Raw genomic sequence first — 57,671 nt, forward strand, 5'->3', positions numbered from 1 at the left:
AAACAACTGATAAAGATTGATAGGCCGGTTGCCCAGGTAAGTAATGTGGAGGTATGTTGTTCCTGGTCATAAAATTTGGCGATATCGGCGTCAAAAAAGTGATAATCAAAATCTTCTTCAGGGTATAATTGTTTCCAGGCAGTTTCTATGCTGCTGATGGCTTTCTTCCATTCATTTCCTCCTGCGGTTTGTGGTTTTAAGGCTATGTGAAAAGTACGGTTTCCAAACCTGTTCCCCGGTATCAAAATGCTTAGGGGCTTAATAGGAGAATGTAACGACCTCTGGTAAAAATCTGCAGCAACTCCAACAATTTCAATTTTATGGTTGTCGTAGTCCAGCATCTTACCGATGGCATCGGCGGGGTTTTTAAAGCCTAATACCTTTGCATATGTATTATTAATAATAAGGGCTTTTGCCGAATCAGCCTGCCTGATATTGCGGCCGGCCAGCAACCTGATATGATAAACCGATATATAATTTTCGTCGGCATATTTTTGCTGAACATCCGTTTTTATTTCTTTCCTGCCGTCTTTGTAGGTAATCTCGGTGCTATTGGTATTGCCAGACGATGGCGCGGGGCCGCCAATGCTTATCATATCTACCTGTGGAATGCCAGCCAGTTTGTTTTTAAACACTTGTTTCAGGCCGTCGTGTTTATTCTTAAACGGAATGGTAATATTCACGATAGCATCTTTTTTAAAGCCGAGGTCTTTATGCAATGCATAGTAAATTTGTTTGCTTACCAGTATAGTAGCCATGATAAAAAACTGCGCTATTATGAACTGCATAACCGTTAACGATTTACGCAACACTGCGTTACGGGTTTTACTTGACCCCGACTGAGCCTGGTTTTTTAGCACCAGCACAGGCTTATAAGCGGATAGCACCAATGCCGGATAAAATCCGGAAAGTAAGGTTACTATAAAAGTAAGTGCAACCAGGAACAAAATTAAGCTGCTTTGGCGTATATAATCAATCGTTACCTCCTTTGGAATAAAATCTTTGAATAATTTAAGTATCACCGGAGCAAGGCACATGGCTATAATTACCGCGAAAAGAGTTACAAGGAAAGTTTCGCTTAAAAACTGACTGATAAGCTGACTACGGGTACTGCCCATGGTTTTGCGGATACCTATTTCCTTTGCCCGCTGTGAGGCCTGGGCTGTAGTAAGGTTTATAAAGTTGATACAACCCAGTACAAGTAAAAATGAGGCGATAACCAGCAGGCCATATAACGTAGTCTTGTTGGCAATACGCCCGTTATCAAAATTACTGTAGTCTTTGTTAAAATGCAGGTCATTTAATGGCTGCAGATGAAACAGTTGTTTATTCCCGGCATTCTCTTTCTTTGGTGGATCATGTTTTTTGAGCAACACATTTAGTTGCTTCTCTACATTGGCAGCATTCACGTTATCGGCAAGTTTAATAAATAATGACGATGCCGAAGTTGTGCTGCCCCATTCGGTTAATTGCATATTCCCCTTCAGATCGGCATTGCTGAGGCCGGTGCTGTATGATATAAAATTGCGAAAGTAAAAATCTGTGTTTTGTACAGGTGTTTGTACAATTCCTGTAACAGTTGTTTTAATAGTATCAAAAATTACAGTTTTACCAAGTACCTGGTTATAGGGTATATTCGGGAAATAAATTTTAGCCTGGTCTGAAGTAATGACCAATTTATACGGCTCATTTAATGCGCTTGAAGGAGAACCGGCTAACCAGTGGTATTTAAACAAATTGAAATAGCGGCCATCTGCAAGTACCGCATCGCTCTGGTTTTTAAATTTAACAGGAACATGGGCCCCTGCTTTCGGTACAAACACATCTGTTTGGTATAATGCAAAAAATGGCACCACATCTTTTACACCAGTAACTTCCGATTTGACGGCACCTGGAAGGGGGCCTGTTACTCCGCTGTTATAACCCACTTCGCCCGAAAAGGAATACTCGGTAACTACACGATAAATTTTATCGCCATCCTGGTGAAACTTATCAAACGTAAAATCAAAATTTACAATAACATAAATTACCAATGCGGCGCTAATACCAATGGATAAACCCACAATGTTAATCAGCGTAAATAGCTTATGCCTCCCGAAATTACGGAACGCGATTTTGAAGTAGTTTTTTATCATGACTGAAAATTAAATTCTAAACTCTAAATCCTAAATTTTAAAAATCCTAAAACCCTGCAAATAACCAATGAGTAAATCATTCGCTTCTCAAACTTTTTGTCGGATTAGCTATAGCTGCTTTAACCGTTTGGAAGCTGGATGTAATCAAGGCCGTTAACAGCATCCCTCCTCCGCTAAGCACAAAAATCCACCAGCTGATATTGGTATGGTCGGCAAAACTTTCCATCCATTTATTCATGGCATACCAGGCTAGTGGGGTAACCAGCACAAAAGCCAGCGCTATAAGCATTACCAACTCGGTGGATAACAGGGTAACAATTTGCGAAACGGTGGCACCTAATACCTTACGTACACCTATCTCTTTAGTACGCTGATTGGTATTATGAATGGCTAAACCCAATAACCCAAGACAGCTGATAAATATAGATAATCCTGTTGCCCAGCTTAGTAAGGTGGAGGTATGTTGCTCCTGATCATAAAATTTGGCAATGCTTTCATCAAAAAAGCGATACTCAAAATCATCCTCGGGATAAATTTCCTTCCAGGATGCCTCCATTGCCGAAATAGCTTTTTTCCAGTCACCGCCACCGGTCGATTGTGGTTTTAGCGCGATATGAAATGTACCGTTGTTGTAATGATTGTTCTCTGTTAAAATAGCTATAGGCTTAATGGGAGCATGTAATGATTCTGCATGAAAATCGGCCACAACACCCACAATCTGCATTTTTTTATCTCCATTAAAGTTATCAATGTATTTACCCACAGCCTTATGCGGATCTTTAAACCCGATGAGTTTAGCATATGCATTGTTGATAACAAAGGCTTTTGAGGTATCGCCCGGCTGCAGGTTACGTCCTGCTAATAATTTGATTTTGTAAACGTGGATATAGTTCTGGTCGCCATATTTTTCATTCAGTTCCATTTTAATTTCCTTTTTACCATCCCGGTAAGTTGCCTCTGTTGAGTTGCCATTGTTTGACGACGGCGCATCTTTACCCATACTAACCAGCTCTACCTGCGGCAGTGCGTTTAGCTTATTCAAAAACACCTGGTTACGGCTGGTAGTACGGTTTTTCCACGGAGAGTTTATGATAATAATGGCATTTTTTTTAAGGCCGAGATCTTTATGCAACACATAATAAATCTGTTTGCTCACCAATACCGTTGCCATGATGAAAAACTGGGCAATAACAAACTGTGTAACCGTTAATGATTTACGCAGCCAGGCGTTACGGGTTTTGCTGCTATTGCTTGCAGCCTGGTTTTTAAGCACCAACACAGGTTTATACCCCGATAACAAAACAGCCGGGTAAAAGCCCGATAAAATGCTTACTACAATAGTTAACAGTGAAAGAAAAACGATCAAATCCGGTTGGCCCAAAATATCCAGCTTTATCCCCTGGGGAATAAAATCTTTAAAGAGTTTTAGTATCGCCGGGGCCAGCATGGTTGAAATGATTACTGCAAACAAGGTGATAAGGAATGTTTCACTTAAAAATTGAACAATCAGTTGTACCCGGCTGCTTCCCATTGTTTTACGGATCCCTATCTCCTTTGCCCTTTGTGCCGCTTGTGCCGTAGTTAAATTAACAAAATTGATACAGCCCAATAGCATCAAAAACAGTGCTATAGCCAGCAAGCCATATAGGGTTGTTTTATTGGCTGTACGCCCGTTATAAAATGTTCCGTAAAGCTCATTAAAGTGCACATCGTTTAGCTGTTGTAAAGCAAAACTGCGGGTATTGCCCTTGTTTGAGGGTGTTGGCGGATTATGTTTTTTTAGTATCTCGTTTAGCTGCTTTTCAACATGCGCAACTGTTGTATTTGGAGATAGTTTGATAAAAAGCTGCGAGGCCGGAGTTGTACCACCCCAATGTTCGGGCCTTAATTCGTTTTTTAACGCGTTGTTATTTACCGCCGACGAATAAGATATAAAATCTGAAGAAGCAAAGTCGGTATTGCCCTTTAGTGGTTCAACAATACCTGTAACTGTTGTACTCAATGTATCGTACATCACTACCCGCCCCAGCATCTGGTTATAAGATAATTTAGGAAAGTATTTTTTTGCCTTATCAGTAGTAAGCACTACCTGGTTGGGCCCAATAAATGCTGTATTTGCTTTCCCCGCGAGCCATGTATAGTTAAAAAGCTCAAAATAGCGTTCGTCGGCCAATACAACGTTATCCTGGAGCTTGAATTTAACAAGAACGCCAGACTTAGCCGGTACAAGCACATTAGGTTGATACAGGCTGAAAAACGGGGCAACAATTGCAACGCCGCTTACTTCTGTCTTTACAGCCTCGGGCAAAGGCCCGCAAACACCGCGGTTATATGCTGGTTCGCCGGCATAGGTATAATTAGAAACTATCCGGTAAATCCGGTCGCTATCTTTATAGGATTTATCAAAAGTAAAATCAAAATGAACGATCAAATAAATAACCAATGCCGAACTTATGCCAATGGATAAACCAATGATATTAACGAACGTGAAAAATTTATGCCGCCAAAAGTTGCGTAAGGCTATTTTAAAATAATTCTTTATCATCTCTTTTTAGTTCATTAGTGGTATTGTTCATTAGTTTTTAGCATTTGTCTTTAACACATCAGCCTCAAACAAGACCAATGAACCAATGAACAAACCTATTCACTTCTCAAGCTCTTAACCGGATTTGTTGTTGCTGCCTTGATCGATTGAAAGCTGATGGTTACAAAAGCGATTATCACCGCTATGATACCTGCCATCACAAAAACCCACCATTGGATGCTGATGCGAAAGGCAAAATCAAGCAGCCATTTACTCATGGTATACCATGCTATCGGCAGGGCAATTACCGAGGCAATAAGCACCAGTTTTAAAAAATCCCTGGATAGTTCGGTTACAATTTGCGGAATGCTGGCGCCTAATACTTTGCGTACGCCAATCTCTTTAACCCTTTGTGTAATGGTAAATGCCGACAAGCCGAATAATCCCAAACAAGCTATAAATATGGCAATGAACGCAAATATGGTAAACAGGGTGCCCTGCTGTTGTTCACTATCATACAACTTTTGAAATTTTTCATCCAGAAAGGTGTATTCAAAAGGCGTTTCAGGCTGATATTTTTTCCAGGTTTGTTCCAATGTATTGATGGCCGACCGAACATGGGCGCCATCAATTTTTATAGATAGTTTGCTATAATTACTATTGGCGAACGATGGCATACGCATTAACAACGGAATGATGTTTTGGTGCAGGGATTCGAAATGAAAATCATTGACTACGCCAATAACCTTTCCTTTTACACCGCCATAGCTTATTTCCTTACCAATGGCGCTTTCCGGAGTTTTCCAGCCAAGTACCTTTGAAGCAGACACATTTATTACATAATTGTTGGTATCGGTACCAAACTCTTTTGAAAAATTACGACCGGCGGCCATTTTCATGCCGTAGGTTGGAATAAAGCCATAATCTGTATTGATATACTTAACGTCGGCTTGAACAGCTTGTAATGTACCGCCTTGCATAACAGATATCCCCTGATCATCCAATAGACGACCAGACGGAATTCTTGAGGAGCGGCCGATGTCTTTTATCGTCCCTTCCTTCATTACCGCATTTTTAAAAACCTCAAACTGACTGGGGTTAAAATAATTGCCTATGCTAACAATGTGATCCTTGTTAAATCCCAATGATTTTTGTTGCATGTACCTCAATTGCTGAAATACAATGGTTGTAGCAATAATTAAGATGATAGAAATAGAAAACTGCAAAACCACTAATACCTTGCGGAAAGATATATTACTTGACCCCACCTTTAACATACCCTTTAAAACTTTTACCGGCTTAAAGGATGACATAAAAATAGCCGGATAAATACCACTGATAATACCAATTACAAATGGCAACATAACAATGGATATGATAATTTGTGGCTGCAATAGGCTATCAAAGGAGAGTTGAAGTCCTGAAAATTTATTAATAAGCGGCATAATGAGCCAGGTAATAACTAAAGCCAAAATCAGCGAGAAAACAGTAATAAGTACCGATTCACTCAAAAACTGCGTAATGATCTCTTTTTGCTGAGCCCCTATTACCTTACGGATCCCGATCTCTTTTGCTCTTAATGTGGAGCGGGCCGTTGACAGGTTCATATAGTTAATACAGGCTATGAGCAGGATAAACAGCGCGATTGCCGAAAATATATAAACACGTTTAATATCACCGTTCTGTTCCAATTCATCGTCAAGGTGCGAGTAAAGATGGATATCCAGCAGCTTCTGAAAATGTAGTTTACTAAATTTCGATTCCCGGTAATTTGCAGGCTGCCCCGGAAAGTGAACATACTTATCCAAAAAAGCCGGGAACTGTGAAGCTACATGGTCTACATTATAACCTTTAGGAAACAGCAGGTATGTAAAAAATGAGTTATTGCCCCAGTTGGTCTCCAGCCCTTTTTGCCCATAAACTACGCTATCTCTTAAAGTATTAAAAGACAGCAGCATCTGCGGGTGAAGTTGCGCATTCTCTGGAAATGATTCATATATGCCCGTAACCTTAAAATTATATTGATTATCTACCCTAAACTCCTTGTTCATCGGGTCTTCATTACCGAAGTATTTATGAGCCATCTCCCGGGTCATCATTACACTATATGGTTCCTTTAATGCGCTTTTAGGATCACCGGCAACAGTTTTCACGCTAAAAAAATCAAAAAAGTTCTCATCAGCAAAATAAGAATCCTTTTCATTTATAAGTTTACCCTTATAGCGGATGGTTACACCGCGGTTGGGCAATATGCGCGTAACCTTTTTAATATCCGAAAACTCGTTTTTAAGCAAGGGCGCAAACGGCGGCGCTACAGCCCCCAAGTGCAGATTATCAATACCATCGGCCGTATTAAAGCTTCGCGTAACGCGGTAAATATCGTTGGCGTTATTGTTAAACTTATCATAGCTCAGCTCATTAATAATATACACCAGAATAAGCATACAGCAGGCTAACCCAACGGTTAATCCAAAAATGTTGATGAACGAAATAAATTTGTGCCGGGTGATGTTACGCATAGCACTCCGTAAATAATTTCTAATCATAATAATATCGTTAAATTCTAAATCCTAATTTTTAAACTCTAAACCCCAAACTCTAAATTCTAATTGCTAAATCAAGTTCCCTTTTAAATGAACCAATGAACTTATTCGTTCCTCAAACTCTTCACCGGGTTTGCCAAAGCAGCCTTTACCGATTGGAAGCTGATAGTTATTGCCGCCACCAATACAGCTATACAACCTGCTAATAAAAATACCCACCATTGTATACTAATACGATAAGCAAAATCCTGCAGCCATTTATTCATAGCATACCAGGTAATAGGGAATGATATCAGCGACGCGATTACGATCAGCTTTAAAAACTCTTTAGAAAGCATGGTAGTAATACTCCCGGTTGATGCCCCTAAAACTTTGCGGATACCAATCTCTTTAACCCGCAGCCTGATCATAAATGCTGCCAGGCCAAACAATCCTAAACTGGCTATAATGAGCGCTATAAAAGCAAATACAGTGAATATTTTACCGGTTTGCTGTTCAGCCGCGTAAAGTGATGCAAATTTCTCATCAAGGAAAGAATAGCTAAAAGGAAGATCGGGTTTAAAATTATCCCATTGAGTCCTCATACCAGCAATCAAAGCCTTAATATCCTTTGTTTTTACTTTAACCATAACCGAGCTTATGGTATGGCCATTTAATAACATCAGCGGTGCAATTTTTTGCTTGGCAGATACATAGTGAAAATCCTTAACTACACCCACCACCGTATACTGAGCCCTTGCCGAACGGACAATAGTTTTACCTATCGGGTCGCTTTTACCCCAGCCAAGATCACGTACCAGGGCCTCGTTAACTACAACAGCCATGGAGTCGCCGGGATATGAGGGATAGAAATTCCGGCCTTTTACAACTTTGATGCCCAGCGTAGGTATATAACTTTCATCAACATGAAAAATATCGGTGTGAATTTCGGCATGGCCGCCCTTGTCATTAAATTCCTTTGCATCTATCTGGGTGCCATCAATGCCGCCGCCTGTACCCGGAACGCTGCTGGATATGGTTGCATTGATCACCTGCGGATTACGAAGCAGCTCCTGCTTAAACGCGTTGATATTATTGCGTAGCGAATAAGTTTCATTAATTACCAAAACCTGGTCTTTATCATAACCCAGTTTTTTATTTTGCATGTAATGCAATTGTTGGTAAACTACAAATGTGGCAATGATAAGTGCGGTGGATACAGCGAACTGGAAGACAATAAGTCCGCTGCGCAAATAATTTTTGCTCACTGCTTTTGTATTACCTGTGCCTCCCTTTAACACACTAATGATCTGGAAACCCGACAAAACAAAGGCAGGATAAATCCCGGCAATTACGCCTACTACAAATGATAGTAAAAGTTCAATTACTATAGCTTTATAATTAAGGAAAAAGCTCATTCCTATTTGTTTGCCTGCCAGATCATTAAACAATGGCAAAAGCAGGTAAACAATAGCAACAGCAAATATCATGGCTCCCAAAGTGAGTAATACCGATTCGGTAAGGAACTGAGAAATAAGCCCGCTTTTTTCAGATCCTAATACCTTACGGATACCAACCTCTTTGCTCCTTTTTGCCGAGCTTGCAGTGGATAGATTAGTAAAATTGATACAGGCCAGCATGAGTATAAATATGGCCAATGCAGCAAAAATGTACACATAATGAATATCCCCGTTTGCCTCTATCTCGTATTTGGTGGCTGAGTGTAAATGAATATCAGTTAAAGGCTGTAAATAAAACAGAAAAGTATTTACCGATTTACTGGCCTCGGCTGTACTTATGTTCATATCATGGGCTATTTCGGGCACTACAAACTTTCTGACCAGGTCATTGGGAAAAGCAGCTTCGAGCTTTTTTGGATCGGCATTTTTATTTAAGCGGATATAGGTAAAAAATCCAATGTTGCTCCAGGTTTGGTTTCCCTCCCTTACATATTTATTCATGCTAAAAAACGCATCCCCATGAAAATGAGAGTTATCAGGCACTTTATCAATAAGCCCCGTAACTTTGTAAGGTTCCCCGTCAACAAGTAATGATTTACCTAACGCAGGTTGATTGCCAAAATACTTTTGCGCAAAGGCTTTGGTAATTACTACGCTATAAGGCTCTTTAAGACATGATTTGATATCTCCATCAACCAATGGGATCGAAAACATCTGCAAAAAGTTAGGGTCAACCATTTGCAGGTGCTCTTCTTTAAATTTCTTTCCATCATATTCTATAAATGATGGCTTATGGCCGGTTAGCCTGGTTATTTCCTCCACCTGCGGATACTGATCTTTTATTCCTTTAGCTACCGCTACATCTACATTTGGATACTCGCTCACTCCGGCGTTTTCAACCGTTTTAACGCCAACGCGATAAATCTGGTCGGCGCCCTGCGGATACCGGTCATAGCTTAGTTCACTGTAAACGTAAGCTGTGATCAGCATGCAGCAGGCCAATCCAACCGAAAGACCAAATACATTGATAAAAGAAAATATTTTATTGCGCTTTAAACTGCGCCAGGCGGTTTTAATATAATTTTTAAGCATCATGATGTAATTACATATGATGCTGTTTAAAATACATACCAATTATTTAATAAATTGATAATCAATTATTTAAATAATTAAATAGTTTGCAACTGTACGCAGGCGTAACAGTGGGTGTACGTTTACGATACAGTGTAAAAAAAAGCGAAAACTTAATACAGAAAGCTAACGTTGATTACAAGAACCAATACATTATTACATAATAGCATATTCACTAAACACAAAGGACCTGTCGTGTTCAACAACAGGCCCCCTTTGCGTACCTAATTACTTTATATAGATCTTAGTTAAGATTAAGATTAATCCGATTGCCCCTGATTACCACAGATGAACCGCCACCGTTTAGTTTGCCTTCAATTTTTTCTTTTTCTTTAGTTCCGCTAAAGTTGGAGGTGAAGTTTGCTTCTACCCTATCGGCACGCAAATCAAGGTCAAAACCTTGTTTTGATGGAAGCGACAAATCAACATGGCCACTAACATCAACTTTAACATATTTGCCAACGCTGTTAAATTGTGCATGAAAACTGCCGCCGCTTGTAGATGCGTCAAGTGCGCATGCCAGGTTGGTAAGATTGATGCTACCACCCGAGGTTCCTGTTTTAAATTCTCCGGCTATGTTATTTGCATTGATGCTGCCGCCGCTTGTATTTGCATCTATAGTGCCTTTTAAATCGGTAAGGCGTAATGAACCACCAGAAGTTTCCAGGTGAATTTTACCATTGCAATTGGTGGCCTCAATGCTGCCACCGCTGGTTTCAAGGTTGATATCGGATCCGGAGTTGCTTACATGAATGCTGCCGCCAGATGTTTCGCCTTTAATAATGCCGGTTAATTTGTCAACATGTAAGCTGCCGCCACTGGTTTCAAATTTTTCGTTACCCGATAAATTATCCATGTGGATACTGCCACCGCTGGTATTCAGGTTTGTATTAACCTGTTTTGGTACAAATACTTTAAAGCCAATACTTAAAGAGTTTTTCCAGTTTGAGAAATTGTGCTTGTTTTTGGCAGTTGCATGAACTTCGCCACCGGTAACCGTAACACTCAACTCATAGTTTTGCAGGCGTTTTTCTATTTCTTCTTTTGATATGCTGCCAATAACATTGTTTCCCTGGATATAAACCTCCACACGAGGCGCTTCTCCGGCTGCACCGCTTACGCTTATGCTGCCTCCTGATGTATTAACAAATACGTCTTTTATAGCATTCCCTGATAAGGATTTTGTCATGTATGGCGTTTTGGAGTCCTGCGCAAAAACAACACAGCTTTGGCAGGCCACAAAAAATAACAGTAAGTGCTTTTTCATAATGTTTTAGTTTAGTTTGTTGATAAGACGACAGGTGCGGAACATACGTTGCACTGGTTTCAAAAAATAATTCAAAAAGCCTTACTCCGATCTTAAACTATTTACCGGGTTGGCCAACGCGGCCTTTATAGCATGATAACTAATGGTTACCATAGCGGTAAACATTGCAATTACACCAGCCACAGTAAACACCCACCAAGGTATGGCAATACGATAAGCAAAATTCTGCAGCCAGCTGTGCATGGCCCACCAGGCCACCGGCGAGGCTATAACTATAGATAACAACACCAGTTTCAGGAAATCTTTTGATAACAACGCGCTTATGGTTGAAAGGCTGGCACCCAATATTTTACGGATCCCTATCTCTTTGGTGCGTTGTTCAATAGTAAATGCAGCCAAACCAAACAGCCCCATTGTAGCCAGTACAACAGTTATATAAGTAAACAAGCTAAAAATAGATGATAGTCTGTCTTCGGCTTTATATTGTTGGTTAAATGCATCATCCATAAAAGTATAATCAAACGGGGTATCCTGATCATACTTCTTGTAGATCCTCTGCATTTTTCCAAGCAGGGTTGGCAAATTAGTATGTGGTTTTATTTTGACAAAAAGTGTACATCCCCTTTTGTTCCAAAGCGTTGTAGTATCTGCAAGCGTAAATAATACCACCGGTTTTAATTCATCGGCCAGCGAGGTGAAGTTAAAATTTTTGATAACACCTACTACTTCCAGTTTCTCTCCTTTATTATCAACATAACTACCTACCGGGTTTGCCGGCAAATGAAGCTTTTCAATAGCCAACTCATTGATCACTATTTTGTTTTTGCCCGCTACATCCGTGCTGTTTAAAGGCGGATGTTTCCATTTTAAATCCAACAGCGAGGTAAACTTACTATCAACCATCATGGGTACCAAGCCTACGGTTTCGCCTTTTTGTTTTCCATCAACAAAAAACATATCATAACCTTTAAACATAGGGTGATTTGATGTAGCCACACTGCTTATGCCGGCCAGGTCGCCTATATCCTTTTTAAATGCGGCGTATGATTTGGATAAGTTTGTACCTGCCGGAATCATAAGCGTGTTATCGCGATTGATACCCGTATCGGCATGGCGAAAATAATACAGCTGCCTGTCGATAATTATACCGCAAATGATTAAGCCTACCGATATGGCAAATTGAAATGTGGTAAACATCTTGCGTACCGCGTTGCCACCGGTCTGCCTGCTCATTTTGCCTTTCAGTGTTATTACCGGTTTAAATGCTGATAACACTATTGATGGATAACTTCCTGCTATCAATATAGTAAGCACCAGTAAAGCAAATAACAAACCTAACACCATCGGATTATACAGAAAGGCATTATCTATCTTTAACTGCAACACATTTAAAAACCAAGGTTTACACAAATAGCACAAGCAATAACCTAACACAAAAGAAATACCCGCAAACAATGCGGATTCGACATAAAACTGCATGGCGATACTTTTACGGCTCGCACCGGATACCTTGCGAACACCAACCTCTTTCGCCCTTAACGTGGCCCTTGCTGTAGAGAGGCTCATGTAGTTAACCAATGCCAATAACAATATTAGCACGGCAACCAAAGGAAATATTTTAAGGTATTTAATGTTGGATGAATCGCCAAAGTTGTTCTGGAGATGCGTGTCGGCTATCGGAGTATATGAAAAACTGATGTCGTCATAGTTTTTATCCAACTTGGCTTTTGCCTGCATGTTACGCTTTAGGCTTGCCGTGTCGGCAACGTTTTTCAACAGCAAATACAGATCGAACGAACCTGGCCCTACTTCCTTAACCCCTGTGTAAAACGAAGCCTCCTTCATAGAGAGCAGGCTTAAGTTGGAGGCAATAAAATTATATTCGATAGATGAATTTGAAGGCGCGTTTTCGGCAACGCCGGTAATGTGATAAGTGTAGGTGCTATCTGTTTTAAGCACCAACGTTTGGCCAACGGGGTTTGCATCGCCAAAATACTTTTTAGCCATATCCAGCGATATCACCACAGAAAATGGATCTTTTAATGCAGATGACGAATCTCCGGACAGCAGCTTAAAAGAAAAGAACTTAAAGAAACCCTGATCGGCAAACAACAGCTTACTTTCCGAAAATTTATTTTGCGGCGATGCAGGGTTATGCACTATCACCGGCCTGAAATAGGCCATAGTACGCATATAATTCTCAACCACGGGATAGTTTTGCTTTACAATGGGCCCGGTTTCGTAACCCATATGCCCTACGTTAAGCATAGTGCCGCCAATTTTTACCGAAGCATGCAAACCAAATATACGTTTCCCGTTTTTGTGAAAATTATCATAACTCATTTCATGACTTACATACAGCATAATCATGATACAAACGGCAAGCCCAACAGCCAAACCCGTAATATTGATAAAGGAAAACCCTTTATTTCTGCTCAAACTCCTGAATGCTATTTTGATGTGGTTCTTTAACATATGTTAGTTCATTGGTTCACTGGTTCATTAGTTCATTGGTACTTGACGTGTTTGTAAACTGTAAACTGCCTTGTCGCATTAGCAAACAGCTTACTGCAAACCGCAAACTGCAAACTGCTTACTGCAACTACCTACTCTGCTTTCAAGCTTTTTACAGGATTGGCCATTGCGGCTTTAGTTGATTGTATGCTAACAGTAATAGCGGCTACCAATAATGCGGCAGCACCTGTTATCATAAATACCCACCATTGTATATCAATACGATAGGCGAAATCCTGCAGCCATTTACTGGAGATGTACCAGGCAATAGGCGAAGCAATGATGGCAGCAATGATCACTAATGCTAAAAAGTCTTTTGCTATCAACAAGATGATATTGGCAATACTTGCTCCCAATACTTTGCGGATGCCTATCTCTTTAGTACGTTGTACAACCGCGAAAGCGGTAATAGCAAATAAGCCCAGGCAAGCCAGCAAAATGGCTAATACAGAAAACGTAGTGAATACGCCTGCAGTACGCTGCTCGGTACGGTAAAGGGCATCAAAATCATCATCCAGAAAACGGTAGTCAAACGGGCGGTGACTAACACGATCTTTCCAAACTTTGCCAATTTGGGCGAGGATCGCAGATGTATTGTTACCATCTATTTTTACAAACATTTTGTGCAGCTGCTCATTATCAAGGAACAATATCAGTGGAGTTATCTGATCATGGAATGATTTAAAGTTGAAATCTTTGATTACGCCTTTTATTGTACCGGTTATGCCCTTTGATATGGTTTTGCCTATAGCTTGTTCCGGTGTCCAGCCCAGGGCTTTAACTGCCGATTCGTTCAGCATAAAAGTATAATGGTAATTTTTGTTTTTGTTGGTTGTGTCCAGCAATTGCAAATCGGCGTGCGTGTAATCGCTGCCAGATACCAGTTTAAGCTGCATGGTTTTAATAAAATCCTCATCAACCGGGATGGCATTAACCGAAATGCTTTTGCCGTCGTTGGTAGTTATACCATCTCCCCAACCTACATTAATGGGTTCATCATTGGCTGCTGCTACCTGCTGTACTCCTGGTATTGCAGCGATGGCTTTTTTAAGTGCATCCAGTTGCGGTAATATTTTGTCATCAACAGGCAGAACCACCATATTGCTTTTACTGTAGCCAATATTCTTATTGCGGATATAAGATAATTGCTGCAGTATCACTATGGTGGATATAATAAGAAAGATAGAGATCACAAACTGGAAAACGATTAGCGATTTACGCACATTTTGGCCAGACGTGAAAGAGAAACCCGATTTCAGGATCTTAACCAGCTTAGCACCTGATAACATCAGCGCCGGGTAAGTGCCGGCTGCAAAACCTACTGTAATACTTAAAACAGCAAGCCCAATCAATATCACGGGATCAACTAAGGTTGATACCCCGAGTTGCTTGCCAGAGATCTGGTTAAATAAAGGCAGTATCAACGCTGCCAAAATAATGGCGAAAACAGAAGCAATTGCCGCTGTAAAAACCGATTCTACAATAAACTGCCAGAATAATTCGCCATTGCCCGCCCCCATCACTTTACGCACACCTATTTCCGCACCACGACCAGCCGACTGGGCAATAGCCAGGTTAACGTAGTTTACACAGCCTATCATTAATATTAACAAGGCCACTGCCAATAAAACATAAATGTAAGTGATGCTGCCATTGGGCTCAAACTCATCTGCCAGCCTTGATTTTAAATGAACATCTGTTAGCGCTTGCAGGTTATAGGTTAAGTAGTGCCCGCCATCCATCTTAAGCTCTTTTTTGCTTACGGTATTGAGCATATAGGCACCGAGTTGCTTTTGTAAAGGCGGAAGCTGCGTTTTAGCGTCCAATAACAGATAGGTCATGTTACTGGCCGACCACCATTGCTCGGGCCCGTTCATGGCAATATACAGGCTAAACGGCAATACAAAATCAAACTGGATCTGGGAGTTGCTTGGCGCATTTTCGGCTATTGCTGATACAGTAAAACTTCGGGAACCAACCCGTAAAACTTTGCCCACAGCATCCTGGCTGCCAAAGTATTTTTTAGCCGAGTTTTGAGTAATGACAATTTTATCGGGAGCGCTCAAAGCCGAGGCAACATCGCCCTCAATAAGTTTAAAAGAAAAAACTTTAAAGAAATTAGCATCGGCATATAAAATGCTTTTTTCATCAAATACCTGGTTATTATAACCAATTACTTTGCCGGATTTAAAAGTACGCACGTAATCCTTTATTCCCGGCAGCATGCGCTTAAACTGCGGCCCGGCCTTGGTACCACTCACCGCAATGCGCTGCGGCCCATCGGCCATGTTGTATTCCATAGTGGCCCGTACTATTTTATCGGCATTAGCATGAAACTTGTCATAGCTTAACTCGTGCTTTATGTAGATGCCTATAAGCAGGCAGCAGGCAATACCAACCGTTAAACCAAGGATATTAACAAAAGCATACAGCTTGTTCTTTTTTAAATTACGCCACGCTAATTTGGTATTCATATTTTTTTTTAAATTCTAAATCCTAAATTTTGCAATTGTCTCACCCTCCCAATTTTAGCCCCCTCTCCTTTGGAGATAATTGGCTAAGACTTACTCACTCCTCAAACTTTTTACCGGGTTCATCAGCGCAGCTTTTAACGATTGGAAACTAATGGTAAACAGCGCGATAACAAAAGTTAAAACTGCAGCCAATACAAATATCCACCAGTGTAACTGGGTTTTATAGGCGAAACTTTGCAGCCATTTATCCATACAATAATAACCAATTGGCATGGCGATGACTGTTGCCAGCAATACCGGTTTCAGCAGATCTTTTGATATCAGTATCAGTATATTTTGTACCGATGAGCCAAGCACTTTACGTACACCAATCTCTTTGGTGCGTTTGGCAGCGGTGAATGAAGCCAGTCCAAATAAACCAAGGCAAGCAATGAAGATGGCCAGTCCCGAGAATATGCTCAGCATGGTTTGTTGCCTGATGTCGGTTTTATAGGTGATATCAAATTTTTGATCCAAAAAGCTGTACTCAAACGGGTAAACCGGAGCTACCTTTCTGTAAATATCTTTTACAGTTGCAAGAGCAGCAGGAATGTTGCCTGCTTTCAGCTTAATCACCACTACCCTTCTGTCGTCGCTTGGCGAGATCACCAGGGCATCCATATTTTCTTTCAGCGATAGGAAATTAAAATCCTCCACTACCCCAACTACAGTTCGTCTTTTATCATCTCTGCCTTTGTTTTTTATCCATTTACCAATAGCCTGTTCGGGAGTAAAACCAAGATCTTTAGCGGCAGTACGGTTGATGAGCACCGAATTGGTGGTATCCGTAGCAAACTGAGGCGAAAGATCCCTTCCTGCTACCATTTTTAAGCCAAGCGTTTTTACATACTCAAAATCGGCAAACTCCGTGCGAGACATAAATGTTGCCTGTTGGCCTTCAGCATCAAACCCATGAATGTCATAAAATCCACCCGGCTCTCCCGACATCAGGGATACCGATGATATAGCTCCTGAATTTTGTAATTCATCTTTAAACTGCCGGCGATGATCATAAATATCATTATTATCGATACTTACCACAATAGTTTGTTCCTTATCATAGCCCAAGGATTTACTTTTGATGTAATGCATCTGGTTTACAATTACGATAGTACCGATAATAAGCATTACCGATATACTGAATTGTAATACCACTAAGGATTGCCTGAAAATACTGCCGCCTTTGCCCAATTTAAGCTTACCTTTTAAAGCCTGAATTGGTGAAAAAGCCGACATAAATATGGCAGGATAGCTACCGGCCAAAAAACCGACAATTAATATTACCCCTAACAGGAACAGATAGATGGATGAGCTATTCCATGATACGGTAAGGTCATAACCTAATAGTTGGTTATATGCAGGCATCAGCATTAATAGTAAACCGATAGAAAGCGCGCAGGAGATTAGCGCCAACATGAGTGATTCGCCTATAAATTGCCAGATAAGGTGATTGCGTAGCGCGCCCAATACTTTGCGCATACCTACTTCTTTTGATCGTTCAACCGCGCGGATCGTCGCCAGGTTCATGAAATTGATACAGGCAATCAGCATAATAAGTGCCGCTATCGAAATAAAGATAAACACTACTGTTTTATCGCCGTGTTTCACATTGTCAAATGCGGATGCACTTTCAAAATAAACCTCATTTAGCGGTGTAAGCTTAAGATCGAACTTAGCGCCAAATTTCTGCATATCCTTGCCCATGTATTTATCCATGAACTGTGCAAAACGATTTTCAAGAGCCTTTTGGCTGCTATGTTCATTTAGCAATACATATACAAACAACCCATTATTGATCCATACATTAAAGTTTGGATTTTTGGTATAGTTAGCTATAGGCATCACCAGGTCAAAATCAAGGTGTGAGTTTGATGGCACATCTTTAGCTACCCCGGTAACTTTCAATTGCAGCTGCTTATCAAACTGTACAACTTTGCCCATGGCATTGTCCACAGATCCAAAATATTTTTTGGCCGTTTTTTCGGTTAACACAACACTATTAGGATTATTTAATGCAGTGGCAGCATCACCCTTAAGAAGCGGGAAAGTAAAAAGCTTAAAAAAGCCTGCATCTACCGCGTAAACTTTCTTTTCGTTAAATGCTTTATCACCAAATGAAACCAGGTTATTCTGAGGTGATACCCTAACGGCCATTTTTATATCCTGGGGATAATCATTAAGCAATGCCGGCGCATACGGACCTGACAGATACGGCACCCTTGGTTTCGCCGGATCAAATCCGCGCATCACCCGGTAAATATTTTTTCCCTGTTGATGAAACTTGTCTACACTAAACTCATTCATAATATACAGGAATATCATGAGGCATATGGTAATGCCCATGGTTAATCCCAATATGTGTATCAGCGAAAAAGCCTTTTGTTTATAAAGGTTTCGCCAGGCAATTTTGAAATAGTTACGTATCATAATTTTAAAACTCTAAATCCTAATATTTAAATTCTAAACTCTAATTTTTAAAATTCTAAACCCTAAAATGAAAAACGCCTAAACTCCAATTTCAAGTTTCGAACTCTTCACCAATGAACCAATGAACGAGTGAACCAATTAACCTATTCGCTCCTCAAATTTTTAACAGGATTGCTGAGCGCCGCTTTTATAGATTGAAAACTGATGGTAGCAAATGCGATAAATACGGCCAGGAACGATGATACCGCAATTACCCACCATTGAATATTTTGGCGATATGCGAAACCTTGCAGCCACCAGTGCATAATAAACCAGGCTATTGGGGTTGCAAAAACTATAGCAATTAGCACCAGTTTGATAAAATCTTTTGAAAGCATGGTAACGATGGTACTTACTTCGGCACCCAATACCTTGCGAATACTGATCTCTTTGCCACGCTGCTCTGCAGCATAGGCAGCCAAACCAAACAAACCAAGGCAGGCTATAATAATGGCCAGCGATGTAAATACAATAGATATGGTTCCCATACGCTGCTCTTCGCGATAGGTAGCGTCAAAATCCTCGTCCATAAACGAGTAGTTAAACTCCCTGTTTGGCGATATGGATTTCCATCTATCTTTAATAAGAGCCATTAGGGAGGCGATGTTGGCCGTATTTACTTTTAAGCTTAATGCCCCGGTATCCTCACCATACATTAATACTACCGGGGTGATGTTGGTTTTTAACGAATTGAAATTAAAATCCTTTATTACCCCAACAATATGAAAACCCTTAAATGTTTTGGCCATATTATCCTGCGGCAGGTACAGTGTTTTATTTATGGGATCAGGCACATCCATCAGTTTTGCGGCAGTTTCGTTAATGATCATGGCGGCGGTATCGGTGCCCATTTGTTTAGAGAAATTACGCCCTTTAGTAATTTTCAAACTCAGGGTATTAATGTAATCTTCGTCAACAACCCAGGTTTGTGTAAGTATACCCCGCTTTTGATCCAGGTTACGATCAGGAAACATACTGCTGCTGTTACGGTAATCCATGGTGGGTAAAAAACCGGTCATGGTAGCATCCATTACTCCGGGTAATCGCTTCACTTCATCTTTAAATATTTTCGATTGTTTACCAAGGTCATATGTGCCGTGTATAATCAATACCTGGTTACGATTGTAGCCGAGATCTTTATGCTGAATATATTTTAACTGGTTATAGATCACCAGTGTACCAATGATCAGGAAAATGGAGATTGAAAACTGGACTACGACCAGGAAACTTCTTAACCAGCTGCCTTTAAAACCAGTGGAAAGCTTACCTTTTAATACTTCAATAGGTTGAAAAGCCGACAGGAAAAACGCGGGATAGAAACCTGCCAAGAAACCTATAACCAATACAACTACCAGCATACCGGGTATTAGCCAGGTTAATGAACCCATGTTGAGTGCCAGGGTTTTATCTGCCATCTGGTTAAACATCGGCAAAAATAAATAAGCTGTGATAACGGCAAGCACGGCCGCGATAAAAGTAACCATTACAGATTCGGACAGGAATTGTGCTATAAGATATTTTCTTGGCGAGCCCAATACTTTACGTACCCCAACTTCGCGCGCCCTGTTTGATGAACGGGCGGTAGATAAATTCATGAAGTTTACGCAGGCTATCAGTAATATAAAAATGGCAACTGCGGTAAATATGTACACATATTGAATATTTCCGTTATGCGCAAGCTCTGAAACGCTGTTTGATTTAAGATGAATATCTTTTAAGGCAACCATATTGAGCTGGTATTTATTACCGGCCTTTTCAAAAGCATCAAAGGTAATATGCAATATGCTTTGCAATTGTGGCCCCGCATATTTACGCAGCAACTGAGGTAATTTAGCCTGAAATTTCTTTGGATCGGTACCTTGTTTAAGCAATACATACGTATTAAAATTATTGCTAAACCAGGCATCTTCCTTGCTTTCGGCAAGCGTAGTCATTGATAAAAAGAAATTGAAATTAAAGTGGGATTGCTTAGGGATATCTTTAATAACGCCGGTTACCTTGTATAATATACTATCGTTAAAAGTTAAGGTTTTGCCAACCGCTTGTAGTGGGTTATTAAAGTAGCGTTTGGCAGTAGTTTCGGTTATTACGGCAGTGTGGGGCTCAGTTAAAGCCTTTTGCGCATCGCCGGCAATCATGGGTAAGGTAAATACATCAAAAAGCGATGCATCGGCATACACCATCTGATTTTCTTTAATACTTTGATTTCCCTTTTTTACGTTGAACCCGCCCCTGTTAATCATCCTCACCGATTTTTCCACGTCAGGAAAATCAGCCACCAATGCCGCTGCAAGTGGTGCAGGCGAACTGGCGTACGACTGATCGTTACCGCCAAATTTGATATCATTATTTAAACGATAAATCCTATCGGCCTTTAAATTGAACCTGTCATAACTCAACTCATCAGCCACATAAAAAACAATAAGCAAACAGGTTGCCAGTCCAAGCGCCAGGCCCAGAACATTAATAGCCGTAAAGCCTAAGTTTTTCTTAAGCGTACGGAAGGCGGTTTTAATGTAATTTTTTATCATCTCATTTAGTTTATTGGTTCATTCGTTCACTGGTTCATTGGTAAATGCGGGCATAGCGGCCGGCTGCTTTAAGTTCAGTCAAACTCGTTAGCACCGTCTGATCTAATCAGACAAGACCAATGAACTAATGAACCAGTGAACGTTTCTATTCGCTCCTCAGGCTCTTTACCGGGTTGCCCAACGCTGCTTTTATAGATTGAAAGCTAATAGTTACAAAAGCAATCAATATGGCTGTAATACCGGCTACGGCTAATATCCACCATTGTATATCCATGCGGTAAGCAAAACCCTGCAACCACCAATGCATACTTATATAAGCCAATGGTGAGGCCAATACGATAGCTATAAATACCAGCTTTATAAAGTCTTTTGACAACATGCTAACGATTGTGGTTACACTTGCACCCAAAACTTTTCTGATGCCGATTTCCTTGTTCCGTTGCTCGGCGGCATAAGCTGCCAGGCCGAATAAACCAAGACAGGCAATTAGTATAGCCAGGGTGCTAAAAGAAATAAAGATCTCGCCTACACGTTGCTCTGAGCGGTAGGTAGCGTCAAAATCCTGATCCATAAATGAATAGGAAAATTGCTGATTTGGCGAAAGTTTCTTCCACCTGGTTTCTATCTGCGATATCAATGCTGCAATGCCCGATGCTTTTACACGTATGCTTATAGCCCCCCGGTCTTCGGCATAAGCTAAAACTACCGGGGTTATTTTTTCATGCAATGATTTAAAGTGGAAATCTTTCATAATACCCACTATATGGTATGGCTGGATGCCGTAACTAGCTCGATACACGGTTTTATCCAATGGGTGCTTCTCTCCATAAGCTTTTACAAACGCCTCGTTTACGATAATAGCAGCAGTATCGGTAGCCATTTGTTTAGAGAAATTGCGACCGTCGGTCATCTTGATATCCATTGTTTTGATGTAATCCTCATCCACCGGCCAAAACTCCGTAAGCACATCTTTTTTAATATCGATAGTACGATCGGGAAATAAACCTGTTACGTTTCGATCCTCTCCCGTTGGCATGTAAGATGACATGGTAGCGTTTACTACACCGGGTAACTGTTTCAACTCCTGTTTTAATATGGCGGCTTGCTTACCTAATACACCTGTATTCTTGATCACCAACACCTGGCTCCTATCAAACCCCAGGGCTTTATTGTGAATATATTTTAACTGGTTATAAATTACCAGCGTACCGATGATCAGGAAAATAGAGATAGAGAACTGGAAAACCACCAGGAAGCTCCGGAGGAAACCGCCCTTAAAACCACTGGCTATTTTACCTTTCAGCACATTAATTGGTTTAAATGCCGAAAGAAAAAATGCAGGATATGAGCCGGCCAAAAAGCCAATCACCAAAACAACTACTATCAATGATGGTACCAGCCAAACCATTGATTGCTGTGTAAAGGCTAATTGTTTGCCGGCCATTTCATTAAACAATGGCATTAGTAAAACCGCGATGAATAATGCTATTAAGGTTGATAGCAGCGTTACTAAAATTGATTCAGTTAAAAACTGGTATACCAGGTATTTACGCGCCGATCCTAATACCTTACGTACCCCAACCTCCTTAGCCCGGTTTGATGAACGGGCAGTTGATAGGTTCATGAAGTTTACGCAGGCCATCAGCAATATAAATATGGCAACTACCGAGAATATATACACGTACTGAATATTGCCGCCTTGCTGTAATTCATATTGGCTATTGGTTGATCGGCGTAAATGAATATCGAGCAAAGGCGTTAACAACACCTTTAAATAATTGCCACCTGTTACCCAGGCAGATGGATTGAAAGAGTTTTTAATATCCAGTTTGGTAATCTGGCTTTCCAGTTGTTTTACATCGGTCCCTGGCTTAAGCAGCACATAATTATGAATACCGCTGAAACCCCAGCCGTGCACATTGCTTTCGGGCAGTGACGAAAAAGATAAAAAGAAATCATATTTAAAATGCGACTGGGCAGGCACATCTTTTATTACCCCAGTAATTTTATAGATACTGGTATCGTTAATAGTTAACGTTTGCCCAACAACATTTACTTTATTGAAATATTTTTTGGCCGCGCTTTGGGTTATTACAGCAGTATGTGGGTCTGTTAGCGCATTTGTAGGACTGCCATCAATCATGGGCAAGGTAAATACATCAAAAATATTCGATTCGGAATATACAATGCTCCTCTCCTGGATATTCTCTGTTCCTTTTTTGATATAGAATTTTTGCGGCGACCAAAACAGTGATGTGGTGGGTATCAACCTCGCTATCTTTTCAATCTGCGGAAAATTGTTTTTTAAAGCATCCATCAAAGGAGCTGCAGTGCCCGCCGATGAACCTTCGCGACCATTTAATCTAACATTCTCTGTTACACGATAAATCCTGTCTGCCTTGGTATTGTATTTGTCGTAGCTCAATTCATCCACTACATAAAACACAATAAGTAAGCACGTTGCAAGGCCTATGGATAGTCCCAGTACATTTATAGCCGTAAAGCCTTTGTTTTTCCAAAGGCTACGGTAAGCGGTTTTGATGTAATTTTTTATCATCGTATTGGTTCATTAGTTCAATGGTTCATTAGTTCATTGGTACAATGTTCGTTAATAGTCAAGTGGCGACCGGCATTATAAACCGTCATGCACTAATGAACTAATGAACCATTGAACCAATGAACGTTCTTATTCGCTTTTAAGGCTCTTCGCCGGGTTTGCCGTTGCTGCTTTTACAGATTGTACGCTTACAGTTACAAAGGCTATGGTAATGGCTATGATACCGGCTGTGGCAAATACCCACCATTGAATATCAATGCGGTAGGCAAAGCTTTGCAGCCATTTACTCATGCCGTACCAGGCCAGTGGGGATGCAATTACTGTGGCTACGAGCACAAGCTTCATCAGGTCTTGTGATAACAGCGTTACAATATTGGTTATACTGGCGCCCAAAACTTTACGAATACCTATCTCCTTAACCCTTTGCTCGGCAGTAAAAGTTACCAGCCCGAAAAGCCCAAGGCAAGCTATACTGATGGCCAGTACGGTAAATATGAACAGGATATTACCCTGTTTTTGTTCGGTTTGGTATTGCCTGGCAAAGTTTTGATCCAAAAAGTGAAACTCCACTTTATTTTCGATATCAAAACGGCCATACACTTTACTAATGTAATCTAACGTAGCCGGGATATTGTTTTTTCCAATGCGCACATACATATTGTCCTGGTCATTTGCTTTAGCCGGCATTTCCATTACCATAGGCGATACTTTATGCTGAAGCGAGTAAGTATTAAAATCCTTTACAACGCCAATAATGGTTTGTGATATTACGTTTCCTTTTTCATCCACGCCGGTACGCACTATTTTACCTACCGCATCTTTCCAGCCCATTTCATTTACCAGCGTTTGGTTAACAATGATGGATTCTTTTTGATCGGTAACCATCGACTTTGAAAAATTGCGACCCTTAGCCATTTTTATTTGTAACGTGGGGATAAAATCTTCGTCGACAATCAGGTTTTCTACAATCTTCGATTCAGCATTTATTTTACCATCGGCCCCAAGGTTAAAATCACCGCCGCCGATATCATTATTGCCTATCGGGTTACCTGCAATACCCACGTTTTCTACGGCTGGATTTTGCAAAAGCTGGCTTTTTATAGCAGCAATTTTAGTACGGGCAGATTTATCATGAATATGAAAAGTAAGTACCTGAGCCTTGTTAAAGCCAAGGTCTTTATTCATTACAAAATGCAATTGCTGGTAAATGATACATGAGCCTGCTATCATTACAATAGTGATAACAAATTGAAATACCACCAACGATTTCCTGAATAATACAGTAGATGCCTGGCTGCCTGTTTGCCCTTTCATGGCAGAAATAGTACGGAAACCCGACAGGTACAAAGCCGGGTACAAACCGCTCAGCATACCTGTTACAAATGAGAATACGGCAAAAGCAGTGATGGTTTTTGTGAGCCCGAATTGCGTTAATAGTAATGTTTTGCCCGATAGCTGGTTGAAATATGGCAATACAAATTGGATGAGCACCCCCGCCGAAAGTGTGGCTATGGCGGTTAGCGAAATAGATTCAGCAAAAAACATCAGCATTAACTGGTTTTTGCTGGAGCCGATCACCTTGCGCACCCCTATCTCTTTTACCCTTACCGACGAACGCGCGGTAGTTAAGTTTACATAATTGATAACCGCTATGGCAAGAATGAGCAAAGCCACAATACCAAATACATATACATAAACAATGTTTCCGTTGCTGCCAATCTCGTAATCAAGGTTTGATTTGAGGTGGATAGCAGTAAGCGGCTGCAGCTCGATCCGGTACTTCATTGGGCCAAGGGCGGCTTTAAGGTATTTATTCTGGAAAGCATCTGAACCTGATTCTATCTTTTTAAAATCATCATGATCCTTCAGTAAAAGGTACGTATAGATGCCAGAATTCCCCCATTTATCTGTATAACCCGATGGAAATGAGCGTAAGGCAGCAAATGTAAAGTGCGAATTTGCGGGTATATCGTCGATAACGCCGGTGACAGTGTTAGGTTGTTCATTAATCATTACCGTTTTATTCACCGCATTATCTGCATCGCCAAAAAGCCTAATTGCAAGTGTTTTGGTTAAAACAACAGATTGAGGCTTGGCTAAAGCAGATGCAGGTTCGCCGGATAAAAAGTGATAGGTGAAAACGTTGAAGATGGCATTATCCGTAAAAAGGATACCTCCCTCGTTTAACTGCTTCTCGCCGTATGTTATCTTGCCACCACCCTCTGCATCAACACGCGCAAATTCTTCTACTTCGGGGTAATCATTTTTCAACGTGGGCCCGTAAGGTGCCGATGTAACCGCGAGGTTAAACTTACCGCCATTCCATTCGCCATGCTGGGCAACACGGAAAATCCGGTCGGCTTTTGTATTGTAACGATCATAGCTCCATTCATCAGCTACGTAAAGACTTATTAGCCAAAAAGCAGCCACCCCAATGGCTAAACCACTCACATTGATGATCGAGAAAACTTTATGCTTGATAAGGTTTCGCCAGGCTACTTTAATATAATTCTTTAACATAAGGCTAATGTTTGATGGTTATACCGTTAAGATACTAAAACCCGTACCAATTACATAAAAACCTAATTATCAATTAATTAAAAATAAACTAAAAATAACAAACCGTACGATAGCGGACGGTCATTGTGCATAGGCGAACAGGAGAAAACAGAATCAAGAGTTAAGAATCAAGAATTAAGATAAAAAGCAATACGGTCAATATCAAAAAGAAAGGTTGATATCTATGTAAACTAGTTTTTTGATTCGATCCTAATTCTTAACTCTCGTTTACCCTGGGAAACAGAATCAAGAGTTAAGAATCAAGAATAAGACAAAACGCAATACGGTCCATATCAAAAAGAAAGATGGATATCTATCTATGTAAACTAATTGGGGTTCGGTCTTAACTCTTGATTCTTAATTCTTGACTCTGAATCATTCGTTTTTCAAATTATTAACCGGGTTGCTTAATGCTGCTTTAATAGCCTGCCAGCTTACCGTTGCAAGGCATACAGCTACGCTTACGGCTATGGTAGCAACAAATACCCACGCGCTGATAGTAGTGCGATAAGTGTAATGAGATAACCATTTATCCATATAGTAATAGCTGATAGCCGAGCCGATAACAAACGATATGATTACCAGTTGCAAAAACTCCTTTGACAGATTGAACCATAAGCTGCTTACCGTGGCCCCTAATACTTTGCGGATACTGATTTCCTTTTTACGCTGTTCGGCGGCGAAGGAAGCTAAGCCAAACAAACCAAGACATGATATGATAATGGCCAGCGCTGTAAAAGCGCTTGATAGCGTTCCGAGTAATTTTTCAGTCTGAAATTTGCCGCTGAAATTTTCGTCTACAAATTTGTACTCAAAAGGATATTCGGGGTTATATTTTTTGTAGATGGATTCTATAGTCGCCAGGCTTTTTGATACCGATGTTTTTGGATTTAACCGCACGCCTATGCTGCCTGTCCAGTTTTTATCAAAGCCGATGATTACCGGCTTTACGGGTTCATATGGCGAACCCCATACAAAGTTTTTTACAACCCCAACAACAGTACATTTTTTGTCCTGCCACTTCACTATCTGGCCTATAGGGTCTTTTAGTCTCATCATTTTTACCGCGGCTTCATTCAGCATAACAGATGCACTATCAGCAACATGATCTATTGAAAAATCGCGCCCCGCCAAAAGCTGCAAACCATACGTAGGGATAAAATGATAGCTGGTAACCAACTGATCAATAGGAATTTTATCTTCACCCGCCAGCTGGCCGGGCCAGGTAACACCCCAGGTACTGCTGTTGGTATTGGCAATAGTACTTGATGTAATCGCTGCATCGGTAATAGCCCCTGCGTTAATGGCATCCCTCCTGAAGTTTTCAAACTCCTTTTGGATACTGCCCTCGATAGAAAATTCCAGTAATCCATTTTGCGAATAGCCAACCGGTCGGTTTTTTATATAGTTGATCTGTTTATAAATCAGGATACTTGAAAGTATCAGGCATGTAGCAAACACAAACTGTACCACTACCAGCACCTGCCTGGAGTAAAATGTTGTTTTGCCGGCTTTGTTAAAGCCTTTTAAAACCTTTATAGGTTTAAATGACGACAGGAACAAGGCCGGGTAACTGCCGGCAAGAATCCCTGTAAGCAATGTTACGCCAATTGCAGCCACCCATGTTAAAGGGTTACTGAATGGTATGATGAGTTGCTTACCAATTACCTCTTGAAAACGATCCATCAAACACCACATTAACAGTGCGGCAAAAACAAAAGCGATGAAAGACGTCAATATTGATTCGCCCATGAATTGTTGGATAATGGCAAACCTGCGGGCGCCTACTACCTTGCGAATCCCCACCTCGCGCGATCGTTTTTCAGAACGGGCGGTTGAAAGGTTCATAAAGTTGATACAGGCTATCAACAGTATCCCGATTGCCAGGAACAGGAACAACCGTACATATTCGATACTGCCACCACCTGTAACCTTACCATTTTTAAATTCACTGTACAGGTGCATCCTGTTAAAAGGATATAAAAATAGCTCATTCTCTTTATTAAAAGGATCATTATGGGCTATCAGTTTTTTAATTTTAGGGTTAAACTTAGCCACATCAACACCTGGTTTTAACATGACAAAGGTTTTGAACGAATAATTACCCCAACCCGAAGTTTTAACCCAGGGCATGGTTGATTCAAACAGTTTCCATGACATTAAAGCTTTAAACTTAAAACTGGAATTTTGGGGCAGGTCTTTAAAAACACCACTCACTTTTACCAGGTTGCTGCCATTCAATTTTACCGTTTGCCCTATAGGGTCCTGGCTGCCAAACATCGCTTTAACAGCCGACTCTGACATAATCACCGAGCTCAGCTCTTTAAAAGCATCGGTTTTATTGCCTTTAACAAAATCAAGCTTAAAAATATCCAGGAACGAAGGATCGGCAGCCATCAATGAAAATTTGAGCGGCTTGTTATTATAACTGAAAAGCTGGTCATAAGCCCAGTTTGTTCGGGCGGTGTATGCTATATCAGGATATTCTTTTTGCAATACGCCGGCCACCTGCACAGGCGTGGCATCGCCGGTGAGGATCTCACCGTTTGACGGCTGATTACGCATCACTTTATAGATGCTGTCGCCATTCTGATAAAATTTATCAAAGGTAAACTCATTGTAAACATATAACAGCAGCATAAAACTAACCGCCATACCGGCCCCAAGGCCACCAATGTTAATAGCAGAATACAGCTTGTTTTTTATCAAACTCCGCCAGGCAATTTTTAAGTAATTCTTAAACATATCTTTAGTTCATTGATTTAACCTGTCATTTAGCCTTCGGCTTTTTGCCCCTACCTCCTCTATTCACTCCTCAAACTTTTTACCGGATTGGCTACAGCCGCTTTTATAGCCTGGAAGCTTACCGTTGTAAGCGCTATTACGAGGGCTATTATCCCTGCCAGTGCAAACTCCCACCAAGTAATATTGGTTCGGTAGGCAAAGTCACGCAGCCATTTATCCATGCCATACCATGCAAGCGGAAAAGCTATTACTGCCGATATACCTACCAGTATCATAAACTCCTGCGATAGCATATTTACAATCCCTCCTACCGATGCGCCCAACACTTTGCGGATGCCAATTTCGCGTGTACGCTGTATAATGCTGTATGATGCAAGGCCCAATAACCCCAAACAGGAAATAAATATGGCCAATATTGCAAAATATAGAAACAGGCTGCCAAACGTATTATCAGACGCGTAAAGTTTATTAAAGGTTGCATCCACAAAAACATAATTGAAAGGCCGCTCGGGCGCCAGTACTTTCCATTTATCCTCGATGGCTTTAATGGTAGCTGTTACGTCTTTTACGCCTATTTTTACTGTAAAAACATTTAGTCCACGCTTGCCAATGCGCATATTTAATGGTTTTACAGTCGTCTGTAATCCCTGGAAATGAAAATCCTTTACTACACCAATAATTTTACCCTTGCGCCCCCACTGCTCGTAATTATGACCAACAGCATCGCCGGATTAGTAAAACCCAGCATTTTTGAAGCGGCTTCATTAATAATGATAGCCTTAGTGGTATCAGTACCAAAAGCCTCAGAAAATACCCGCCCAGCCAATACCTTCATCCCAAACTGATGAATAAAGCTGTAATCCACATCGTACATATTCATATTCATCTCCTGCATGGCGCCAGATTTGTTTTCTATTTTTGAATAGGCGACGCCATTACCAAAACCCGGGATACTACCCGATGCGGTGACCGATGATACATTAGGAATTTTTGCCAATTCATTTTTTATGACCTGGTAACGGCTTTGGATAGCACTATCACCCGCAAAATCAATGGTAAGCATCTGATCTTTTTTAAAGCCAAGGTCCTGGTTACGCATATAGCTCAACTGGTTATAAACTACCAGCGTACCAATTATGAGTACAATGGATATAGTGAACTGCGTAATCACCAAACCTTTACGCAAAATAATCCCTTTGCTGGTAGTACTAAACCTGCCCTTTAAAATAGTGATGGGTTTAAAGCCCGACAACACTAGTGCAGGATAAAGCCCCGCAGTAAGCCCAATTACACAGGATATAATAAAAAGCTGCAACAGGTATCCATGTCTGAATATGCTCTCGCTTACTTCTTTGCCGGCTAACTGGTTAAACAAGGGTAACAACAGGAAACTGAACAGCGCCGAGAACAGGAAAGATATTAAACAAATAATAACCGATTCACTTAAAAACTGGATGGTCAGCTGCTTTCTTATGGCCCCTATAACCTTGCGGATGCCTACTTCTTTAGCCCTTTCGGTGGCACGTGCTGTAGTAAGGTTAATGAAATTGATGCAGGCAATAAGTAATATAAATACGGCGATAACTGAAAATATATAAACATTGCTCAAACTGCCGCTTTCTGAACCGCCCCCTCTTTTTGAAACCATGTAAACATCTCTTAATGGTTCTAAAAAATAGGAGTAATCCATCCCTTGCCTGCGATCAGCATCACTGATGTGTTTTTTGGCAAAGGCAGGTAAACGCGATTGCAGCTTAGCCGGATCATATCCCTTTTTAAGAAGCAGGTAGGTAAAGTTGTTGTAGTTACCCCATTGGTTTAAGTAACCCTTATACAATTTTTCGAGGGTAGATACAGATACCAGCATATCAAACTTAATGTGCGAGTTATGCGGCACATCCTCCATAACACCGGTAACCGAAGCCGGATATTTACCATCCAGCAATAATGATTTACCAATAGCATCAACACTGCCAAAGTATTTTTTAGCTAATGTTTTTGTCATTACCACACTGTAAGGAGCCTCCAGTGCTTTAGCCACGTCGCCTTTGATCAGTTTAAATGAAAACACTTTAAATAGTGAGGGCTCCGCAAACTGTACATTATTTTCCTGGAATTTGGCATCGCGGTACTGCACCAGGTAACCACCGCCAAACAAGCGGGTAAACTCCTCTACCTCGGGATAATCTGCCTTTATAGCAGGGCCAACAGGTGCAGTTGTTGATGGCCAATGCAATGTTTCAGTAGGCGATTTGATATCCGAAGCTACACGGTATACATTATCATAGTTTTCATTAAAATGATCATAGCTAAGCTCAAACTTTACATACATGAAAATAAGGAAACCGGCAGTCATCCCCACAGCAAGCCCTATAATGTTGATCATCGAAAACTCTTTGTGACGCCAAAGATTCCGGAAAGCTATTTTGATGTAATTTCGTATCATAACGTTACTTAATTAGTAGAAAGTTCACTTATTCCCGATGTATTCTTTCACTGGTCAAATTATTTATTGGCACTCTTAGTTTTCCCTTTCGCTTACCTATTCATTTTTCAAACTATCTACAGGATTAGCAATTGCTGCTTTGACAGATTGAAAACTCACGGTTATTACCGCAATTAATAATGCCGCTACGCCCGCTACAACCAACATCCACCATTGGATACTGATGCGGTAGGCAAAATCCTGCAGCCATTTATTCATTAAATACCAGGCCATTGGCGAGGCAATTAAAATAGAGATACCTACCAGTTTCACAAAATCTACCGAAAGCATACCGGCTATTGCTGTAACGCTTGCGCCTAAAACTTTGCGGATACCAATCTCTTTGGTGCGTTGTTCTGCGGCGTAGGCAGCCAACCCAAACAGACCTAAGCAGGCAATTACAATAGCGAGTGTAGTGAAGATGATAAATAACTGACCAGTACGCTGTTCTGTACGATAGGATGCATCAAAATCCTGATCCATAAAGGAATAGTTAACCTGTACGTTTGGATTCAGCTCTTTCCATACCGAAGTTATCTGGGCTAACAATGATGTAAGGTTATTGGTATTTACACGGATGCTAAGGCCGCCGTTATCCTCGGCAAGGGTTAATATTACCGGGGTAACGTTTTCGTGAAGCGAGTTAAAATTAAAATCTTTTACTACACCCAATATCCGGTATTGTTTCATGTGCGCCATATCGTGCTGGCTTCCCATTGATCGGTAAATGATGCTATTCACTGGATCTTTAAAGCCCAGGAATTTGGCAGCTGCTTGGTTAATAACCACCCCGGCCGAATCGGTAGGCATATCTTTTGAAAAATTACGACCGGCGGCCATTTTCATATCAAGTGTAGGCACGTAATCCTCGTCGACCTGCCAGCTTTGCGGAAACATGGATGTTTTTTCGTTTAACGTAGCATCTCTATAGTAAATAGATGTGCTTTTAAAACCTGATGTTGGCAAAAAGCCAGTCATTGTTGCATTAATTACGCCGGGGATTTCTTTTACTTTTTGCTTAAATAATTTAGCCTGGTTATTGAGCTCGAAAACGTTTTTAATCACGAGCACCTGGTTGCGGTTGTAACCCAGGTTTTTGGTTTGGATATAATTAAGCTGGTTATAAATAACCAACGTGCCAATGATGAGTAATATCGAGATCGAAAACTGGAAAACAACAAAAAAGCTGCGGAGCCGGCCACCTTTAAAACCGGTTGCTATTTTACCTTTCAATACATCCACAGGCTGAAACGCGGACAGGTAAAATGCAGGGTACGAACCTGAAAGTATGCCGACAAATAAAGCTACAAACAATAACGACGGTACTATCCAACTTAACGAAGCCGCATTGATAGCAAGCGCCTTTCCCGATAACTGGTTAAACAGGGGCAATAAAAACAAGGCTACAACAAAGGCCAGCACCGTTGCAATAACAGTTACCAAAACCGACTCGGTTAAAAACTGGGCAATTAAATGCTTACGTGCCGAGCCTAAAACTTTGCGTACCCCTACTTCGCGCGCACGGTTTGACGAACGGGCGGTTGATAGGTTCATAAAGTTTACACATGCAATGAGCAAGATAAATACGGCTATCAGCAAAAATATGTAGATATATTGCTTTGTACCGTTTGAACCCAACTCGCCGGAAATGCTTGATTTGAGGTGAATATCTGTAAGCGGAATTAAATTCAGCCTGAAAAAACTGCCCCGTTTTTCAAACTCGGCGATGCTCATTTTCAATTCAGATTTCATTTGCGGGCCGCTGAATTTCTCTAACAATGCCGGGAAACTGGCCTCCAGTTGCTTGGCATACGATTTATCCTTTAACAACACATAGGTATTATAATCACTGCGCAGCCACTCGGTTGAGCGGCTATCAGGAAAGGATGACATCGATATAAAAAAATCGAAATTAAAGTGCGATTGCTGCGGAACATCTTTAATTACCCCCGTTACTTTACAAAGCGTATTATCATTAAACAGCAGGGTTTTGCCAACAACATTAGTGCTGTTGAAATATTTTTTTGATGTGGTTTCGGTAATTACCACGCTGTTTGGCTCAACAAGCGCCGTAGCCGGATTACCATTGATCATAGGCAGGGTAAACACATCAAATAAAGACGGATCAGCAAAGGCTATCCTGTTTTCGGAGATATTTAATATGCCCTTTTTAACATGTGATGTGCCAGCATTTTTAAGACGTGTAGCATTTTCTACATAAGGGTATTCTGCAGTAAGTGTTTTAGCCAGGGGAGCCATACAAACGGCGTATTTTACGCTGTTATCCCCCAGTTTCAGGTCTTCATTCACCCTGTAAATCCGGCCGGCCTTATCATTATACCTGTCGTAGCTTAATTCATCGGCTACATACAAAACAATAAGCAGGCAGGTAGCAAGGCCCAATGCAAGGCCTAAAATGTTTATAGTTGTAAAACCTTTGTTTTTACGAAGGCTACGGATAGCTGTTTTTATGTAATTCCTGATCATGACGAACTTCTTTTAACCTCCCAAAAGGAAGGAATTTGATTTTAATATTTTATCTATTCCTATTCGCTCCTTAAACTTTCAACAGGATTTGCAAGTGCGGCTTTAACCGCCTGAAAACTTACCGTAGCAAATGCTATCACTAGTGCAATTACTCCTGCCAATGCAAAAACCCACCAGCCGATAGCTATGCGGTATGCAAAATCCTGCAGCCATTTATTCATAGCAAACCATGCCAGCGGGAACGCTATTAGCGATGATATGATCACCAACTGTACAAACTCAATAGACAACATATTTACGATGCCGGTTACAGAAGCGCCAAATACTTTTCGAATACCAATTTCGCGGGTTCGCTGAATGGTGCTGTATGATGCCAAACCAAATAATCCCATACATGAAATACATATGGCAAGCACCGCAAAATACATAAACAGGTTGCCGAAATTAACCTGCGCTGCGTATTGCTTGTTAAATGTATCATCAACAAAGGCGTAGTTAAATGGCCGCTCAGGCACCAGGACTTTCCATCTCGTTTGGATAGCAGCTATAGTTGCAGGAATATCTTTGGACTCTATTTTAAGGGTAAGCATACGATTAAACTCCGGATCCATACTAATGCTTAAAGGCTTTACCGCTTCCTGTAACGATTCAAAATGAAAGTCCTTTAACACACCTATAATTTTACGTGTTCGCCCCCACTGCGAAAATCTACGACCTAAAGCTTTAGCTGGAGTGTCGTAGCCGAGCTTTTTGGCCGTCGTTTCATTAATTACTATAGCCTGAGTGATATCGGTACTAAAGTCTTTTGAAAATATACGCCCCGCAGCAAGCTTCATTTCAAACTGCGGAATAAAATCATAATCCACATAGTATGCGTCAATAAGTATCTGCTGCATAACGCCTGCATTATTTTCTATTTCTGAGTCGCTATTTCCATTGCCAAAACCCGGTAAACTTCTGGATGCAGTGGCAGATATTACATTAGGGATTTTTTTTAGTTCGTTTTTTATTAATTCCACGCGGTGTTGCACAGTCGTATCGGCATAAAAATCAATAGCAAGCATCTGGTTTTTTTGAAAACCAAGCGGCTGGCTACGCATATAATTTAACTGGTAGTAAACTACTATGGTACCTATAATAAGCACTATTGATATCGTAAACTGAGCGACCACCAGTCCTTTACGCAGTAAAATACCCTTACTTGATTTACTGAATGTCCCCTTTAGTGTAGTTATAGGTTTAAAACCTGAAAGCACCAATGCCGGGTACAAACCCGCAATAATACCAATACCACAAGCTGTCATAAAAAGCTGAAACAGGTAGCCATGCAAAAAAATACTGGCGCTGATCACTTTACCTGATAACTGGTTGAACAGTGGCAACACCGAATAGCTAAACAGAACAGAAAGTAAAAAAGCGATTAAACTTATAATAACCGACTCACTTAAAAACTGGATAATCAATTGCGCCCTTGCTGCACCGATTACCTTGCGGATACCAACCTCTTTTGCCCTCTCTGTAGCCCTTGCTGTTGTTAAATTGATAAAGTTGATACATGCAATAAGCAAGATAAACACCGCGATAATTGAAAAGATGCGGATGTTATGCAGGTTGCCGAACTCAGGCCCTCCCCATTTATTGTTCATATAAATATCTTTCAAAGGAACAATATGAAACCCATATCCTACACCTCCATTTTTATCTGCCTGAGTATAATGCCTGCTAGCAAAAACAGGTAGTTGACTTTCTAATTTATGATAATTGTAGCCTTTGGGTAAAACAATATAAGTTAGAGCACCGACCCTGGTCCAGTTACTTAAAATGTCGGGATTAATCAATTCGAACGTGGCATAAGAAATCGCCATATCGAATTTAAAGTGCGAATTTTGCGGTACATCTTTTATTACCGCAGTAACTGCCGCTAGATATTTGTCATTCAGCAATAGCGATTTACCAATGGGACTCTTATTGCCGAAATATTTCTTAGCCATTGATTCTGTCATCACGACTTTAAAAGGTGCTTTAAAATCTTGTTTAACATCCCCTTTTATCTTAGGCAAGGTAAAGACGTTAAACAAAGATGGATCAGCAAAAATCACGTTATCCTCCTGAAACTTTAATTCCCCAAACTGTACTAAAAATCTTGCGCTGGAGATTCGCGCGTTAGATTTCACTTCGGGAAATTCACGCTGCAAAGCCGGACCCAATTGGATAAATGAATTTGAGATGGGAAACGTAGTACTGGGCAATTTTATATCAGTACCTATACGATAGATCTGATCAAATTTTTCGTTAAAGCTATCATAACTCAACTCGAACTTTATATTTATATAGATCAGGAAACAGGCTGTCATACCTATTGCCAGCCCGATAATATTTATTATCGAGAACCCTTTGTGTCTCCAAAGACTTCTGCACGCTATTTTAATGTAGTTCTTTATCATGATGAATATATCTTAACTTCCCAGTGGGAAGGAATTTTGATTTTAAATTTTGGTGTCCCTTTTATTCACTCCTTAAACTATCTGCCGGATTTGCAAGCGCGGCTTTAACCGCCTGAAAGCTCACCGTAGCAAATGCTATAACAAGTGCTAATACTCCTGCCAATGCAAAAACCCACCAGCCTATAGTTATCCGATACGCAAAATCCTGCAGCCATTTATTCATGGTAAACCATGCCAACGGGAACGCTATTAACGATGATATGATCACCAACTGTAAAAACTCAACAGACAACATATTTACGATGCCGGTTACAGAAGCGCCAAATACTTTTCGAATACCAATCTCCCGGGTTCGCTGAATAGTGCTGTAGGATGCTAAACCAAATAATCCCATACATGAAATAAATATGGCAAGCACGGCACAATACAAGAACAGGTTACCGAAGTTGATCTGGTCTTCATATTGTTCATTGAATTTATCATCAACAAAGGCATAATTAAAGGGCCGCTCAGGCACCAGGGTTTTCCATTTATTTTGAATAGCAGCTATCGTGGACGGAATATTTTTTGACTCTATTTTCAGGGTAAAAAAACGGGTGCGACCTGGATTTATCCGCATGTTTAAAGGCTGTACCTTTTCCTGCAGCGATTGAAAATGAAAGTCTTTTAATACACCTATAATTTTACCTGTTCGTCCCCATTGCGAGAAATTACGACCCACCGCTTCTGAAGGTGTGCGGTAGCCGAGGCTTTTGGCAGCTGCTTCGTTAATTACAATGGCTTGCGTACTGTCGGTACCAAAGGCTTTTGAAAATATGCGCCCGGCTACCAGCTTCATTTCAAATTGCGGAATGAAATCATAATCCACCTCGTATAAATTAATAACCATATGTTGCATAACGCCTGCGCTATTCTCTATCTCCGAGTCGCGATTTCCATTACCAAAACCGGGGACACCTCTAGATGCAGTGGCTGATAACACGTTAGGGATCTTTTTCAATTCGCTCTTTATAAGTTCCGAGCGGTTCTCTACAGCTGTATCTGCATAAAAATCGATACCAATCATCTGTTTTTTCTGAAAACCAAGCGTTTGGCTACGCATATAATTTAACTGATTATAAACTATAATTGTCCCGATAATAAGCACTATAGATATAGTAAACTGGGCAATCACCAGTCCCCTCCGCAATACAATACCTTTACTTGATTTGCTAAACCTGCCTTTGAGGGTAGTTATTGGCTTGAACCCCGAAAGCACCAATGCCGGGTACAAACCTGCAGTAATACCTATACCACAGGATAGCATAAAAAACTGGAACAGGTAGTTTCCCGAAAAAATACTGGTGCTGATCACTTTGCCTGATAACTGGTTAAACAGTGGCAACAATGAGTAGCTAAACAAAATCGAAAGAAAAAAAGCGATCAAACATATAATAACTGACTCACTTAAAAACTGGAAAATCAATTGCGACCTTGCTGCACCTATTACTTTGCGTACTCCTACTTCTTTAGCTCTTTCTGTAGCTCTCGCCGTTGTTAAATTGATAAAGTTAATGCAGGCTATCAGCAGGATAAACACCGCGATAATTGAAAAGATACGAACATTATGCAGGTCGCCGTTTTCAAAAGCACCTCTTTTAGCATCCATGTAAACATCTTTCAAAGGCTCCAGGAAAAAACTAAGATCCATACCCTGCTTTCTATCAGCTGCAGAATAATGTTTGTTTGCAAATGCGGGTAACAAGTTCTGCAACTTGTGATAATCGTACCCCTTTGGCAATAAAATATAGGTAAAGCAGCCAAAATTTGCCCAATCATTCATACTGCCAGGATTTTGGCTTTCAATTGTGGCATATGATATCACCATATCGAATTTAAAATGTGAGTTTAAAGGCGCGTCTTTTATTACAGCGGTAACCAAAGCGAGGCTTTTACCATCAAGCAATAACGATTTGCCAATTGGATCAACATTGCCAAAATATTTTTTAGCCATGGTTTCGGTTATTGCTACTTTAAAGGGTGCTTCAAAGCCCTTTTTTACATCCCCCTTTACAATGGGTAAGCTGAACATAGTAAACAAGGAAGGATCTGCAAAGAGCAGGTTATCTTCCTGAAACTTTGATTCTCCATACTGTATCAAAAATTTTGCTCCGCGAATCCGCGTATTAGCTTTTACTTCCGGATACTCTTGCTGTAATGCCGGCCCCATTGGCGCCAATGAAAACGCTGTATTAATCGTTTCGTCAGGGTTTTTCACATCAGTTACAATACGATAGATCTGGTCAAATTTTTCATTAAAACTATCGTAACTCAGCTCGAACTTTATATTTATATAGATCAGGAAACAGGCTGTCATGCCTATTGCCAGCCCGATAATATTTATTATCGAGAACCCTTTGTGTCTCCAAAGACTTCTGCACGCAATTTTAATGTAGTTCTTGATCATCTTTTTAGTTCATTAGTTCACTGGTTCATTGGTCTTTAATAGCCTTATAGTTTATTGGATGTGCAATTTGTATATCAACTATACAGGTTTGCCGTTTTCTGCCAATGAACTAATGAACCAATAAACTATTCCGTCCTTAAACTCTTCACCGGGTTAGCAAATGCTGCTTTTAGCGTATTCAGGCTTACCACTGCAAGCGTTAACAGGAGTATGAGCGCGCCCACAACTCCAAACAGCCAAATACTGATACTGATGTGATAGGTATATTTTTGAAGCCAGTTATTCATTAGCCACCAGGTTAGAGGCACAGCAATTAAGAAAGCAATTGTTACCAACTTCAGAAACTCTGTAGATATCAATATTAAAAGTTGCTGAACAGATGCCCCCAATACCTTACGCACCCCTATTTCTCTAAAACGTTTTTCGATGGTAAATGAAGCCAGGCCGGCTAAGCCAATACAGCAAATAAATATGGCCAAACCCGCAAAAATGTTGGTGATACGGCTTATCAGTTCTTCGGTAATAAATTTCTTGCCAAATTCCTGGTCAACAAACTGGTATTCAAATATATTTTCGGGGTTATATTTTTTAAAAATAACCTGCAATGCCTGGATAGCCTTTTGCGGCTGCACGCCATCTTTGAGGCGTACACTTACCCTGCTTGAGCCGGTTGGATTATAATAGACCATTAAAGGCTCAACAGGCTTGTAAGGTGATTCCATGATGATGTTTTCAATAACTCCTACCACGGTATATTTTCTGGGACCGTAGCGCATTTGAAGCCCAATAGGATTTTTTATATTCATGGCATCAATCGCGGCCTTGTTGAGCAGCATTACGCCCGAATCGCCAGGTAAGGGGTTAAAATCCCGCCCCATTAAAATTTGGGTGCCCATTGTTTTGGTAAAATCAACATCGGTACTTAAGCCCGAAAAAATTATGCTGCCTGCAGGTTTGCCATCATAATCCGGTGAGGCTGATTTCCACCAGACCTCAGTTATTGGCGCCGAAGTTCTGGTAACCGAACTTATTAGTCCCGAATTAAATAAATCCTGCTTAATGGCTTTATAATTTTTATCAATGGCTTCTGACGAGGGCACCATAACCAGGTTATTGGGATCGTACCCAATTCGCCGGTTTTTAATATGTTGTATTTGCTGGTATACAATTATGGTAGCTGAGATAAGCAGTATAGACATTACAAACTGACCAATTACCAATATCCGCCTTGGCAATACCGCGCTTTTACCAGCCGCAAAAGTACCTTTCAATACTTTAACAGGACTAAATGACGATAAGTATAAGGCAGGATAGCTGCCCGCAACTATGCCGGTGAATAGAATTATGACAGCCGCGCCTGTTAAAAAGAATGGCGTAAAAATAGCCAGGTGTAAATTTTTGCTCACCAGTGAATTAAAGAATGGCATGAGCAGGTATACCACGCATACCGAAAGTATAAACGCGATAAGGGCGAGTATGATGGGCTCAAAAAAGAATTGGGTAATCAGTTGCTTTTTATCAGAGCCTAACGTTTTGCGGATACCTACTTCTTTAGCGCGTTTCTCTGAACGTGCTGTAGAAAGGTTCATGAAATTAACGCAGGCGATAAGCAAAATTATAATAGCAATGATGGTGAACAGCTTTACATATTCTATCATCCCGCCAATATTTTTACCATCTTTAAACTCACCATACAGGTGCCATTTGTTCATTGGAAAGGTAAAATAGGTACTTAGCTCATCGTGGCTATCATGTTGATGTTTAGTGAGGTTAACAAATTTATTTAAAGCGTCAACATTAGCATTCGGAATAGTTTGGATAAAAATAAAGTTGGATGAATTTGACCATTCAGCCATTCGTCTTTTACTTTCATCAGATGTGTATTCAAAGGGTACAATAAAGTCAAATTTGAAGGTAGAATTGCCGGGAGGATCAGCAATAATGGCGCTTACTTTGAAGTTGAGCTGATTATCAATTTTGATCACCTTATCAATAGGGTTATCATTTCCAAAAAATGATTTTGCTGCAGATTCTGTCAGCACGATAGATTTAGGATCGTTAATTGAAGTTTCGGGATTTCCCTTTATAAACTTCCAGGAAAACATCTTAAAAAACTGATCGCTTACCTGGTATCCCTTTTTAATTAATTTATTGTTGCTATACTGGGTTAGGTGGGTTTCCTGGTGAGATGTAAGTACACTATATTTTATTTGCGGGTTACTATTTTCAAGTGCCTTTGCAAATGGGAACGCCATATTCTCATCTGTAAATATGCTGTTCTTAAAATCGCGGTTGGCTATTACCTTGTAAATGTTATCATGACTGGCATGGAATTTATCGAAGGCCACTTCGTCCTGTACCCATAAAAAGATGAAGATTGTGCAGGTGATACCAATAGTTAATCCCAGTATGTTTGTTATAGAAAAACCTTTGTTCCTGATAAGGTTTCTCCAGGCTGTTTTTACATAGTTTTTTATCATGGCATTGGTTTATTTATTGGTTCAATGTTCAATCAGGTCATCAGTACATTTGGTAGTATTAACATTATTATATTAAATAATCGGCAGGGCTATTTTCTTAAATAACTCCCTTATTTATTCTTCGTTTATCGTTGGTTCCTGGTATAAAAAATCGGCAATAAACAAGCTTACCCCTCCTAAAAAGGAGGGGCGAGCGAGGCACATTAACTTATATAAACTATCTTCTTTTTTTGGAGGCGATGATACGTTATTAAACCATTATGTTTTCCACAACGGCTTGTCCGTCAAGCAGCCTGATGATGCGGTGACTGTAGCGGGCATCATGTTCAGAGTGCGTAACCATGATAATGGTTGTACCCTGTTCGTTCAGGTCTGTCAACAGTTCCATAACATCATTACCATTGGTACTATCCAGGTTACCGGTAGGCTCATCCGCAAGGATCAATTTTGGCTTGTTAACCACGGCGCGGGCAATAGCCACACGCTGTTGCTGACCACCCGATAACTGCTGCGGATAGTGGTTACGGCGATGCATTATCTGCATTTTGTCTAACACCTCTTCTACCCTTTTTACACGTTCAGCGGCAGGAACACCGGTGTAGATCAACGGTAATTCAACGTTTTCAAATACGGTTAGCTCATCAATCAGGTTAAAGCTCTGGAAAACAAACCCAATGTTATGCTTGCGCAAATCGGCACGTTTACGCTCGGTAAAATGAGCAACTTCAATGTCGTTAAAAACATAGCTGCCTTCATCTGGATCATCAAGCATACCCAAAATATTGAGCAGTGTTGATTTACCACAACCAGACGGCCCCATGATGGCCACAAATTCGCCTGTCGCGATTTCAATTGATAGCTTATTTAAAGCTATGGTCTCTACCTCTTCTGTGCGGTAAAATTTTTCGAGATTAGTAATTTTAATCATTTGCCCCTCCTAAATCATCCGTCTTGAGTAAGATGATTTGTTTTTTGTTTTGGTTTATACTCTGTTTATAAAATTAATTATTCTTTCTTGTTATCCTTCCCTTTTATTCCTCTCCGCCATAAGGCAGAGAGGCAGGGAGGGGTTTATTTTTTTAATACCAGTTCCTGGATATCACCGTAGGTTTCATAGCTTGAGGTAATTACCTTATCGCCGGGATTTAAACCATCGGTTACTACATAATAATCCGGGCTTTGGCGACCAAGCTGTATGTTAACCTTGTAGGCCCGTTTACCATCCTCGCTCACTTTAAATATCCAGTTACCACCGGTTTGCTGATAAAAACCGCCCTTAGGTACCAACACAGCTGTAGTTTCGTCGCTCAGGGCTAACCTAACCTGCAGGGTTTGCCCCTTACGGATGCCTTTAGGCACAGCGCCTACAAATTGCATATCAACCTGAAAACGACCTGCAGTAATAATGGTGAATACCTTTTTAATAACCATGTTGTAGGTTTTATCAGCAAACTGAAAATCACCCTTTAAACCAGTGAATACACGTGATAAATAATGCTCATCTATATCAACCCTAACCTTAAATCCCGATTGTACGTCAATTTGCCCCAATTGTACACCTTTGCTTTTACTCTGACCAACTTCGGCATCAAGGTTTGTAAGCTGGCCATCAACATTCGCCCTTAAAGTAAGGCCTTCAACTTTTTTACGCATCAGTTCAAGTGCGCTCTTCATCTGCGCATATTGTTCTCTTGATTGTGCATCCTGCTGTTTCACCAAAGCGGTATCCTGCGATAATATCTGGGTTGCCAGTTTTTTGCGGTTTACCTGGTATTTGTAAGCGTTAACTGCCTGCTGGTATTCCTGTAAGCCAATGGCTTTTTGATCATATAATTTTTTATCCAGGTCATATATGCGTTTCGCTTCTATATAAGCATTGTCTACATCGGCCATCGTGTTTAGCTTGCCAATTGTACTTTGGGTTGCATTGTTATGCGAAATTTGCATTTGTGTTTGCTGACCATAAACAGCAGTTTCCTGGTTAGCCAGTGTAAGTTCCAGATCGGTGTTTGATAACCTTAAAATAGGATCGCCTTTTTTAAGACTTGCTCCATCTTCAACATACTTGGCCTCAACCACACCACCTTCTGATGCATCAAGGAAAATAGTGGTCAATGGCATTACTGTACCGTTAACCGGGATAAACTCCTGGAAAGGGCCTTTAGTTATAGTACTGATGGTTATGCGTTCGGTATCAACATCCAATTTGCTTTTACCCGATGTAAAATAAATACTGCCTCCAACTAATAAAATAATGCCTGTAATGCCAGCTATAGTTAATATTCGTTTGCTGTTCCAGGTCTTTTTCTCAATTTTTCTGTCCACTGTAGTTTATGATATTTTGAATAATGGTTACAAAAAGATATGCCACAAATTAAAATACTGTATTACAGTAACTTAAATACAGATTAAGTATTTAAGGCGTACGCTTCTGTTACAGCAAGTGTCCGGTTATGATACAGTAAAATAGTGTGCGGTGGCCTCATAACATGTATATTAGTTATAACTAAAATTACTGCTTTTTATGACTGATGCCTCTTTAATTGTTGTATTTATATAATACTGTGAATTTTAAGTATTCAATTATTAATTTGCAGAAAGTTTTCTTTAGTTGAAGATTAATAGATGATGGTTCGTGGCAAAAGAATTGTTGCTGTAGATAATTAGTAACAATTGTTGAGTACCGTGCGTCTGCTATAAATCATCATCAAAGAACTATCGGCTATGATCAATGAACCTTTAACTATGAACTATACCAAATGATACTTAAAAAAGCTACTATTCTTATTGTTGATGATGACCCGGATGTACTTACGGCTGTAAAGCTATTGCTCAAAACACAAGCTAATGAAGTAATTACGGAGAAAAATCCGGAAAATCTGAACTGGCTGCTGCAACGTAATGAGGTAGACCTGGTTTTACTGGATATGAACTTTAACAGTGCCATAAATACCGGCAACGAAGGTTTGTACTGGCTAAGGAAAGTGAAAGACTGGAAGCCAAATGTTTGCGTGATCATGATAACTGCCTATGGCGATATTGACCTCGCCGTACGCTCATTGAAAGAAGGCGCCGACGACTTTGTGGTAAAGCCATGGCATAATGAGAAACTAATAGCCACCATTAAAGAGCTTTTAGATAAAAAAGAAGGTGGGGTAAAAACCGTTAAAACCGCTGCAAAAAGCACTGCGGGAGATACATCCATATTGGGCGAATCTGACGTGATGCAGGATATATTTTATAAAGTAAATAAAATTGCCCCTACCGACGCTAACATTCTGCTATTAGGAGAAAATGGAACCGGTAAAGATTTGATGGCCAAGGCTATTCATGAGCGTTCCCTGCGGGCCGATAAGCCATTTGTAAAAGTGGATGTGGGCGCATTAACAGATACCCTTTTTGAGAGTGAACTGTTCGGGCATAAAAAAGGAGCATTTACTGATGCCCGCGAAGATCGTACCGGCCGTTTTGAGGATGCACAGGGAGGCACATTGTTTTTGGATGAGATAGGAAACATCAGCCTGCAACAACAGGCTAAACTGCTAACCATACTGCAAAACAGGCAGGTAACCCGGTTAGGTACAAATAAGGCTATTGACATTGATATCAGGCTGATTTGCGCTACCAATGTGCCCATGCACGAACTGGCCAATGAAAACCGTTTTCGTAAGGATTTAATATACCGGATCAATACAGTTGAGATTAATATGCCGCCTCTGCGCCGCCGTAGTGAGGATATTGTGATACTGGCCAGGCACTTTGCCAAATTATATGCCACCAAGTATTTAAAACCTGCTGTGGATTTTGATACACCGGCCTTGCTAAAGCTCAAATCATATAATTACCCTGGTAATGTACGCGAGCTGCAATACACCATTGAGCGTGCTGTTATTATGGCCGATGATCAGGTGCTACGACCAGATGACCTGATATTTTCCATATTGGAAACATCAACAGATAATACCATTAATGACGATAATATTCAGTTAAGCACTCTGGAGAAAAATGCAATTTTAAAGGTGATAGAAAAACACAATGGCAATATTACCCGTGCTGCCAAAGAACTTGGACTAACGCGTACCGCCTTATACCGCAGATTAAGCAAATATGATATTTAACCGTTACGAATGGCGGCTTTTGCTGCGTGTATTTTTAATGTTCTTAGCCCTGTCGGCCGCAGCTTTTGTTACTGTTAAAGGATTGTACCTGTACCTGGTTATCTGTATCCCATTGGTAACTTATGCTGTTATTGAAATGATACGGTTCCAGAAAAAAGCCCAGGACGAGGTTAACCAGTTTGTTGAATCAATACACTACCGTGATTTCTCGCGCCATTTTGACGTGCGCAAGGCTCCAAACGAGTTGAAACCTTTACGTAAAGGTTTTAATGATATCAACACCACCTTTAAACTCATTAGCCGTGAGCGTGAAACCCAATACCATTACCTGCAAAAAATATTGGAACTGGTTGATACCGGAATACTATCGTATGAAGAAGAAACAGGCAATATTAGCTGGATAAATGAAGCCTTTAAAAAACTGCTGGGTATCCCCTATTTAAAAACGGTACAATCACTTGAAAAACGTGAGCCGGCGATGTACCATGAACTGCTTAAATTAAAACCGGGCGAAAGCAATATCATTGCCATTTCACGCAATCAGCAACTGGTTAAAATTTTGATAACAGCCAGCCTGATGCGTAGCGATGAGAAGCTTTACAAACTAATTGCTTTCCAGAATGTGAGCGAAGCGCTGGATGAAACAGAATCAAAAGCATGGTCTAAATTGCTAAATGTAATGACCCATGAGATTATGAACTCGGTAGCTCCTATCTCCTCACTGGCAGATACGTTGAAGAACCGCCTTCAAAGTCCGGAGATAGCCAATAGCATAGAAAGCAGCGAACTGGAGGATCTGGAATTGGGTATAGATACCATTAAACGCCGCAGCGAAGGCTTGCTAAAGTTTACAGAAAGCTATAGAAGCCTCAACAAAATCACCAAACTGGATAGAGATAAAGTATTGGTGCGTAACCTGTTCGAGAACCTGAACAGCCTGATGCGGCCTACCCTGGAAAAGAAAAATATTGAACTGGAGATCATCATGCGCGACCCAACACTTGCCGTAGAAGCAGACATTAACCTGCTTGAACAAGTTATGATCAACTTGCTGGTAAATGCTATTGAGGCCGTGAAAGATCGCGAGGAGCCACGGATCACCCTATCTGCCGAAGTACAAAACAACAGCAAAACGCTGATTAAAATTACAGATAATGGCCTCGGCATGCCCCCGGAATTATTAGACAAGATATTTATCCCATTCTTTAGCACCAAAAAAACTGGAAGCGGTATAGGCCTAAGCTTGTGCAAACAGATCATGTTGTTACATAAGGGAAATATACAGGTACAATCAACTGAGGGCAAGGGATCGTCATTTATATTGCAGTTTGTGCCATAGAGCCCCCTAACCCCCTGAAGGGGGAACTTTTGATTTGTATATTTTACAACGATTACAAAAATGACCCAGCATAAAATTTTAGCCATTTCGGGTAGTTTAAGGAGTGGCTCAACTAATCACAATATTTTAAAATATTTAGGCGAGTTGCTGCCTCGGGATATCAGCTATTCTATTTACGATGAGTTGGCGTTGATCCCACCGTTTGACCCTGGATTGGATAATGAAGATGTAGCCCAAACTGTAGTTAGGTTACGCAAATTGTTAAACGAAGTCGATGGTGTTATCATCTGCACGCCCGAATATGCTTTCGGCGTACCTGGTCAGCTTAAAAATATGCTGGATTGGATGGTATCAAGCGGCTCATTAGTCGATAAGCCGGTGGCATTGATAACTGCATCATTGGGTGGTGAACATGCACATGCATCATTACTGCTTACTTTAGGTGCATTGTCGGCTAAGATTATTGATGACGCTACTTTGGTAATTTCCTTTATCCGGTCTAAAATGGATAACAATGGTAATTTGATTAACGAAGAGGCCGCGAAAAATTTAAATAAGGTTTTAAAAGTGTTTTTGAGTTCTTTTTAAACTTCTTCCATCTTCATTCTAAAAGCGAGCATAGAATTCTTTCCTGCCAATTTGACAACATTGCCCGCTTTGGAACATGCATTGATGGTTGCAGGTAGAAATTAATATTAATCCATTCATATATCAATATTATGCAAGAAAAAGGCAGCATTTCAATCCACACCGAAAACATTTTTCCGATAATTAAGAAATTTCTTTACTCAGATAATGAGATATTTTTGCGAGAGCTGGTATCAAACGCTGTAGATGCTACCCAAAAAATTAAACGCCTGGCCTCTTTAGGCCAATACAATGGCGAACTTGGCGATCTGCGCGTTGAAGTTGCATTTGACGAGGTGAAGAAAACCATCACCATATCCGACAATGGTTTGGGTATGACCGCCGAAGAAATTAAAAAATACATCAACCAGATAGCATTCTCGGGCGCTACTGAGTTTATGGAGAAATTTAAAGAAGCTAAAGATGCCAATGAGATCATAGGTAGATTTGGTTTAGGCTTTTATTCTGCCTTTATGGTTGCTGATAAGGTTGAAATTCAAACCCTATCATACCAGGAAGGCGCTGAGCCAGCTTACTGGGTTTGTGATGGCAGTACCGAATTTGAAATTGGCGAAGGTGTATTAGCCGAACGCGGTACAGAGATCACCCTGTACATCAACGGCGAATCTGAAGAGTTCCTGAGCAAATACAAACTACAGGAAATCCTTGATAAATACTGTAAATTTTTACCTGTTCCAATTAAATTCGGCACCAAAACCGAATCTGTTGAGGATGGCGTTGATGAAGAAGGAAAACCAAAATACATGGATATTGAGGTTGATAACATCATAAACGATACCAACCCAATTTGGACTAAAGCCCCTTCAGAGTTAAAAGATGAGGATTACCTTAACTTTTACAAACAACTTTATCCATTCAGCGAAGATCCTTTATTCTGGATCCATTTAAATGTGGATTATCCGTTTAACCTTACAGGCGTATTGTACTTCCCTAAGCTGAAGAACGACTTCGAGATATCAAAAAACAAAATCAAATTATTCTCCCGCCAGGTATTTATTACCGATGAGGTAAAAGATATTGTTCCTGAGTTTTTAATGCTATTACATGGTGTAATTGATTCACCAGATATTCCGTTGAACGTTTCAAGAAGCTTTTTACAGGCCGACAGTAACGTTAAGAAAATTAACAGTTACATCACCAAAAAAGTAGCTGATAAATTGTCAGATCTGTTTAAAGCCGACCGCAAAGCTTATGAAGAAAAATGGACCGATATTGGCCTGTTTGTAAAATACGGCATGGTAAGCGAAGACAAATTCTATGATAAAGCAAAAGACTTTGTTTTGGTGACCAATACCCAAAAAGAGAACTTCACTTTACCTGAATATAAAGAGAAAGTTGAAGCTATTCAAACAGATAAAGATGGTCAGTTGGTTTACATTTACACCAATGATCCTGCAAAACAAGATTCGTTTATACAATCGGCCAATAAAAAAGGTTATGATGTGTTGGTTATGAACTCGCCAATTGATAATCATTTCATTAGTCAGCTGGAGCAAAAGTTGGAGAAGACATCGATGAAACGTGTTGATGCTGATGTTGCCGATAAGCTGATCAAAAAAGATGAAGCGCCAGAGTCTGTTTTAACCGATGAGCAGTCAACTAAGGTAAAAGACATCTTTAATAAATCAATTAACAAACCAGCATATAACGTTCAATTAGAGAGCCTTAACCCTGATGAGTTACCTGTTACTGTAACCATGGACGAATTTATGCGTCGTATGAAAGACATGGCAGCTATGGGTGGTGGTATGGGCTTTTATGGCAACATGCCTGATAATTACAAGGTGATTGTAAACAGCAACCATAAACTGATCAGCCGCATATTGCAGGAACAAAACGAAGAAGTGCAAGCTCAACTGTCAAAACAAGCGTTTGACCTTGCTTTACTTTCGCAAGGACTATTAACAGGCGCCGAACTGACCGAATTTGTGAATCGCAGCGTTAACCTGATATAATTTAAAAGGACAAATAATTCAAAGCCATCCGCAAAAACGGATGGCTTTTTTTGTTAAAAGAATATTTAAATTTGATGTAAATTAAACTTAAGTAAGCCTTTACCGTCAAACCTTAAATCATTTATTATGAAAGCGCTACATAAAATATTAATACTATTTACCTTCGTTTTTATTGGCGGCCAAATGGCTAATGCTCAAAACACCCATAAGGATAAAAAGGCGGCCCATATAGCCGAAATAAAAGGCCTTGTGGAATCTCAAAACTTCTTATTTAATGCTAACTATGCAATCCCTTCAAGAGGCGGCAGCAGATCTTTAACATCAGAGTATGATTTAACTATCACAAAGGATACCATAATATCCTTTCTGCCTTATTTTGGCCGGGCATATACCGCGCCCCCATACGGATCAAGCGAGGGTGGGATCAAATTCACCAACACACATTTTACTTACGTTGTAAAACCTGGTAAAAAAAGTGGCTGGGCAATAACTATTAAACCAACCAATAAAAATATTAGTGATTTTAGGGATATCCAATCAATGTACCTCAATATAAGTGAAGATGGTTATGCCTCACTACAGGTGATTAGCAGCAACCGCGATCCTATTTCATTTAACGGCACAATTGAAAAAAGACCGGTAAAAAAATGAGCCGAAGTCATAAAGCAGAAAGTTCGGTCATATAGTAAGGCGCTTTCTGCTTTTAGCTAATCAATCCGGCATTATCTTTTAAATTCACACCTGATAGTTTCAGTTTAAATGCTTCGCTGATGAGGTAAAAAATCTTCCGGGCAGCTTTTTTATAAGTCAAACCCTTTGGTCGGATGTTTGACACGCAATTCCTCGTTTCATCGGTAAGGCCAGGTTTGGGTTTATAAGTAAGATATGCTCCCACACTGTCGGCAGAACTAAGCCCCGGACGTTCGCCTATCAGCACAAGGGACAATTGGGCTTTAAGTTTATAGCCAATATCATCACCTATAGCTACCCTTCCCTGTTCTACCAGGCTGATTGGGGCTAATTTAAATTCGCTTTGGGATAGCAAGGGTATAAGCTCCTTTAGTAAACCAATAGTATTCTCATTTACAGCTGTTGCCGAAAGGCCATCAACTATGATGATAGCCACATCGGTATGAATAAAATAATCATCCAATTGATCTGACGAAACCTCGTTAAGCTTTCGGCCAAGATCAGGTCGTTGTAAATATTGTTGACGGTTGTGCACCTGGCTATGCAGGCAGATCACAGGTACCTCAAAAGGTTTAAGTGACTCTGTTAATTGACTGATATCCAATTCAGAATAAACAGCATCACGCGCATGAGCATGGGCCAGTTTAAAATCCAAAGACTGTTTTAGCGGAATACTTGTACCTACCCGCCCAATAGCGATGCGTGCAGATGTAAATTCCTGCAACGCTTTTAATGGCTCTATCTCTTGTGGGAGGTTTCTTTTCATTTTAAAATTCAAAATTTACAATCGCCATTAGCCTTTACCATTGCATCAAACCATGGCGCCAAGTAAACCATGTGATGAATTTACCGGTAGCATATTACCCTTATCATCCACAATACCCTGCTTAATTAGCCACAGTTCAAACTCAGGAGCCGGTTTAAGCCCCAGTACTTTACGCAAGTATAATGCATCATGAAAAGATGTGGATTGATAGTTAAGCATAATATCATCGGCACCGGGTATACCCATTATAAAATTGCAGCCTGCTACGCCCAATAGGGTAAGTAGGTTATCCATATCATCCTGGTCGGCTTCGGCATGGTTGGTGTAGCAAACGTCGCATCCCATAGGCAGCCCTAATAATTTTCCGCAAAAATGGTCTTCTAAGGCCGCACGGATAATTTGTTTGCCATCATATAAATATTCGGGGCCTATAAAACCCACCACCGTATTCACCAATAAAGGTTTAAACTTCCGGGCAACAGCATAAGCCCGAACCTCGCAGGTTTGTTGATCTACGCCGAAATTAGCATTAGCTGATAACGCACTACCCTGCCCTGTTTCAAAGTACATTACATTATCGCCAATAGTTCCGCGATGGAGAGATAGCGTAGCCTGGTATGCTTCTTCAATTAAATTCAGGTTAATACCAAAACTTGCATTGGCCTGCTCTGTACCCGCTATTGATTGAAAACAAAGGTCAACAGGAGCTCCTTCATTTATCAACTGCAAAGTTGTAGTAATATGGCCCAATACGCATGTTTGGGTCGGAATCTCAAACTGGTGCCTGATATTATCCATCAACTTCAACAAATTGTTCACCGCCGCCGGACTATCAGTGGCTGGGTTAATACCAATTGTGGCATCACCGCTTCCATAAAGCAAGCCGTCAATAATACTGGCTGCAACACCTTTAGGATCATCCGTTGGATGATTGGGTTGCAAACGTGTGCTGAAACGCCCTTTTAATCCAATCGTGTTCCGAAAGCTGGTAACTACTTCGCACTTTTTTGCTATCGCGATCAAGTCCTGGTTACGCATTAGTTTGGATACTGCCGCCACCATTTCGGGCGTAAGGCCCGTTGAGATATTGGTCAGCGTTACTGTATCAGTTTCATCGCTAAGAAGCCAGTCACGAAGTTCACCAACTGTTAAATGCCCTATATGATCAAATGCAATAACATCATGGTCATCGATAATTAAACGCGTGATCTCATCCTGCTCATAAGGAACAACCGCTTCATTCAAAAACGTTTTTAAAGGCACATCTGCCAACGTGATCTGGGCTGCAACTCTTTCCTCATAACTTCCGGCGCACACGCCTGCAAGCTCATCTCCCGAACGATAAGGTGACGCTTTGCCCAACAAAGTTTTCAAATCTGGAAACTTATAAACTTTGTTACGTATGGTGTGGCGATAAGACATTAAATTAGTTATTAATTCAATTGTTGATTGATCTATACATGGCACTATCCGGCTTCAGTAAACACTGGAGCGGTCATCATTTCATCTGTAAGCGCAACTTTATGTTTCCCCATCAGCACAAAAACCAAAATTACCAAGGCTAAGCCGGCAAAGAATATGAGGCTCATCTCTCCATTAAAATACATGGTAGCAATCAAGCATATTACACAAATAACAAGTGCAATAGCCGGAAAAATGGGATAGTAAGGTGCGGCAAAAGGTCTGTCCAGATTGGGTTCTTTTTTTCGTAAAATAAACAGGCTGATCATGCTCATCATGTACATTACCACGGCGCCGAGTACAGATAACATAATAATTTGATCAGTTTTAAATTTGTAAATAAAAATTGAGCTTACTATTCCACCAACAATAAGCGCCCAATGCGGTGTTTTAAAACGATGGTTAATACTTGCCAATCCGCGGGGTAAATAACCACTTCTCGCCATGGCAAATATTTGCCTTGATGAGGCCAAAATGATACCATGCAGCGACGCTATCAGACCAAACAAACCAATGCTTGCAAATATTTTTGTTAGCCCGTTTCCTTTACCCAATACAATTCCTATGGCTTCAGGTAGTGGATAGTCAAGGCTTTTTAGCTTGTGCCAGTCGGTTACTCCACCTGTAAGGATCATCACTCCCAAAGCCAAAAACACTAAAGTGGCGATGGCCGAAATATATCCTCTCGGGATATTCTTTTTAGGATCTTTAACCTCTTCGGCAACCATAGCTACACCTTCAATGGCCAAATAAAACCAAACCGCGAAGGGCAAAGCTGCAAATACTCCGCTCCAGCCAAAAGGCATAGGATCGGCTAAGTACGTAGTCATTTTAAAATGCGGAGAAACTACACCCATGTACAGTAAAAGCTCCGCGACTGCTAATAAGGTAATGAAAATTGAAAAAGTGGCCGATTCCTTTACGCCGTATGCATTAAGAATAATGAAAGCAACATTAAAAAGCATGGCGGTATGCAAAACTGGAATATCGCTGTTCAGAAAATGAAGGTATGTGCCAAGGGCCACAGCAATTGCCGGTGTGGCCACCAAAAAATCTACAAGGGTTGCATAGCCTGCAATTAATCCGCCGAACGGCCCCATGGCTCTATATGCATAAGCAAAAGCCCCGCCCGCATGAGGAATTGAAGTAGTAAGTTCAGTATAGCTGAAAATGAAGGTGATATACATTACCGTAATCACCAAAGTGGCTATCAAAAGCCCAACGGTACCTGATACAGCCCAGCCCAGGTTCCAGCCAAAATATTCACCAGAGATCACTAACCCCACAGCAATTGCCCAAAGGTGAACGGGCTTTAAAACTCTTTTTAACTGCTCTGCCGGGGTTGCTGCCATATGCTTTATAATGTTTGATTTGCCGCCTTAAGATACTTAAAGACCGGCTTAAATCAAAATGAGCATATGTTATGGAATTGTTAAGTAGTTAAACGTGTTCTAAATCTCCCCCAAAGTGGAGATTTAGAACACGTTTCTTTAAATTTTTGCTCCTTACACAAGGATAGAATTGGCACTTACACTTTCAAATTACTTTTCAAAAAACCAATGCTACTGGTAATACTCGCAAGGGGATCTTTCGGTCCATCATGCTCCACAAAAAAGTGTTGCATTCCTGCAGACTTTGCTGCTGCAAAAATTGGCTTAAAATCTATAGTACCACTGCCAACAGGCAATATCGTTGTACGACTGGCGTCCAGATCTTTTACATGCCATAGCGGGAAACGGCCAGGATGCTGTTTAAACATTTCAACAGGATCTTTACCGGCTTTTACTGCCCAGGCAAGATCGAGCTCCATTTTTACATTTTGGGAGTCTGTTTCACTAAGTAACATATCATAAGGCACTTTACCATCAACAGGATGAAATTCCATATCATGGTTATGGTATGCAAATTGAATCCCTACCTTTTTAGCGGCCTCCCCTGTTTTGTTAAGTACTTCTATGGTTGATTTTACTTCGTCTATTGTTGCTGTTGGTGAGTTAGCACATACCAGGTATTTTATCCCGCCGGCAGCCGCATCGTCAACAAGTTCCTGCATATTATCCCGCAGGTTTTTCATTGGTGGGATCACCATTGGTTTGCCATCGGCGCCATTAGGTAGTTTGGTTCCGGGAGGAAGTTTAAACGGAGCACCTAAAACATGGTGCGAGGTCCAGTTCATACCAAGGTCATTCACCATGCCTTTAAACTCTTTAGGTGTCATACCATAGTATCCCCCTTTTTTGCTAAAGGCCGATTCCATGTCTTTATACCCCAGAGCCGCAATTTTAGTAAGAGTACCTTTTACATCCTCGTCGATAACGCCAAAGAATGTAAAAAGCTGCAAGCCTACCGCATGCGGAGCTGCCATATTACTTAATAAAGATGCTGCTTTTCCTGATAAGGCGAGGCCGCCAAGCACCAATGCACCTGTGCTTTGGATAAATTTTCTCCTGTTGTAATTCATGCTTATAATTTAGTTTTATTGTGGTACAGTAAATCTAAATAATAATAATCAGCAAATTAAAACTTATTGTGTCTTTTTTACACAATTAAATTTAACAGGAGAGTTTTCAAGTATAAATCCTTATATCCAATCAGTTTCAGGATCGCAAGGGACGGGCTATTTCTATCCTGTGCGTTTGCGGATGGGTGTGCCGAAAGTAATCAGCATAACGGTTCATTTTTCTTACTCCTGCGTAAACAAATTGCAATTAGGCCAGTCCAGCCGGTTTGGTGAGATGCACCGGCGCCACGCCCGTTATCACCATCAAAAAATTCATAAAAAAGTAAGTGATCTTTAAAATGGGGGTCCGTTTGCATTTTTTTATTGGACCCAAAAAGCGGTCGATTCCCTTTCTCATCCCGTAAAAACAATTTAGATACCCGCAGATACAGCTCATTAGCTACTTCAGAAAGGTTCATGAAGTTACCAGATCCTGTTGGGCACTCCACTTTAAAATCATCACCATAATACTGGTGAAAGCGGTGTAAACTATCAATAATTAAATAGTTTATTGGCATCCAGATTGGGCCACGCCAGTTACTGTTGCCACCAAAAAGGCCACTATCACTTTCGGCAGGAGTATAAGAAATACCAAAATCAACACCATTCACAGCAATTTTAAATGGATTATCCTGATGATATTTAGATAGCGAACGAATACCATACTCACTTAAAAACTCCTTCTCATCCAGCATATATTTCAGCAAAGATTTCATGCGGTATCCACGCAACAAGCTTATAAGATGCTTTCCGTCGCAATTTTTTTCGTTCCACCGCGAAACCAGCGATGCAAGGTCTGGTCGTTTTTCGGCAAACCATTTCAGGCGCTCTTTAAATATAGGACTATCAGTTATATCGGCTTCCTCCAAAACCTCGGTTGCAAATAACGGGATAAGCCCTACAATGCTTCTGACCCTCATTTTGATCGACCCATCGTTAGGAAACCGGATCTGATCGTAAAAGAAACCATCCTGCTCATCCCAAAGGCCTTCATTGTTTTCACCGAGATTTGACATCGCACCCACGATATAGATAAAATGTTCAAAAAACTTAGAGGCGATATCCTCATATGCTTTATCAGTTGCAGCAAGTTCGGTAGCAATCCGCAATAAATTAAGCGAGTACATAGCCATCCAGCTGGTACCATCCGCCTGCTCCAGGTGTTGGCCAGATGGAAGTTGAGTATTCCTGTCGAACACACCAATATTGTCCATACCAAGAAAACCACCTTCAAAAATATTATTACCCTGGGCATCCTTACGGTTTACCCACCAGGTAAAATTGAGCATCAGCTTATGGAATATCCTTTCCAGGAAATAGGTATCACCTTTACCATCGTTGGCCAATTTATCAGTTTTATACACGTGCCAGGTTACCATGGCGTGTACGGGCGGGTTCACATCTCCATAATCCCATTCATAAGCCGGTAATTGCCCGTTTGGGTGCATATACCAGTCCCGGGTAAGTAAAACCAGTTGATTTTTAGCAAAAGCCATGTCAATGGCAGCCAAAGGCAGACAATGAAATGCAAGATCCCATGCCGCAAACCAGGGGTACTCCCATTTATCAGGCATGGATATCACATCTTTAGTATTAAGGTGCCTCCATTTATGGTTACGTGCATCGTCTCTATTGGCAGGCGGTTCTGGCTGCGAAGGATCGCCGTTTAGCCATTGGCGAACATCAGTGTAGTAGAATTGCTTATTCCAAAGCATGCCGGCAAATGCCTGTCGTTGAATGAGGCACCTGTCAACATCATTCTTGTTACTGTGAATGTCATTATAAAACTGATCGGCTTCGGTTAGGCGGGTATTAAAAACCTCATCAAAATCCTCAAAGCTATAATTGGCATCCGGCGAAAGTCTTAACCTGATGGTTACACTTTGTTTTGCGGCGATATCAATATCATAATTCACAGCCGCTTTTGTACCCGTATTTTTAAGATTAACGGTATCGGCGTTGTGTACAATATGATCGTTAATGCCATCTTTATGGTATTGAAGTCCGCTATCAAAATTGTACAGGCGTTTCATGTTGGTTTCATTATCGCAGAACAAAACCTGGGGGTTGCCTTCCGTGTGGAGCCAAAGCTGACCAAGATCTTTATGAAACACCTCAGTTGTACCGTTGCCAGATGCTGTGATATGCGGTTTATAATCATCATAGCCCCAACTCCAGGTGTTACGGAACCATAAGGTAGGCATTACATTAAGCGCTGCACTGGCATCGCCCCGGTTATGCACCGTGATCTTAATCAGGATGTCGTCCTGCTCGTTTTTGGCATATTCGGTAAAAACGTCAAAGTATTCATCTTTATCGAAAATTCCGGTATCAATCAATTCAAATTCAGGATCGTTGCGGGTACGGCGTTTATTTTCGTTAACAAGTTCGGCATAAGGAAATTCAGTTTGCGGGTACTTGTACAGCGTTTTCATGTATGAATGCGTAGGTGTACTATCCAGGTAATAATACAGTTCCTTTACATCCTCACCATGATTACCCTCGGGGTTACTTAAACCAAAGTAGCGTTCTTTAATGATCGGATCTTTTTTATTCCACAACGCGATGGCAAAACACAAATTTTGCTGCCTATCGCATATACCTGCAATCCCCTCCTCGCCCCAGCGGTAGGCTTTGCTGCGTGCCATATCATGGGTTATATAATTCCAGGCATCACCGCTGGCGCTGTAATCCTCACGTACTGTTCCCCATTGGCGATCACTTACGTAAGGTCCCCATCTTTTCCAGCCTGTATCCTTTAGCCTTGATTGTTCTGCGTTCATTAATGCAAAATAGGTTTAATTATAGAAATTAACAGAATTGCAGAGCATGTTTTACATGAGGGTGAGAAAAACCAAAAATTAGCCTGTAAGCAAAAGTTTTATTGTATTGCTATACAGAGCGTGACATAACAATTAGAAAATAAGC

General features: G+C 40.7%; 30 protein-coding genes (1 of these 30 only partly in view). 5 read left to right on the forward strand and 25 right to left on the reverse strand.

Translation table 11 applies throughout. From position 1 onward, the window contains the following. The 20 genes from AC1D0K_RS02140 to AC1D0K_RS02235 all read right to left on the reverse strand — a co-directional run. Positions 1–2,135 carry the 5' portion of an ABC transporter permease gene (locus AC1D0K_RS02140; RefSeq protein WP_477442907.1) on the reverse strand. Its footprint begins 331 nt before the window's first position, so only the first 2,135 of its 2,466 coding nucleotides appear in the window; the start codon lies at positions 2,133–2,135; its stop codon lies beyond the left edge, outside the window. Between the two features lie 76 nt (positions 2,136–2,211). Continuing rightward, complete coding sequence (locus AC1D0K_RS02145; protein WP_477442909.1) at positions 2,212–4,680, reverse strand: ABC transporter permease; 2,469 nt, start codon at positions 4,678–4,680, stop codon at positions 2,212–2,214. Positions 4,681–4,775: 95 nt separating this feature from the next. Further along, complete coding sequence (locus AC1D0K_RS02150) at positions 4,776–7,205, reverse strand: ABC transporter permease (protein WP_477442911.1); 2,430 nt, start codon at positions 7,203–7,205, stop codon at positions 4,776–4,778. A 101-nt stretch (positions 7,206–7,306) separates the two neighbouring features. Further along, complete coding sequence (locus AC1D0K_RS02155) at positions 7,307–9,736, reverse strand: ABC transporter permease (RefSeq protein ID WP_477397981.1); 2,430 nt, start codon at positions 9,734–9,736, stop codon at positions 7,307–7,309. A 280-nt stretch (positions 9,737–10,016) separates the two neighbouring features. After that, positions 10,017–11,039 carry a DUF4097 family beta strand repeat-containing protein gene (locus AC1D0K_RS02160; RefSeq protein ID WP_477397983.1) on the reverse strand — a complete coding sequence of 341 codons (1,023 nt, stop codon included), beginning with the start codon at positions 11,037–11,039 and terminating at the stop codon, positions 10,017–10,019. Positions 11,040–11,120: 81 nt separating this feature from the next. Further along, positions 11,121–13,514 (reverse strand): ABC transporter permease, encoded by a 2,394-nt coding sequence (locus AC1D0K_RS02165; protein ID WP_477397985.1) that lies wholly within the window; start codon positions 13,512–13,514, stop codon positions 11,121–11,123. Between the two features lie 131 nt (positions 13,515–13,645). Next, complete coding sequence (locus tag AC1D0K_RS02170) at positions 13,646–16,027, reverse strand: ABC transporter permease (protein ID WP_477397987.1); 2,382 nt, start codon at positions 16,025–16,027, stop codon at positions 13,646–13,648. 90 nt (positions 16,028–16,117) lie between these two features. Next, positions 16,118–18,493: an ABC transporter permease gene (locus AC1D0K_RS02175; protein ID WP_477462987.1), complete on the reverse strand. Its 2,376-nt coding sequence runs from the start codon at positions 18,491–18,493 to the stop codon at positions 16,118–16,120. A 143-nt stretch (positions 18,494–18,636) separates the two neighbouring features. After that, positions 18,637–21,063: an ABC transporter permease gene (locus AC1D0K_RS02180; protein WP_477399891.1), complete on the reverse strand. Its 2,427-nt coding sequence runs from the start codon at positions 21,061–21,063 to the stop codon at positions 18,637–18,639. Positions 21,064–21,208: 145 nt separating this feature from the next. Beyond that, positions 21,209–23,620: an ABC transporter permease gene (locus AC1D0K_RS02185; RefSeq protein WP_477442920.1), complete on the reverse strand. Its 2,412-nt coding sequence runs from the start codon at positions 23,618–23,620 to the stop codon at positions 21,209–21,211. A 129-nt stretch (positions 23,621–23,749) separates the two neighbouring features. Then, a complete protein-coding gene (locus tag AC1D0K_RS02190) occupies positions 23,750–26,140 on the reverse strand; it encodes an ABC transporter permease (protein WP_477397676.1) in 2,391 nt (796 codons plus the stop codon). Between the two features lie 414 nt (positions 26,141–26,554). Beyond that, positions 26,555–28,924 (reverse strand): ABC transporter permease, encoded by a 2,370-nt coding sequence (locus AC1D0K_RS02195; protein ID WP_477397674.1) that lies wholly within the window; start codon positions 28,922–28,924, stop codon positions 26,555–26,557. Between the two features lie 59 nt (positions 28,925–28,983). Then, entirely contained in the window at positions 28,984–29,541 is a 558-nt protein-coding gene (locus tag AC1D0K_RS02200; RefSeq protein ID WP_477397672.1) for an ABC transporter permease, read from the reverse strand. Between the two features lie 50 nt (positions 29,542–29,591). Beyond that, complete coding sequence (locus AC1D0K_RS02205) at positions 29,592–31,370, reverse strand: ABC transporter permease (protein WP_477397670.1); 1,779 nt, start codon at positions 31,368–31,370, stop codon at positions 29,592–29,594. A gap of 96 nt (positions 31,371–31,466) precedes the next feature. Next, positions 31,467–33,896 carry an ABC transporter permease gene (locus AC1D0K_RS02210; RefSeq protein WP_477397668.1) on the reverse strand — a complete coding sequence of 810 codons (2,430 nt, stop codon included), beginning with the start codon at positions 33,894–33,896 and terminating at the stop codon, positions 31,467–31,469. Positions 33,897–33,955: 59 nt separating this feature from the next. Further along, positions 33,956–36,340, reverse strand: a complete 2,385-nt coding sequence (locus AC1D0K_RS02215) for an ABC transporter permease (RefSeq protein ID WP_477397666.1) — start codon at positions 36,338–36,340, stop codon at positions 33,956–33,958. A 61-nt stretch (positions 36,341–36,401) separates the two neighbouring features. Next, the gene (locus AC1D0K_RS02220) at positions 36,402–38,786 is read right to left on the reverse strand and encodes an ABC transporter permease (protein ID WP_477397664.1); all 2,385 of its coding nucleotides are present in this window, start codon (positions 38,784–38,786) and stop codon (positions 36,402–36,404) included. Positions 38,787–38,911: 125 nt separating this feature from the next. After that, entirely contained in the window at positions 38,912–41,266 is a 2,355-nt protein-coding gene (locus tag AC1D0K_RS02225) for an ABC transporter permease (protein ID WP_477462988.1), read from the reverse strand. A gap of 250 nt (positions 41,267–41,516) precedes the next feature. Continuing rightward, positions 41,517–42,194 (reverse strand): ABC transporter ATP-binding protein, encoded by a 678-nt coding sequence (locus AC1D0K_RS02230; RefSeq protein WP_477436673.1) that lies wholly within the window; start codon positions 42,192–42,194, stop codon positions 41,517–41,519. Between the two features lie 143 nt (positions 42,195–42,337). Beyond that, entirely contained in the window at positions 42,338–43,591 is a 1,254-nt protein-coding gene (locus AC1D0K_RS02235; RefSeq protein WP_477400005.1) for an efflux RND transporter periplasmic adaptor subunit, read from the reverse strand. 434 nt (positions 43,592–44,025) lie between these two features. Between AC1D0K_RS02235 and AC1D0K_RS02240 the strand changes: the two genes are divergently transcribed. From AC1D0K_RS02240 to AC1D0K_RS02260, 5 genes are all read left to right on the forward strand, one after another. After that, a complete protein-coding gene (locus AC1D0K_RS02240; protein ID WP_477398824.1) occupies positions 44,026–45,384 on the forward strand; it encodes a sigma-54-dependent transcriptional regulator in 1,359 nt (452 codons plus the stop codon). Further along, entirely contained in the window at positions 45,374–46,723 is a 1,350-nt protein-coding gene (locus AC1D0K_RS02245) for a sensor histidine kinase (RefSeq protein WP_477398826.1), read from the forward strand. The genes AC1D0K_RS02240 and AC1D0K_RS02245 overlap by 11 nt, the downstream gene beginning before the upstream one ends. 60 nt (positions 46,724–46,783) lie before the next feature. Continuing rightward, positions 46,784–47,311, forward strand: a complete 528-nt coding sequence (locus AC1D0K_RS02250; RefSeq protein ID WP_477398828.1) for an NADPH-dependent FMN reductase — start codon at positions 46,784–46,786, stop codon at positions 47,309–47,311. Between the two features lie 131 nt (positions 47,312–47,442). Further along, positions 47,443–49,326 (forward strand): molecular chaperone HtpG, encoded by a 1,884-nt coding sequence (gene htpG / locus AC1D0K_RS02255; protein WP_477398830.1) that lies wholly within the window; start codon positions 47,443–47,445, stop codon positions 49,324–49,326. Positions 49,327–49,452: 126 nt separating this feature from the next. Next, positions 49,453–49,977, forward strand: a complete 525-nt coding sequence (locus tag AC1D0K_RS02260; protein WP_477398832.1) for a DUF4251 domain-containing protein — start codon at positions 49,453–49,455, stop codon at positions 49,975–49,977. A 52-nt stretch (positions 49,978–50,029) separates the two neighbouring features. On the opposite strand, the gene eutC is transcribed toward AC1D0K_RS02260, so the two are convergent. From eutC to AC1D0K_RS02285, 5 genes are all read right to left on the reverse strand, one after another. Beyond that, entirely contained in the window at positions 50,030–50,782 is a 753-nt protein-coding gene (gene eutC / locus AC1D0K_RS02265) for an ethanolamine ammonia-lyase subunit EutC (protein WP_477398834.1), read from the reverse strand. A gap of 45 nt (positions 50,783–50,827) precedes the next feature. Further along, on the reverse strand, positions 50,828–52,204 hold the full coding sequence (locus AC1D0K_RS02270; protein WP_477398836.1) for an ethanolamine ammonia-lyase subunit EutB: 1,377 nt from the start codon (positions 52,202–52,204) through the stop codon (positions 50,828–50,830). Between the two features lie 44 nt (positions 52,205–52,248). After that, positions 52,249–53,595 carry an ethanolamine permease gene (eat, locus tag AC1D0K_RS02275; protein ID WP_477398838.1) on the reverse strand — a complete coding sequence of 449 codons (1,347 nt, stop codon included), beginning with the start codon at positions 53,593–53,595 and terminating at the stop codon, positions 52,249–52,251. 176 nt (positions 53,596–53,771) lie between these two features. Next, complete coding sequence (locus AC1D0K_RS02280; RefSeq protein WP_477443316.1) at positions 53,772–54,704, reverse strand: sugar phosphate isomerase/epimerase family protein; 933 nt, start codon at positions 54,702–54,704, stop codon at positions 53,772–53,774. Between the two features lie 200 nt (positions 54,705–54,904). Next, positions 54,905–57,526 carry an MGH1-like glycoside hydrolase domain-containing protein gene (locus AC1D0K_RS02285; RefSeq protein ID WP_477397068.1) on the reverse strand — a complete coding sequence of 874 codons (2,622 nt, stop codon included), beginning with the start codon at positions 57,524–57,526 and terminating at the stop codon, positions 54,905–54,907. Between the last annotated feature and the right edge of the window lie 145 nt (positions 57,527–57,671).

This window comes from Mucilaginibacter sp. P1_A3 (assembly GCF_056406855.1).

Bases quoted from the DNA above. Each gene is read 5' to 3' on its own strand.
- AC1D0K_RS02145 (WP_477442909.1), bottom strand. From the start codon at position 4,680: ATGATAAAGAATTATTTTAAAATAGCCTTACGCAACTTTTGGCGGCAT.
- AC1D0K_RS02150 (WP_477442911.1), bottom strand. From the start codon at position 7,205: ATGATTAGAAATTATTTACGGAGTGCTATGCGTAACATCACCCGGCAC.
- AC1D0K_RS02155 (WP_477397981.1), bottom strand. From the start codon at position 9,736: ATGATGCTTAAAAATTATATTAAAACCGCCTGGCGCAGTTTAAAGCGC.
- AC1D0K_RS02160 (WP_477397983.1), bottom strand. From the start codon at position 11,039: ATGAAAAAGCACTTACTGTTATTTTTTGTGGCCTGCCAAAGCTGTGTT.
- AC1D0K_RS02165 (WP_477397985.1), bottom strand. From the start codon at position 13,514: ATGTTAAAGAACCACATCAAAATAGCATTCAGGAGTTTGAGCAGAAAT.
- AC1D0K_RS02170 (WP_477397987.1), bottom strand. From the start codon at position 16,027: ATGAATACCAAATTAGCGTGGCGTAATTTAAAAAAGAACAAGCTGTAT.
- AC1D0K_RS02175 (WP_477462987.1), bottom strand. From the start codon at position 18,493: ATGATACGTAACTATTTCAAAATTGCCTGGCGAAACCTTTATAAACAA.
- AC1D0K_RS02180 (WP_477399891.1), bottom strand. From the start codon at position 21,063: ATGATAAAAAATTACATTAAAACCGCCTTCCGTACGCTTAAGAAAAAC.
- AC1D0K_RS02185 (WP_477442920.1), bottom strand. From the start codon at position 23,620: ATGATAAAAAATTACATCAAAACCGCTTACCGTAGCCTTTGGAAAAAC.
- AC1D0K_RS02190 (WP_477397676.1), bottom strand. From the start codon at position 26,140: ATGTTAAAGAATTATATTAAAGTAGCCTGGCGAAACCTTATCAAGCAT.
- AC1D0K_RS02195 (WP_477397674.1), bottom strand. From the start codon at position 28,924: ATGTTTAAGAATTACTTAAAAATTGCCTGGCGGAGTTTGATAAAAAAC.
- AC1D0K_RS02200 (WP_477397672.1), bottom strand. From the start codon at position 29,541: ATGCGCATTGGCAAGCGTGGACTAAATGTTTTTACAGTAAAAATAGGC.
- AC1D0K_RS02205 (WP_477397670.1), bottom strand. From the start codon at position 31,370: ATGATACGAAATTACATCAAAATAGCTTTCCGGAATCTTTGGCGTCAC.
- AC1D0K_RS02210 (WP_477397668.1), bottom strand. From the start codon at position 33,896: ATGATCAGGAATTACATAAAAACAGCTATCCGTAGCCTTCGTAAAAAC.
- AC1D0K_RS02215 (WP_477397666.1), bottom strand. From the start codon at position 36,340: ATGATAAAGAACTACATTAAAATAGCGTGCAGAAGTCTTTGGAGACAC.
- AC1D0K_RS02220 (WP_477397664.1), bottom strand. From the start codon at position 38,786: ATGATCAAGAACTACATTAAAATTGCGTGCAGAAGTCTTTGGAGACAC.
- AC1D0K_RS02225 (WP_477462988.1), bottom strand. From the start codon at position 41,266: ATGATAAAAAACTATGTAAAAACAGCCTGGAGAAACCTTATCAGGAAC.
- AC1D0K_RS02230 (WP_477436673.1), bottom strand. From the start codon at position 42,194: ATGATTAAAATTACTAATCTCGAAAAATTTTACCGCACAGAAGAGGTA.
- AC1D0K_RS02240 (WP_477398824.1), top strand. From the start codon at position 44,026: ATGATACTTAAAAAAGCTACTATTCTTATTGTTGATGATGACCCGGAT.
- AC1D0K_RS02245 (WP_477398826.1), top strand. From the start codon at position 45,374: ATGATATTTAACCGTTACGAATGGCGGCTTTTGCTGCGTGTATTTTTA.
- AC1D0K_RS02250 (WP_477398828.1), top strand. From the start codon at position 46,784: ATGACCCAGCATAAAATTTTAGCCATTTCGGGTAGTTTAAGGAGTGGC.
- htpG (WP_477398830.1), top strand. From the start codon at position 47,443: ATGCAAGAAAAAGGCAGCATTTCAATCCACACCGAAAACATTTTTCCG.
- AC1D0K_RS02260 (WP_477398832.1), top strand. From the start codon at position 49,453: ATGAAAGCGCTACATAAAATATTAATACTATTTACCTTCGTTTTTATT.
- eutC (WP_477398834.1), bottom strand. From the start codon at position 50,782: ATGAAAAGAAACCTCCCACAAGAGATAGAGCCATTAAAAGCGTTGCAG.
- AC1D0K_RS02270 (WP_477398836.1), bottom strand. From the start codon at position 52,204: ATGTCTTATCGCCACACCATACGTAACAAAGTTTATAAGTTTCCAGAT.
- eat (WP_477398838.1), bottom strand. From the start codon at position 53,595: ATGGCAGCAACCCCGGCAGAGCAGTTAAAAAGAGTTTTAAAGCCCGTT.
- AC1D0K_RS02280 (WP_477443316.1), bottom strand. From the start codon at position 54,704: ATGAATTACAACAGGAGAAAATTTATCCAAAGCACAGGTGCATTGGTG.
- AC1D0K_RS02285 (WP_477397068.1), bottom strand. From the start codon at position 57,526: ATGAACGCAGAACAATCAAGGCTAAAGGATACAGGCTGGAAAAGATGG.